This is a genomic window from Cellulomonas sp. P4_H12 (assembly GCF_056400905.1).
This window is the reverse complement of the sequence record NZ_JBFUKJ010000005.1, coordinates 57,180-113,749: the sequence shown is the minus strand read 5'-3', so window position 1 is coordinate 113,749 and position 56,570 is coordinate 57,180. Positions and strand designations below refer to the sequence as shown.

Genomic DNA, 56,570 nt, shown 5'->3' with positions numbered 1-56,570 from the left:
CACCGGCTCGATCGGCACCCAGGCCGTCGACGTCATCACCCGCAACCCCGACCGGTTCGCCGTCGTCGGCCTGTCGGCCGGGGGTGGCGACGTCGCCCTGCTCGCCCGGCAGGCACGGGAGCTGGGCGTGTCGGCCGTCGCCGTCGCGGACCCGCGCGCGGAGGCTCCGCTGCGCGAGGCGCTCGGCGACGGCGTCGAGGTGCTCGTCGGCCCCGACGCGTCCACCGAGCTGGCGGGTCGCGGCGCCGACGTGGTGCTCAACGGGGTCACCGGCTCGGTCGGGCTGGGGCCGACGCTCGCGGCCCTGCGCGCGGGCAGCACGCTCGCGCTGGCCAACAAGGAGTCGCTCGTCGTCGGCGGCCGGCTCGTGCACGCCGCGCGGCAGCGCCCGGACCAGATCGTCCCGGTCGACTCCGAGCACTCGGCCATCGCGCAGGCGCTGCGCGGCGGCACGCACCCCGAGGTGCGGCGGCTGATCCTCACGGCGTCCGGCGGACCGTTCCGCGGGTGGACGCACGACGACGTCAAGGCCGTGACCCCGCAGCAGGCGCTCGCGCACCCGACCTGGACGATGGGGCCGGTGGTGACGATCAACTCCTCGACCCTCATGAACAAGGGCCTCGAGCTCATCGAGGCGCACCTGCTGTTCGACGTGCCGGTCGAGGACATCACGGTCGTCGTGCACCCGCAGTCCGTCGTGCACTCGATGGTCGAGTTCGTCGACGGGTCCACGCTCGCGCAGGCGTCACCGCCCGACATGCGGCTGCCGATCGCGCTCGGGCTGTCCTGGCCGGACCGCGTCGCGGACGTCGCGCCGCCCTGCGACTGGACGCAGGCCACCGCGTGGACGTTCGAGCCGCTGGACGAGCAGGTCTTCGGCGCGGTCCGGCTGGCGCGCGAGGCCGTCGCCGCGTCGGCGACCCACCCCGCCGTCTACAACGCCGCCAACGAGGAGTGCGTCGAGGCGTTCCTCGCCGGGCGGATCGGCTTCCTGGACATCGTGAGCACGGTCGAGCGCGTCCTCGGCGAGCACGAGGGCACCGCCCCGGACGCGCTCAGCCTGGACGCGGTGCTCGCGGCCGAGACGTGGGCCCGCGCCCGCGCCCAGGAGATCCTCGCCCGCGTCTGAGCGCGGGAATCCGGGGATCCGCGCACGGACCGTCGGCACAGTCTCGGATTCTCGGGACGGGACGGGACGGGACGGGATGGGACGAGGCGGCTCTGAGCCGGACCGGCCAGCCCGCGGCGCCGCGGCACCGTCAGTGGCCGAKCACCTGGTTCAGCAGGCCGGTCACGCGGCTCGGGCGACCCGTGMGACTCTCGGTGCGGTCGGCCCAGGCCGTGGCCCGCCGGGCCGCGGTGATGCCCGCCCACCGGAGGGGCTCGGGCTCCCAGGCGGGAGAGCGGTGGTCGACCCACGGCAGCCGGACGATGGGGCTGTCCGCGCCCGTGATGAGGTCGGCGAGGGTCCGTCCGGCCAGGTTGGTCAGCGCGACGCCGTCGCCCACGTAGCCGCCCGCCCAGCCGATCCCGGTGTCGGGATCCAGCCCGACCGACGGGTGCCAGTCGCGGGGCACGCCCAGCGGGCCGCCCCAGTGGTGGGTGATCTCGGCGCGGTCGAGCACGGGGAACAGGTCGACCAGCTCGCGCTCGAGGTGCGCCGCGGTGGCTCCGGCACGGTCGTACGAGGCGAGGATCGAGGAGCCCAGGTGGTACGGCGCCCCGCGGCCCCCGAACGCGAGCCGGTCGTCGGTGGTCCGCTGGCCGTAGACGATGAGGTTGCGGGCGTCCGTGAACGTCTCCGCGCGGGCGAGCCCGACCTCGGCCCACACCTCGGGCGGCAGCGGCTCGGTGGCGATCATGTGCGAGTACACGGGGGCGACCTCGCGGCGCGACCCCGGCAGGTGCGCGCTCCACGCCTCGGTGGCGCGGACGACCCAGCGCGCGCGCACGGTGCCGTGGTCCGTCACCACGGCACGCGGCGAGAGCCGCAGCGCGCGCGTCCCCTCGACCACCCGGGCGCCGCGAGAGAGCACGACGTCCAACAGGCCGAGGACCAGCCGGGCGGGCTGGATCCGCGCGCAGTCGGGCGTGAACGAGCCGCCGAGGACGCCGGCGGCGCGCACGTGCTCCTCGACGCCGGCGGGGTCGAGGAGGTGCGACTCGTCGTCCCAGCGGGCGTCCGCGGCGACGTCGGCCGCGACCCGCTCGAGCTGCGGGCCGTTGCGGGCCAGCGTGACGGTGCCGCCGAACGCGAAGCCGCAGTCGATCTGCTCGGCCGCGGCCACGCCGCCCACCTCGACGACGGTGTCGCGCATGGCGGCGCGCATCGCCGCCGCTGCGTCGTGCCCGTGGCGTCGGGCCAGCTCGTCGCCCGACAGCGGCAGCAGCGCGGAGCACCAGCCGCCGTTGCGGCCGCTGGCCCCGAAGCCCGCGACCTGCGCCTCGACCACGAGCACGTCGAGCGAGGGATCGGCCTCGAGCAGGTAGTACGCGGTCCACAGGCCGGTCAGCCCGGCGCCCACGACCACGACGTCGGCCTGCGCGTCGCCGTCGAGCGGGTCGAGCGGGGACCGCTGCGGGACTTGGTCGAACCAGAGGGACACCGTCACAGGCGCGCCCAGGCCTCGGTGAGCACGCCCCGCAGGATGCCCGTGATCTCGTCGAACTCGGCCTGCCCGCACGTCAGCGGCGGCGCCAGCTGGATGACCGGGTCGCCGCGGTCGTCGGCCCGGCAGTACAGGCCCGCGTCGTACAGCGCACCGGAGAGGAACCCCCGCAGCAGGCGCTCGCTCTCGTCGTCGTCGAACGTCTCCCGCGTCGCCTTGTCCTTGACCAGCTCGATCCCGTAGAAGAAGCCCTCGCCGCGGACGTCGCCGACGATCGGCAGGTCCAGCAGTCCCTCGAGGGTGCGACGGAACGCCGGCGCGGACTCCTTGACGTGGGCGTTGAGGCCCTCGCGCTCGAACAGGTCGAGGTTGGCGTTGGCGACGGCGGCGGACACCGGGTGCCCCCCGAAGGTGTAGCCGTGCGCGAAGGACGCGTGGCCGCCTCGGAACGGCTCGTACAGCCGGTCGGAGGCGATGAGCGCGCCGATGGGGGAGTAGCCGGAGGTGAGCCCCTTGGCGCACGTGATCATGTCCGGCACGTAGCCGAAGTCGTCGCACGCGAACATCGAGCCGATGCGGCCGAACGCGCAGATGACCTCGTCGGACACCAGCAGGACGTCGTACTGGTCGCAGATCTCGCGCACGCGCTCGAAGTACCCCGGCGGCGGCGGGAAGCAGCCGCCCGCGTTCTGCACCGGCTCGAGGAACACGGCCGCGACCGAGTCCGGCCCCTCCATCTCGATGGCCTCGCCGATGCGGTCGGCGGCCCACCGGCCGAAGGCCTTGGGGTCGTCGCGCAGGTGCTCGGGCGCCCGGTACTCGTTGGTGTTGGGCACCTTGTGCGCCCCCGGCACCAGGGGCTCGAACGCCTCCTTGAGGGAGGGCAGCCCGGTGATCGACAGCGCCCCGTGCGGCGTGCCGTGGTACGCGATCGACCGCGAGATCACCTTGTACTTGTTCGGCTTGCCGGTGAGCTTGAAGTAGTTCTTCGCCAGCTTCCACGCGGTCTCGACGGCCTCGCCGCCGCCCGTGGTGAAGAAGACGTGGTTGAGGTCGCCCGGCGCGTAGGTCGCGAGCCGCTCGGCGAGGTCGATGGCCTGCGGGTGGGCGTAGGACCACAGCGGGAAGAAGGCCAGCTGCTCCGCCTGGACGCGCGCCGCCTCCGCCAGCTCGGCCCGGCCGTGCCCGGCCTGCACGACGAACAGGCCCGAGAGCCCGTCGATGTACTTGCGGCCCTGGTCGTCCCAGATGTGGTGGCCCTCGCCGCGCACGATCGTCGGGACGCCGTGGTCCCAGGCGCTCTGCCGCGTGAAGTGGCCCCAGAGGTGGGACCTGGCGGCCTCGGAGCGGTCGGTGCCTCGCGGTGTCGTGCTCATCGGGTCCCCCAGTTGTAGAGCTGCTTGCGCAGCTTCAGGTACACGAACGTCTCGGTGGTCCGGACGCCGGGGAGCGTGCGGATCTTCTGGTTGAGGACCTCGAGCAGGTGGTCGTCGTCCTCGCACACGATCTCGCAGAGCAGGTCGAAGCCGCCGGCGGTGATGACGACGTAGTCGACCTCGGGCAGCGCGGCCAGGGCGTCGGCGACCAGCGACAGGTCGCCCTCGCACTTCAGGCCGATCATGGCCTGGCGGGTGAACCCCACCTGCAGCGGGTCGGTGACCGCGACGATCTGCATCACGCCCGAGTCGGTCAGCCGCTGCACGCGCTGCCGCACGGCTGCCTCCGACAGGCCGATCGCCTTGCCGATGGCGGCATACGGGCGCCGCCCGTCCTCCTGGAGCTGCTCGACGATGGCCTTGGAGACGTCGTCGAGTGCCGGGTGCCCCGGTGCCGGTCTGCGTGTGCCCACCCGCCGATGGTGGTCGGCCCGGCGGCTCAATGCAAGGAATCCGTTGCGACAGGCCGTGTGAACTTCTGATTTCGGCGTCCGCGCCCCTCCAATTGGCCGAATGCCCCGTCCGGGGCTCCCGCGGGGACCCGTTGCGGCGTAGCGTGCGGGCCACCGACTGTGAGGAGACTCCCGTGAGCCAGGCCACCGACCAGACGCTCCTGCTGCACAACGTGATCGGGGGCGTGCAGCGCCCCGCCGCGGACGGCCGCACGACGTCCGTCGTCGACCCCTCGACCGGGCTGGAGTACGCCCGCGCGCCGCTGAGCGGTGCCGAGGACGTGGACGCCGCCTACGGCGCGGCCTCGGAGGCGTTCACGACGTGGGGTCGGACCACCCCGGCCGAGCGCCAGCTCGCGCTGCTGCGGCTGGCGGACGCCGTCGAGGCGCGGGCCGACGAGTTCGTCGCGGTCGAGTCGCGCAACACCGGCAAGCCGCTGCACCTGACCGCGACCGACGAGGTCCCGCCCTGCGTGGACCAGCTGCGGTTCTTCGCCGGGGCCGCGCGCGTGCTCGACGGGCTCAGCGCGGGGGAGTACATGGCGGGCCACACGTCGTGGGTCAGGCGGGAGCCGGTCGGCGTCGTCGGGCAGGTGACGCCGTGGAACTACCCGCTGATGATGGCGATCTGGAAGATCGCCCCCGCGCTCGCGGCCGGGAACACCATCGTGCTCAAGCCGTCCGACACCACGCCCGCCTCCACGCTGCTGCTCGGCCAGGTCGCCGCCGAGGTGCTGCCGCCGGGCGTGCTCAACGTGATCTGCGGGGACCGCGACACCGGTCGGGCGCTCGTGTCGCACCAGAGGCCCGACATGGTCGCCATCACCGGCTCGGTGCGCGCGGGGTCGCAGGTGGCCGAAGCCGCCGCCGCCAACGTGAAGCGCGTGCACCTCGAGCTCGGCGGCAAGGCGCCCGTGATCGTGTTCGCCGACGCGGACATCGCCGCGGCCGCGGAGGGCATCGCCGGGGCGGGGTACTACAACGCCGGCCAGGACTGCACGGCGGCCACCCGCGTGCTGGTGCACGCCTCGGTGCGCGCCGACTTCGTCGCCGCCCTCGCCGAGGCCGCCAAGGCGCAGCGCACGGGGAGGCCGGACGACCCCGACGTCGCGTTCGGCCCGGTGAACAACGCCGTGCAGCTGGAGCGCGTGACCGGCTTCCTCGACCGGCTGCCCGACCACGCGTCGATCGTCGCGGGCGGGCACCGCGTGGGCGACGTCGGCTACTTCGTCGAGGCCACCGTCGTCGACGGACTGCGCCAGGACGACGAGGCCGTGCAGGACGAGATCTTCGGCCCGGTCATCACGGTCCAGACGTTCACCGACGAGGACGAGGCGATCGCGCTGGCCAACGGCGTGCGCTACGGGCTCTCGAGCTCGGTGTGGACGCAGAACCACGGCCGGGCGCTGCGGATGTCCCGCGCGCTCGACTTCGGGGTGGTCTGGATCAACACCCACATCCCGTTCGTGGCCGAGATGCCGCACGGCGGCTTCAAGCACTCCGGGTACGGCAAGGACCTGTCGATGTACGGGTTCGAGGACTACACCCGCATCAAGCACGTCATGTCGGCATTTGACGCGTAAGTCGACGGATACAGGAGCCGTTTGTTCCGTCCGTGCAACATTTTCGTTGCGGACGGGTGCTTGCGCGACGGATTCCTTGCTGGACGGCTGTCTGTTTGCGAAGATCCTCGGACCCCGCCTCTCCGGCGGGACCCTGCGGCACCCTAGGAGCCTCATGCGCCCTCTCCGCCGACCTGCCCCCGCGGACCCCCGCGTGCGCGCACTCGCCGCCCAGGCGAACCGCGCACAGCTGTCGCGCCGCTCGTTCCTCGTCGGTGCGCTCGGCACGGCCGGTGCCGGTGCACTGCTGGCCGCCTGCGGCACGGGGTCGCCGAGCGCCACGGCGGAGACCGCCAAGGACGTCTCGGGCTCCGACAAGCTGGTGCGCTGGGCCAACTGGACGCAGTACCTCGACCAGGACGACGACGGGACGACGTACCCGTCGCTGGTCGAGTTCGAGAAGCAGAGCGGTCTCAAGGCCACCTACGCCGAGGACATCGACGACAACGACTCCTTCTACGGCAAGGTGTCCGGCCAGCTGAAGAACGGCCAGGACATCGGCTACGACATCATCACCCTCACCGACTGGATGGCCGCGCGGCTGATCCGCCTGGGCTACACCCAGGAGCTGGACAAGTCCCGGATCCCCAACGCCGCGAACATCCTGCCCAACCTGGCGAACGTCGACTTCGACCCGGGCCGCACGCACTCGCTGACCTGGCAGTCGGGCTTCGCGGGGTTCGCGTGGGACAAGGAGAAGGTGCCGGGCGGCGTGCACACGCTCGCGGACCTGTGGGCGCCCGAGCTGGCGGGCCGCGTCGAGGTCCTCTCGGAGATGCGCGACACGATGGGCCTCATCATGCTCGACCAGGGCGTCGACCCGTCGGGCGACTGGACCGACGACGACTTCTACGGCGCGCTCGACGTCCTCAAGCAGAAGATCGACTCGGGCCACATCCGCCAGGTCCGCGGCAACGCGTACACGCAGGACCTGGCGTCGGGCGACGCGATCGCCGTCATCGGCTGGTCGGGCGACATCACGTCGCTCAACTACGAGTCCGACGACAAGTTCGAGTTCGCCATCCCGGACTCCGGCGGCACGCTCTGGAGCGACAACCTGATGGTGCCGGTCGGCTCCCCGCACCTGGGCAACGCCGAGGACCTCATGAACTACTACTACGACCCGGCGGTGGCGGCTCAGGTCGCGGCGTGGGTCAACTACATCACCCCGGTCGAGGGCGCCCGCGAGGAGATGGAGAAGATCGACCCGGAGCTCGCCGAGAACCCGTACATCTTCCCGACCGACGACATCCTGTCGAAGGTCAGCGTCTTCCGGACGCTCACGCCCGACGAGGAGGAGCGCTACAACGGCGAGTTCCTCACCGTGATCGGCGCATGACCAGCACGACGACCGATGCCGTGGCCGATGCCGCGGCGGGTTCGGGCGGCGCGGCGCTCGAGATCGAGCGCGTGACCAAGGCGTTCGGCTCGTTCGTCGCGGTGGACGACCTCACGCTCACGGTCCCGTCCGGCTCGTTCTTCGCCCTGCTCGGCCCCTCCGGGTGCGGCAAGACGACCACGCTGCGGATGGTGGCCGGCCTCGAGCAGCCGACCACGGGCAGGCTGTCGATCGGTGGCCGGGACGTGACCGGCACGCGCGCGCACCAGCGGCCCGTGAACACGGTGTTCCAGAGCTACGCGCTGTTCCCGCACCTCACGGTGGGGCAGAACGTGGCGTTCGGGCTCAAGCGCTCGCGTGCCGACGACGTCGCCCGGCGGGTCGCCGACGGGCTCGACCTGGTCGAGCTGGGCCATCTCGCCGACCGCAAGCCCGCGCAGCTGTCCGGCGGCCAGCAGCAGCGGGTGGCCCTGGCCCGCGCGCTGGTGAACCGCCCGGCGCTGCTGCTCCTCGACGAACCGCTCGGGGCGCTCGACCTCAAGCTCCGGCGGCAGATGCAGCTGGAGCTCAAGCGCATCCAGACGGAGGTCGGCCTCACGTTCGTGCACGTCACGCACGACCAGGAGGAGGCCATGACCATGGCCGACACGGTCGCGGTGATGAACCACGGCCGGATCGAGCAGATGGGCTCGCCGGCGGAGCTGTACGAGCTGCCGCGCACGGCCTTCGTCGCCAACTTCCTCGGCCAGTCGAACCTCGCGGCCGGCACCGTCACCGAGCGGCTGTCGACGCGCGGCCTGCTGGGCGTCGACGTCGCCGGCACCCGGATCCTGGTGCCCGCCGCGCGCGCGGTGCAGACCGAGGGTGCCGTGCTCGTGGGAGCCCGGCCGGAGAAGATGCGGATCCTCGTGGGCGACCAGGCTCCGGGTCCGGACGAGAACGTGCTCGGCCCGGGAACCGTCACCGACGTCTCGTTCATGGGCGTCAGCACGCAGTACCAGGTGGAGGTMCCGGGGCACGGCACCTTCGGGGTCTTCGCGCAGAACCTGCTCGGCGGCGCGACGGTCGCGGTCGGCGCCTCCGTGCGGCTGGCGTGGGCCGTGGACTTCACGTTCGCGCTGGACGGTGCGCAGGCCGCCGACGAGGGCACCGTCGACCTCGACGACGAGGTGTGAGGACCAGGTGAGCATCGCAGCCGCCCTCGGGGACAGCGTCGCGAGCGGTCCGGACGGCCCGCCGCCTCGCCGCACCGCGCAGCGCGCCCACCTCGTGCTGCTCGGTCCCGGCCTGATCTACCTCATCCTCTTCTTCGTGGTGCCGGTCGGTGCGCTGCTGGCCACGTCGTTGTACGTGCCGGTCCCCGGCGGCGACGTCGGCCAGTACCAGCCGGCGTTGCACTGGCAGAACTACGTCGACGCCCTCGCCCAGTTCTGGCCGACCATCGTGCGGTCATTCTGGTTCGCGCTCCTGGCCACCGGTGCGGCGCTGGTCATCGGCTACCCGATGGCCTACGTCATCGCCATCCGGGCGCGGGGTCACAAGCTGCTCCAGGGCCTGCTCCTGGTGCTGGTCGTCGCGCCGTTCTTCACCAGCTTCATCCTGCGGACCATCGCGTGGAAGCAGATCCTGGCCGACGACGCGTTCGTCGTGACCGCCCTGCACTGGCTGCACCTGCTGCCGCCGGACGCGCGGCTGACCGCGACCCCGTTCGCCGTGGTCAGCGGTCTGACGTACAACTTCCTGCCGTTCATGGTGCTGCCGATCTTCGCGGCGCTCGAGCGGCTCGACGCCCGCCTGCTCGAGGCCGGCGCCGACCTGTACGCGTCGCCGACCACCACGTTCCGCACGGTCACCTGGCCGCTGTCGATGCCCGGGGTCGTGGCCGGCACGCTGCTCACGTTCATCCCCGCGGCGGGCGACTACGTCAACGCCTCGCTGCTGGGCAACAACACCAACACGACGATGGTCGGCCAGGTGATCGACGCGCGGTTCTTCAAGGTGCTCGACTACCCGACGGCGGCCTCGTTGTCCGTCATCCTCATGGTCGCGATCCTGCTGCTGGTCGGGGCCTACATCCGGCGCGCCGGCACGGAGGACCTGCTGTGACCGCCGTGCTCGAGCCGGTCACCACTGCGACGGCGCAGCGCCAGGCTGCGCCCGTGAAGCGGCGACGGCGGCTCGGCGACATGATCGTCCCGATCTTCGCCGCGCTCGCGTTCGTCTACCTGCTGGTCCCGGTCGCCTACACCGTGGCCTTCTCGTTCAACGACGCCGGCAAGACCAACCTCGTGTGGCGCGGCTTCACGCTGGACAACTGGAAGAACCCCTGCGGTGCACCCCAGGTCTGCGAAGCCTTCGCCAGCTCGCTGCAGGTCGGGGTCGTCGCGACGCTCGTCGCGACCGCCCTGGGCACGCTCATCGCGATCGCGCTGGTGCGGTTCCGGTTCCGGGGACGGGCGCTGACCAACCTCCTGATCTTCCTGCCGATGTCGACGCCCGAGGTCGTGCTCGGCGCCGCGCTGCTCGCGCAGTTCCTCTCCGTGCGCGTCCCGCTCGGCTTCGGTGCGGTCGTCGCGGCCCACGTGATGTTCTGCGTGAGCTTCGTGGTCGTCACGGTGAAGGCCCGCGTGTCGAGCCTCGACCCGGCGCTCGAGGAGGCCGCGGCGGACCTGTACGCCTCGCCGTGGCAGGCGTTCTGGCGGGTGACCTTCCCGCTGCTGCTGCCCGGGATCGCCGCCGCGGCGCTGCTCGCGTTCAGCCTGAGCTTCGACGACTTCATCGTCACCAACTTCACCTCCGGCTCGTACACGACCTTCCCGAAGTTCGTCTACGTGAGCGCGACCCGCGGCATCCCGCCGCAGGCCAACGTGATCAGCTCCTTCATGTTCGTCCTGGCCCTCGTGATCGTCGTGCTGGTCCAGGTGCTCGGCTACGCCCGGAGCAAGCGGCTCCGGGCTCGGTGAACGACACGGCGAACGACACAGAGAGGTCGGAGGCGACACTCGTGCGGATCCTGGTGGTCGGGAGCGGCGGTGTGGGCGACGCGGTCGCCCGCATCGCGGCGCGGCGGCGGTTCTTCGAGCGGCTCGTGGTGGCCGACGTGGACCTCGGGCGCGCGCAGCGCACGGTCGAGGCAGCGAGCGCGCACGACGTCGTGGGCGGCCGGTTCGCCTCTGCGGTCGTGGACGCGTCGAGCGCCGACGCGGTCGAGGCCCTGGTCCGGGAGCACGGGGCGACGCACGTGCTCAACGCGGTCGACCCGCGCTTCGTGCTGCCGATCTTCGAGGGGGTGCGAGCGGCCGGCGCGCACTACCTCGACATGGCCATGTCCCTGTCCCGCGCCCACCCCGAGCGCCCCTATGAGCTGCCGGGCGTGAAGCTGGGGGACGAGCAGTTCGCGCAGGCGGCGCGGTGGTCGGACGCCGGGCAGCTGGCGCTGGTCGGCATCGGTGTCGAGCCGGGGCTGTCGGACGTGTTCGCCCGGTACGCCGCCGACCACCTGTTCAGCGCGATCGACGAGCTGGGCGTGCGGGACGGGGCGAACCTCGAGGTCCGCGGCGACGACGGCGAGCCGATCTTCGCGCCGTCGTTCTCCATCTGGACCACGATCGAGGAGTGCCTCAACCCGCCGGTGATCTGGTCGGCGGACCGCGCCGAGGCCGGCGCGGGCCTGGAGGACGGCTGGTTCACGGTCGCCCCGTTCCACGAGCCCGAGGTCTTCCGGTTCCCCGACCCGATCGGGGACGTCGAGTGCGTGCACGTCGAGCACGAGGAGGTGCTCCTCATGCCGCGCTGGGTGGACGCCCGGAAGGTGACGTTCAAGTACGGGCTCGGCGAGGAGTTCATCGGCGTGCTGCAGACGCTGCACCGCCTGGGCCTCGACAGGACCGAGCCGGTGACGGTGCGCGGCGTCCCGGTGAGCCCCCGCGACGTGGTCGCCGCTGCGCTGCCCGACCCGGCGACCATCGGCCCCCGCATGACCGGATCGACGTGCGCCGGGCTCCTGGTCACCGGGACCGGCAAGGATGGCGCTGCGCGCGAGGTGTACCTGTACCACCTGGTCGACAACGCCTGGTCGATGGCCGAGTACGGCGCGCAATGCGTCGTGTGGCAGACCGCGGTGAACCCCGTGGTGGCCCTCGAGCTGCTGGCCGCCGGCACCTGGGCCGGCACGGGCGTGCTGGGGCCGGAGGCGTTCGACGCGGTCCCGTTCCTCGAGCTGCTGGCCGCCCCGACGCCCCACGGCTACGGCTCGCCGTGGGGCATGGAGGAGCGCGACCCCACGAACGGCGGGTGACCACGCGCAGGTGTCCCGACGGATCGCGCGTGGCAGTATGTCCGAACTGCAGACGACGCGACGGGACGGCACATGGCGGCGCGGATCCTCGGGGCGATGGCGCTCCTGCTCGGGCTGGGCGCCGTGCTGCTCGCGACGCCCGCGTCCGCGGACCCGCCGCTGACCTACCAGGCGATCCCGGCGGGCACGTACCCGATCGACGTCGCCCCGTCGCAGGACGGTGCCTGGCTCTTCGTGATCTCCCGCGGCGACGGCGGCGTCGCTGACCTCCGGGTCTACGACGCCGCGACGCTGGCCCAGGTCAATCTGGTGGTCTTCGGCCCGGGCGCCACCTTCAACCCGACGTCCGTCGAGCTCAGCACCGACGGCTCGCAGGTCTGGGTCTCCTTCTACAACCCCGGCGAGATCCGGATCTATCCCACGGCCGACCTGGTCGCCGGGGCGCCGGCGGTCCCGACGGTCCTCACCGGTGGTGGGGGCTTCGTCGACCTCGAGCCGGACCCGTCCTCCGACTACATGTACGCGGCGACGCTGTTCAACCCCCAGTACCAGTTCGACGCGACCGACCTGGCGGCCGTCCCCAGGACCGCTTCCCTGCCGAACGGATCGCGCGGCGTCGCCGTCCGGACGGACGGCACGCAGGTGTACTTCACCCAGCCGGTGGCCGCCCCGAACGGCGGCGTGGCCACCGTCGACGTCGCGGTCGACGGCACGCTGACCGCCGGCCCGGTCACGATCACCGGCGACGTGCCGTGGGGCGTCACGTACTCCGCGGCCGTGGACYGGGTCGTCAGCTCGAACTCCGGCACGCCGACGTCGATCTCGGGCTTCACGCCCGGGGCGGCCGACGTCAACACGGTGCCGATCTCCTGCGGCCCTCGCCTGCTCGACACGACCCCCGACGGCGAGCGCGTCTACGTCGCCTGCCTCACCGGCGGGATCCTCACCAACGACTACACCACCGGGGTCGCCGCGCAGATCCCCGTCGGCGCCAACGTGGAGGCCGTCGACGCGTTCGGTCCCGCGGGCGGCGACGCCGAGCGCGTCTACGCCACGAGCGGGGGGACCGACGAGGTGCTCGTGTTCACCAAGGCGACGGTCGACGCGATCGCCGACCAGTCGGTGGCGACCGGCGCGGAGGTCTCGTTCGCGACCGTGGTCAACGACTTCTGGCAGACGCTGCAGTGGCAGCGCAGCACCGACGGCGGCGTGACCTGGGTCGACGTCGCCGGCGCCACGACGGAGTCGATCGACGTCGGCGCAGTCACGGTGGCCGACTCCGGGTCGCAGTTCCGGCTGGTGGCACGCAGCGGGCTGTTCGACGACGTGATCTCCGCCCCGGCGACGCTCACCGTCGCCCCGCCACCTCCGACGCCGACGCCCACCGCATCACCGGCACCCACACCGGAACCGTCGGGTGTCCTGGCCGTGACCGGGTCCGCTCCGGGGCCGTCCGTCGCCGCAGCCGTCGGGCTGGTCGGTGCGGGGGCCGCCGCCGTGCTGCTCGCAGCCGGCCACCGTCGGCGCGCCGACCGCGAGCAGGGCTAGATCGCCCGGACGGCGTCCTCCAGCACGGTGAGCGCCTCGTCGAGCAGGTCGAGGCCGATCACCAGCGGCGGGAGCAGCCGCAGGACGTTGCCCCAGGTGCCGCAGGTCAGCACCAGCACGCCCCGCGCCGCGCACGCGGCGGCGACCCGCTGCGCCGCTGCCTTGTCGGGCTCCAGGCTGCCGGGCACGACGAGCTCGAGGGCGAGCATCGCGCCGCGCCCACGGACGTCTCCGACCGCCGGCACGTCACGCTGCAGGGCCCGGAGCCGGGGGAGGACCGCCGCCTCGATCGCCCGTGCGGCGCCGGCGAGGTCGTCGCGCTCGTAGATCTCCAGCGAGGCGAGGGCCGCGGCGCACGCGATCGGGTTGCCGCCGAACGTGCCGCCCAGCCCGCCCGCGTGCACGGCGTCGAGCAGCTCGGCGCGGCCCGTGACCGCCCCGAGCGGCAGCCCGCCGGCGATGCCCTTGGCCATCGCCACCAGGTCGGGCACCACACCCTCGTGCTCGCTGGCGAACATCGCCCCGGTGCGCGCGAACCCGGTCTGCACCTCGTCGGCGACCAGCACGATGCCCTGGTCGGCCGCCCACGCGGCGAGCGTCGGCAGGAACCCGGGCGCCGGGACGACGAAGCCGCCCTCCCCGAGGATCGGCTCGACCACGAGCGCGGCGACCTGGTCAGCGCCGACCTGTCGCTCGGCGACGTCGATGGCACGCCGCGCGGCCTGCTCGCCGGTCATGCCCTCGGGGTCGCGCAGCGGGTAGGAGGCCGGGACCCGGTAGACCTCGCCCGCGAACGGCCCGAACCCGGTCTTGTACGGCATGGCGCGCGCGGTCATCGCCATCGTGAGGTTGGTGCGGCCGTGGTACGCGTGATCCAGCACCAGCACCGCCTCGCGGCCGGTCGCGCGGCGGGCGATCTTCACGGCGTTCTCGACGGCCTCCGCGCCGGAGTTCACGAGCACGGACCGCTTCTCGTGGGTGCCCGGCGTGATCCTCGCCAGCGCCTCGCACACGGCGACGTACTCCTCGTACGGGCTGATCATGAAGCAGGTGTGCGTGAAGTCGGCGGCCTGCGCGGCCACCGCCGCCGCGACCTCGGGGGCGCTGGCGCCGACCGACGTCACCGCGATCCCGGAGCCGAGGTCGACCAGGACGTTGCCGTCCACGTCCTCGATCACGGCCCCCGCCGCCCGGGCCACGTACACGGGGAGCGTCGACGACACGCCCGCGGCGACGGCCGCGCGCCGCCTCTCGCCCAGGGCCAGCGAGCGCGGACCCGGGATCGCCGTGCGCAGGACGCGCCGCTGCTCGAGGGGGGTCGCGGGGGCGGAAACAGTGGTCATGGAGGGACGCTATTGCGGATCTCGTGCTTCGGGAAGGATCGACGCGACGGAATCCGACAGCGTCGGCCGGCCGTCTCCTCACGGCCGTTCGGGTGACCTGGGCATGCGTTCAGCCCGCTCCCAGGGACTCGGGTGACAATGTGCCGGCGGGCCGACCGTGGACCCGCGCTCGTGCGCGCCTCGGCGTGCACGGATCGCTGACGGAGGACTTGATGGCGTACCTGATCGGCGTGCTGATCGTGCTGGTGGTGCTGCTGCTCTCGATCGGGCTGCACGAGATCGGCCACATGGTGCCCGCCAAGCGGTTCGGCGTCCGCGTCAGCCACTACATGGTCGGCTTCGGCCCGACGCTGTGGTCGCGGACCAAGGGCGAGACCGAGTACGGCCTCAAGGCGATCCCGCTCGGCGGCTACGTCCGGCTGGTCGGCATGTACCCGCCCGACGCCGCGGTGGGCAACCCGCCGGCTCGGTCGTGGCCCGGCCGGCTCGCGCGCGACGCCCGCCAGGCCAGCGCCGAGGAGATCCGCCCCGGTGAGGACTCCCGGGCGTTCTACCACCTGTCGACGCCCAAGAAGCTGGTCGTCATGCTCGGCGGACCGGTGATGAACCTCCTCATCGCGTTCGTGCTCATGGCGATCGTGCTCGTCGGCTTCGGGCTCCCGGGCACCAGCACCACGCTCGAGTCCGTGTCGCAGTGCGTCATCCCCGCCACCGCCCCGCAGGACCGCGGGTGCACGTCCGCCGACGAGGCGGCCCCGGGCGCCGCGGCCGGCCTCGAGCCCGGCGACACGGTCGTGTCCTACGACGGCACCGCGATCGACTCCTGGGACCAGCTCGCGGCGCTCATCCGGTCCACCGGCGAGGAGTCGGTTCCCGTCGTCGTCGAGCGCGACGGCACGACCGTCGACCTCACCGTCACGCCCGTCGTCGCCGACCGTCCCGTGTACGACGACAACGGCGAGGTCGTCCTGGGTGCGGACGGACAGCCGGTGACCAAGCCCGTCGGGTTCCTGGGCGTCGCACCCGGCAACGAGCTCCAGCCGCAGTCGATCCTCAGCGTCCCGGGCGTCGTCGCGAGCACCACGTGGCAGACCATGACGGTCGTGGCCACGCTGCCCGCGCGGGTGGTCGACCTGGTGCAGGCCGAGGTCGACAACACGCCGCGCGACGCCAACAGCGTCGTCGGCGTGGTCGGCATCGGCCGGTTCGCCGGCGAGATCGCCGCGAGCGACGAGGTCGACTGGCAGATCAAGGCCGCGTCGCTGCTGCAGATGCTCGCCGCGCTGAACATCGCCCTGTTCGTCTTCAACCTGATCCCGCTCCCGCCGCTCGACGGCGGGCACGTCGCCGCCGCGCTCTGGGAGGGCGGGCGCCGGCAGGTGGCCCGACTGCGCGGCCTGCCGCGGCCGGGTCCGTTCGACTCGGCCAAGCTGGTGCCGCTCGCGTACTCCGTGTTCGTGGTCCTCGGGGCCGTCGGCCTGCTGCTCGTGTACGCCGACATCGTCAACCCGGTGCAGATCTGATCCGTGAGGGCTCCGGGGTGATCTCGTGCACCCCCCGGCCTCCCGGACCGGCGCGCCGGGCGCCGGGTGCGATGATGACGAGGTGAGCATCCCGATCAGCCTTGGCATGCCCGAGGCCCCGCCCCTCGTCCTGGCCCCGCGGCGCAAGACCCGCAAGATCAAGGTCGGCAAGGTCGAGGTCGGAGGCGACGCCCCGGTCAGCGTCCAGTCCATGTGCACGACGCAGACCACGGACATCAACTCCACCCTGCAGCAGATCGCGGAGCTGACGGCCGCGGGCTGCGACATCGTGCGCGTCGCGGTCCCCACGCAGGACGATGCCGACGCGCTGCCGGCGATCGCGCACAAGTCGCAGATCCCGGTGATCGCGGACATCCACTTCCAGCCGAAGTACGTGTTCGCCGCGATCGACGCGGGCTGCGCCGCGGTCCGTGTGAACCCGGGCAACATCCGCAAGTTCGACGACCAGGTCAAGGAGATCGCCAAGGCGGCCACCGACGCCGGCACGTCGATCCGGATCGGTGTCAACGCGGGCTCGCTCGACCCGCGCCTGCTGGCCAAGTACGGCAAGGCGACCCCCGAGGCGCTCGTCGAGTCCGCCGTGTGGGAGGCGTCGCTGTTCGAGGAGCACGGCTTCCGCGACTTCAAGATCTCGGTCAAGCACAACGATCCCGTCGTGATGGTCCGCGCCTACGAGCTCCTCTCCGAGCGCGGCGACTGGCCCCTGCACCTCGGGGTCACCGAGGCCGGCCCGGCGTTCCAGGGCACGATCAAGTCCGCGACCGCGTTCGGGGCCCTGCTGAGCAAGGGCATCGGCGACACCATCCGCGTGTCCCTGTCCGCGCCTCCCGTCGAGGAGGTCAAGGTCGGCATCCAGATCCTGCAGTCGCTCAACCTGCGGCCCCGCAAGCTGGAGATCGTGTCGTGCCCGTCCTGCGGTCGCGCCCAGGTCGACGTCTACACGCTCGCGGAGCGTGTGACCGCCGGGCTCGAGGGCATGGAGGTGCCGCTCCGCGTCGCCGTCATGGGCTGCGTCGTCAACGGACCGGGCGAGGCCCGCGAGGCCGACCTCGGCGTCGCGTCGGGCAACGGCAAGGGCCAGATCTTCGTCAAGGGCGAGGTCATCAAGACCGTCCCCGAGGCGCTCATCGTCGAGACCCTGATCGAGGAGGCCATGCGCCTCGCCGAGAGCATGGACCCCGTCGAGGCGGGCGACGGTTCCCCGGTGGTCACCGTCGGCTGACAGGTGCTGACGCCCAGACTCACTCGATCGACGTGTGAGACATCGGGTGCGCAGGACCCGCGTGGTGCAGGATCTACCCATGGTGCAAGACCGCGCTGCGCTGCTCGATGGTCGGGCCGGAGGTCGAGTCCTCGGTGATGTCGACGTCGCGAGCGCCCTCGCCGTGTGCGCCCGGGACGCCGTGGGGTCGGTCCTGGCGACGGCGCGGCTCGAGCAGGCGGTCGGCACGTCGCTCCGCGCGGCGGGCGGGTCCCTGTGGGGGTACGAGGAGGACGGCGAGCTCCTCGCGATCTGCTTCGCGGGGGCCAACATGGTCCCCGTCGTGCCGGTGGACGACGGTCGCACCGTGAGCCGCGCGCTCGATGCCTTCGCGGGGCTCGCCCGCGGCCAGGGCAGACGCTGCTCCTCGATCGTCGGGCCTGCCGACGCCGTGCTCGGCCTGTGGGGCCGGCTGCGCTACTTCTGGCCCGCGGCCCGCGAGGTCCGCGAGGACCAGCCGTCGATGCTCATCGAGAGCACCCCGCTCGTGCCGGCCGACCCGCGCGTGCGCCGGTCCCGGCCCGAGGAGTTCGACGTGGTGCTGCCGGCCTGCGTGAGCATGTTCACCGAGGAGGTCGGCTACTCGCCGGTCAGCGGACCCGGCGGGCCGTACGAGACGCGGGTCAACGGGCTGATCGCGCAGGGCCGGTCGTTCGTGCGGATCGAGCCGGTCGAGCAGGACCGCCGGCTGACGCGCCGGGCGAGCGGGAAGGTCGTGTTCAAGGCCGAGCTCGGGGCCGTCGCCGGGGGAGTGGCCCAGGTGCAGGGCGTCTGGGTGGCCCCCGACCGACGGGGCGAGCGGATCTCCGAGGCGGGCATGGCCGCGGTGGTGCAGATCGCGCGCAGCGAGGTCGCGCCGCAGGTGTCCCTGTACGTCAACAGCTACAACACCCGCGCGCTCGCGGCCTACCGCGCCGTGGGGTTCGGTCAGGTCGGCACGTACGCCACGGTCCTGTTCTGAGCGTCAGCGCAGCAGCCGGGACATCCGCCGGTCCGCCAGCGGCTTGCCGCCCGTCTGGCACGTCGGGCAGTACTGCAGCGACGAGTCCGCGAACGACACCTCGTGCACCGTGTCTCCGCACGGCACGTCGTTCCACCCCGGGCACGGCTGACCGGTCCGGCCGTGCACCTTCATGCCCCGCCGCTTGGCGTCCTTGAGCTCGGTGGCGGGCTTGCCCGAGGCGGACTCCACGGCCCCGGTGAGCACCTCGCGGATCGCCTCCCACAGGACACGGGTGCGGTCGGCGTCGAACGACTTCGTCATGGCGAACGGGCTCATCCGCGCGGCCAGCAGGATCTCGTCCGAGTAGGCGTTGCCGATGCCGGCGATGGTGCCCTGGTCGCGCAGCAGCCCCTTGACCTGCTGGTTGCGCGCGGCGAGCAGCTCGGCCAGCCGGTCCTCGGTGAACTCGTCGGACAGCGGCTCGACGCCCAGCGTCGCGATCTGCGGCACGTCGGACGGGTCCTCGACCACGTGCACGGCCAGCCGCTTGCGCGTCCCCGCCTCGGTGAGGTCGAAGCCCGACCCGTCGTCGAGCCGGACCCGCAGCGCGAGCGGCGACTTCCCGGGGCGCACGGGGTTGGTCGACAGCTGCTCCGACCAGCGCACCCAGCCCGCGCGGGAGAGGTGCCAGACCAGGTGCAGCGGCTCGCCCGTGGGGGTCGCGACCATGACGTCCAGCCACTTGCCGTGCCGTTGCGCGTCGACGACCGTCCCGCCGACCAGGGCGTCCGGCGGCGGGCGGAACGTCTTGAGCGCGCTGATCGCGCCGATCGACACCTCGGTCACGGTGTGGTCGGCCATCCGCCCGCGCAGGAACTGCGCGAGCGCCTCGACCTCGGGCAGCTCCGGCACGGGACCATCCAACCTCAGTAATCGCGTACGGAGGGGTCATCGGGGAGAACTACGCTTCCCCTCATGCTCATCCGCCTGTCCCAGCTCTTCTTCCGCACCCTGCGCGAGGACCCGGTCGACGCCGAGGTCGCGAGCCACCGGCTCCTGGTCCGTGCGGGCTACATCCGTCGCGCCGCGCCCGGCATCTACAGCTGGCTGCCGCTGGGGCTGCGGGTGCTGGCCAAGGTCGAGCAGGTCGTCCGCGAGGAGATGGCCGCCGCCGGCGCGCAGGAGGTGCACTTCCCGGCGCTGCTGCCGCGCGAGCCGTACGAGGCGACCGGTCGCTGGGCGGAGTACGGGCCGAACATCTTCCGCCTCAAGGACCGCAAGGGCGGCGACTACCTGCTGGCGCCGACGCACGAGGAGATGTTCACGCTCCTGGTCAAGGACCTGTACTCGTCGTACAAGGACCTGCCGCTGGCGCTTTACCAGATCCAGACCAAGTACCGCGACGAGGCCCGTCCGCGCGCGGGGCTCATCCGCGGCCGCGAGTTCATCATGAAGGACGCCTACTCCTTCGACATCGACGACGAGGGCCTCGAGGCCTCGTACCAGCGGCAGCGGGACGCCTACGAGCGCATCTTCGCCCGCCTCGGCCTCGAGTACGTGATCGTCGCGGCCACCTCCGGCGCCATGGGCGGCTCGCGCTCGGAGGAGTTCCTGACCCCGACGGCCATCGGCGAGGACACGTTCGTCCGCTCGCCGGGCGGGTACGCCGCGAACGTCGAGGCCGTCACCACCGTCGTGCCCGACGCGGTGCCGTACGGCGACGCCCCGGCCGCCCACGTCGAGGACACGCCGGACACGCCGACCATCGACACGCTCGTCGCCGTGGCGAACGAGCGGTTCGCGCGCCCGGACCGGGCGTGGACCGCGGCCGACACGCTGAAGAACGTCGTGCTGGCGCTCGTGCACCCGAGCGGCGAGCGCGAGCTGCTCGTCGTCGGCCTGCCGGGCGACCGGGACGTCGACCTCAAGCGGCTGGAGGCGTCCGTCGCGCCGGCCGAGGTCGAGGCCGCCGGTGACGCCGACTTCGCCGCCCACCCGGAGCTGGTCCGCGGGTACATCGGGCCCGGGTCCCTCGGGCCGAACGTGCCGGTCGCGGAGGGCGCCGAGCGCACGGCCGTGCGGTACCTGCTCGACCCGCGCGTCGTGCCGGGCACCCGCTGGATCACCGGCGCCGACCAGCCGGGCCGTCATGTGTTCGACCTCGTCGCCGGCCGGGACTTCACCGCGGACGGCACGGTCGAGGCCGCCGAGGTGCGCGCCGGTGACCTGGCCCCCGACGGCTCCGGCCCGCTGGAGCTGGCGCGCGGGATCGAGATCGGCCACATCTTCGCGCTGGGGCGCAAGTACGCGCAGGCGCTCGGCCTGACGGTGCTCGACCAGAACGGCAAGGCCCAGGTGGTCACCATGGGCTCGTACGGCATCGGCGTCACGCGCGTGCTCGCCGCCCTGGCCGAGGCGAACAACGACGAGCGCGGCCTCGCCTGGCCGGCGCACGTCGCCCCGGCGCACGTGCACGTCGTCGCCACCGGCAAGGATCCCGCGGTGTTCGAGGCCGCGGACGCCCTGGCCACCGAGCTGTCGGGACGCGGCATCGAGGTGCTCTACGACGACCGTCCGGGCAAGGTGTCGCCCGGCGTGAAGTTCGCCGACGCGGAGCTCCTGGGCGTCCCGCTCGTGGTCGTCGTCGGCCGCGGGCTGGCCGAGGGGCTGGTCGAGGTGCGTCCGCGGGTCGGCGGCACCACCGAGCAGGTCCCGGTCGCCGAGGCGGCGGACCGGGTCGCGGCGCTGGTCGCGGACCTGCTCACCGCCTGATCCGCCCAGGCCGCTCGCAACGTCCGAGCATCCGGTCGCCCTGGCAGCCGGATGCTCGGACGTCGTCGGCGTCAGCCTGCGGGCTGCTGGGCGCGCTCGGGGAGGCCCGGGAACGGGACCGGGGTCGCGCCCCACGTGGCGGCGTCGTCCGTCGCGACGCGCAACCCGTCGACGAGCGCGGCCCGGCTGCCCGGGGCGGCCTGCGCGACCGCGTTGGCGTACGCGTCGGCCACCGAGGTCTCGAGCGTCCGGGCCAGGGTCGTGGCCACCGCCGGGTCGTCGAGCCCGGCCGGGAGCGTGTAGGACGCCCGGCGCGGGTCCTGGGCGCCTCCGTCGATGCCGGCGGCGCTCGCCCACTCCTCGCTGCGCGCGCGGTGCGCCTCGGCGGCGGCGGAGGCCGCGGCGCGCTGGTCGCCGGAGAGCTTGGCCGCGACCACCTCGAACCCGTAGCCGGCCTGGTCGTGCACGAGCGCGAGCGTCGCCATGTCGTCCGTGCCGAGACCATCCGCGGTGGCGGACGGGCTGGGCGTCGGCTCGGCCGGCGCGGCGGCGTCCGGGACCAGCGACGGGACCTCGGCGCCGCTGGCGTGCGCCAGGCGAGTGGCCAGCTCCCCCCGCGACGTGGCGACCGACGCGACGAGCCGCGCGAGCGGTCCGTCGGCGACGGCGTCCGCGTCGGCGAGGGCGGTGCGGGTCGCGGTCCCGAGCTCGGCGAGGACGTCGGCCACCGTGGCGGTCGACGCCGTGGGCGTGGCGGCGGGGGAGCCGGACGGCGCAGGGAGGCCGGAGACGTACACCCCGCCGAGCTGGTCGGCGTGCTGGCCGGAGAACGCGGACACGTCGGCGAGCACCGGCGCGACCGGCCCGACGGCACCGTCGGGCAGCAGAGCCGCAGCCGCGGCCGCGTCGGCGAGCGCGAGCGAGTCGGCCACCGTGCGGGCCCGGACCTGCTCGACGGCGTCGGGGCTGGGCTCCACGGGAGGYGGCGTCTCGGCGCGCAGCCCGCAGGCCGCGAGCGTGAGAACCATCACGGCCGCGGCGAGAGCGCGGGCCAGCGGGCGTGCGAGATCTCGCGGGCTGACAGGGTCGGGTCGCGCGCTCATCGCCGGTGATCCTGCCACGCCACAGGCGGGCGGCCGTCGGGCACGCGCGGACTCGTTACGCTGGACCCACAACATCACAGGGTCGCACCGTCGCTCGCCGACGACCCGCTGGACCGACAGGAGGCTGACATGGTCGCGCCAGCACACGCAGAGCGGGTCCGCCACGTCGTGGAGCCCGCCGTCGTGGCCGGGGGTCTCGTGCTCGAGGACGTCACCGTGCGCAAGTCCGGGACGCGTTCCGTCGTCGAGGTGGTCGTCGACGTGACCGAGGACGACGAGGGCGACCTCGACCTCGACCGGGTGGCAGAGGCGACCCGTGCGGTCTCCGACGCGCTCGACGCGGCCGACGTCATCGTCGGCGAGTACACGCTCGACGTCATGAGCCCGGGCGTCTACCGCCCGCTGACCGAGCGCCGCCACTTCACGCGCGCGGTCAGCCGCATGGTCACGGTGACGCTGACGGACGGGTCCAAGCTGGCGGGTCGGTTGACCGAGGTCGACCGGACGAGCGCCGAGGGCGACGCGATCGTCGTCGTGCCCGTGACGCCGGGCCGCAAGGGACGCAGGCCGGTCGTGAGCGACCCGGTCCGCGTGCTCCTGACGGACGTGCGCGAGGCGCACGTCGAGGTGGACCTGTCGGGCATCGGCCCTGTGGACGACGACGAGGCCGGCCGCGACGCCGCTGCCGGACAGGAGAGCTGAGATGGACATCGACATGAGCACGCTGCGGCTGCTCGAGCGGGAGCGGGAGATCAGCCTCGACGTGCTGGTCTCCGCGATCGAGCAGGCGCTGCTGTCCGCCTACCACCGCACGCCCGGCGCCCAGGCCCGCGCTCGCGTGGAGGTCGACCGCAAGACCGGGCACGTCACGGTGTGGGCCCGCGAGGCCGCGCCGCTCGGTGAGCCCGACGACGAGGGCATCATGCCGCCGCCGGGTCCGGACGGGCCCGAGTACGACGACACCCCCGACGGGTTCGGCCGCATCGCGACGGCCACCGCCCGCCAGGTCATCGTCCAGCGCCTCCGGGACGCCGAGGACGACCAGGTGCTCGGCGCGTTCCGCGGCAAGGAGGGCGAGGTCCTCGGCGGGGTCATCCAGCAGGGCCGCGACCCGCGGACGGTGCTCATCGACGTCGGCGGGACCGAGGCCGTCCTGCCCGCCCACGAGCAGGTGCCGGGCGAGGAGTACGTGCACGGCGACCGCATCCGCGGCTACGTCCTGGAGGTCGCCCGGGGCCAGCGCGGCCCGCAGGTCACCCTCTCGCGCACCCACCCGAACCTGGTGCGCAAGCTGTTCGCGCTCGAGGTCCCGGAGGTCGCCGACGGCACGGTGGAGATCACCGCCATGGCGCGCGAGGCGGGGCACCGCACCAAGATGGCCGTCCGCGCGACGGTCCCGGGCGTGAACGCCAAGGGGGCCTGCATCGGCCCCATGGGCGGCCGGGTGCGCGCCGTGATGGCGGAGCTGCACGGCGAGAAGATCGACATCGTCGACCACGCGGACGACCCGGCGGAGATGATCGCGCACGCGCTGTCGCCCGCCCGCGTCCTGTCGGTCACGGTGGTGGACCCCGAGGCCCGCGCGGCCCGCGTGGTCGTCCCGGACTACCAGCTGTCGCTCGCCATCGGCAAGGAGGGCCAGAACGCCCGCCTCGCCGCGAAGCTGACCGGGTGGCGCATCGACATCCGGTCTGACGCCGAAGTTCCCGAGACCGCCTCCCAGGGCGCACGCGACGGTGCGGACGGTAGTGAGTGACCTCACGAGTGACGCCGTCCGTGCCCCGGCGCGGTAGACTTGCTGCGGCTGGGCCGGATGTCCGGCTCCTCCCGTCGAGCCGGCGGACCCCTCAGACTCTCCACGATGTCTCAGGCATGGGTCCGGTGCGCACGTGCGTGGGGTGCCGAGCCACCGGCCCGAGGTCAGCCCTGCTGAGGGTGATCGCAGCTCACGACGACACGCTCGTCGTGGACGTGGGTCGCCGGATGCCGGGCAGGGGGGCATGGCTGCACCCCGATCCTGACTGTCTCGAGAAGGCCGAACGCCGACGTGCGTTCGGGCGTGCCCTGCGTGTTGCGGGGCAGCCCGACACGAGCGCGGTGCACCGCCACCTCGAGCAGCAGGAGCAGGACGTCGTCGGGTAGTTCCCGGCGGCGAGGCCGATCGTCGATACGGAAAGCGGGTTGGAAGCCGATGGCTGCCCGATGAGCACGCACCGATGAGTACCCAGCGATGAGTACCCAGCACTAACGACGGTCCGACCCTGTCCGGGCGGACCGAGACAGGAGAGATGTGGCCAAGGTCCGCGTCTACGAGCTCGCCAAAGAGCTCGGGGTCGACAGCAAGACCATCATGACCAAGCTGAACGAGTTCGGTGAGTTCGTTCGCTCGGCATCCTCGACCATCGAACCGCCGGTCGTCCGCAAGCTGCGGGACACCTACCCGGTCGGTGGCGGAGGTTCCGCCCCCGCTGCAGCGCCCGCCCCGAAGGCACCGGCACGCCCGGCGCCCGCCCCGGCCGCCGCAGCCCCGACAGCACCCGCACCCGCTGCGCCGGTCGAGGCTCCTCGCCCCGCAGCCGCGGCCCCCGCCGCCCCTGCTCCCGCTCCGGCGGCAGCTCCGGCGACCCCCGCCCCGGCCCGTCCGGCTCCCGCGCGTCCGGCCCCGGCCGCCGTGCAGGCTCCCGCCGCCGCAGCCGCTCCGGCGGTCCGTCCCGGCCCGCGTCAGGCCGCGCCTGCCGCCCGCCCGGGCAACAACCCCTTCGCGCCGTCCCAGGGCATGCCCCGTCAGGGCGAGCGCACCGGCGGCCCGCGTCCGCCGCGTCCGGGCAACAACCCGTTCGCGCCGTCGCAGGGCATGCCGCGTCCGGGTGACCGTGACCGGCGTCCCGCTGCGGCCGAGGGCGCTCCGGCTGCCTCGGCGGGCGAGCGTCCGGGCGGTCCCCGTCCCGGTGGTCCCCGTCCCGGCGGTCCCCGTCCCAACCCGGGCATGATGCCGGGCCGCACGTCGAGCGGCGTGGGTCGTCCCGGCGAGCGTCCGGCCGGCCCCGGTGGCCGTGGTGGCCCCGGCGGCGCCGGTGGCGCGCGCGGCGGCTACGCCGGTCGTCCCGGCGGCGGCGGTGCGCCCGGTGGCGCTCCCGGTGCCGGCGGCGGTTTCGCCGGTCGTCCCGGTGGCGGCGGCGGTCGTCCCGGTGGTGCCGGTCGCGGCAGCACGCAGGGCGCCTTCGGTCGCGCGGGCGGTCGTCCCGTCCGTGGCCGCAAGTCGAAGCGTGCGAAGCGTCAAGAGTTCGAGCAGATGCAGGCCCCCTCGCTGGGTGGCGTGCAGGTTCCTCGCGGCAACGGCAAGACCGTCGTCCGCCTGCGCCACGGCTCGTCGCTCAACGACTTCGCCGACAAGATCGACGCCAACCCGGCCTCGCTGGTCACCGTGCTCTTCCACCTCGGTGAGATGGCCACGGCGACCCAGTCGCTCGATGAGGACACCTTCGGGACCCTCGCGGTCGAGCTCGGCTACGTCATCGAGATGGTGTCGGCCGAGGAGGAGGACCGCGAGCTGCTCGGGGCCTTCGACATCGACCTGGACGCCGAGCTCGAGGCCGAGGGCGACGAGGACCTGACGGCGCGGCCCCCCGTGGTCACCGTCATGGGTCACGTCGACCACGGAAAGACCAAGCTCCTCGACGCCATCCGCCAGACGGACGTCGTCGCGGGCGAGGCCGGCGGGATCACGCAGCACATCGGTGCCTACCAGGTGCACACCGTGCACGAGGGCATCGACCGTGCCGTCACGTTCATCGACACCCCGGGCCACGAGGCGTTCACCGCCATGCGTGCCCGTGGTGCGCAGGTGACCGACATCGCGATCCTCGTGGTCGCGGCCGACGACGGCGTGATGCCCCAGACCATCGAGGCGCTCAACCACGCCCAGGCGGCCGGCGTGCCGATCGTGGTCGCGGTCAACAAGGTGGACAAGGAGGGGGCCAACCCCGCCAAGATCCGCCAGCAGCTCACCGAGTACAACCTGGTGGCCGAGGAGTACGGCGGCGACACGATGTTCGTCGACGTCTCCGCGAAGCAGAACCAGGGCATCGACCAGCTGCTCGAGGCGGTCCTCCTCACGGCGGACGCGGCGCTCGACCTGCGGGCCAACGCCGACAAGGCAGCTCGTGGTGTCGCCATCGAGGCGAACCTCGACAAGGGCCGCGGTGCCGTCGCGACGGTGCTGGTCCAGTCGGGCACGCTCGAGGTCGGTGACGCCGTCGTGGCGGGCACGGCCTACGGCCGCGTCCGTGCGATGTTCGACGAGCACGGCGAGCCGGTCACGGTGGCGGGGCCGTCGCGTCCCGTCCAGGTGCTCGGCCTGACCTCGGTGCCCCGCGCCGGCGACACGTTCATCGTGGCTCCGGACGACCGCACCGCGCGTCAGATCGGCGAGAAGCGCGAGGCGGCCGAGCGTGCCGCACTCCTGGCCAAGCGTCGCAAGCGCATCAGCCTCGAGGACTTCACGCAGGCGCTCCAGCAGGGCAAGGTCGAGACCCTCAACCTGGTCCTCAAGGGCGACGTGTCGGGTGCCGTCGAGGCGCTCGAGGACGCGCTGCTCAAGATCGACGTGGGCGAGGAGGTCGAGCTGCGGGTCATCCACCGTGGGGTGGGTGCCATCACGCAGAACGACGTCAACCTGGCGACCGTCGACTCGGCGATCATCATCGGCTTCAACGTCAAGTACGCGGAGCGCGTCGAGGAGCTGGCGGACCGCGAGGGCGTCGACGTGCGCTTCTACTCGGTCATCTACCAGGCGATCGACGACGTCGAGGCTGCTCTCAAGGGCATGCTCAAGCCGGAGTACGAGGAGGTGCAGCTCGGTTCCGCCGAGGTGCGCGAGGTCTTCCGGTCGTCGAAGTTCGGCAACATCGCCGGGTCGATCGTCCGGTCGGGCCTCATCCGACGGAACACGAAGGCGCGCGTCTCGCGTGGCGGCAAGATCATCGGCGACAACCTGACGATCGAGTCGCTCAAGCGGTTCAAGGACGACGCCACGGAGGTCCGCGAGGGCTTCGAGTGCGGTATCGGCCTGGGCTCGTTCAACGACGTCGAGATCGGCGACACCATCGAGACCTGGGAGATGCGCGAGAAGCCTCGCGCCTGACCCCGGTGATCAACGCCCGCAGGGCGGGCGAGGAATCCTCCTCGCCCGCCCTGCGGTCTCTCAGGAGGAAAGGAACGTTCCGATGGCGGACACCGCCCGCGCCCGCAAGCTCAGCGAGCGCATCCAGCAGGTCGTCGCGCAGATGCTCGACACCCGGATCAAGGACCCGCGCCTGGGGTTCGTCACGGTCACCGACGTGCGCGTCACGGGTGACCTCCAGCACGCCGACGTCTTCTACACGGTGCTGGGCGACGACGCCGCGCGCACCGACACGGCCGCCGCGCTCGAGAGCGCGAAGGGCATCATCCGCTCGGAGGTGGGCAAGCAGACGGGGATCCGCCTGACGCCCTCGCTCGACTTCCACCTCGACGCGCTGCCCGACACCTCGGCCCAGCTCGACGCGGCGCTGCTCGAGGCCGCTCGCCGGGACCGCGAGGTCGCCGCGCTGGCGGCGCAGGCGAGCTTCGCCGGGGACTCCGACCCCTACAAGAAGCCCGACGAGGACGTCGAGGACTGAGCCGCACGCACGACGGCGCCCCCGAGGACCGGGGGCGCCGTCGTGCGTTCAGGCCCGGACGACGCGTCCGGTGTCGCGCGGCATCCAGACCAGCACCACGAGGGCGCCGAGGGCCACGACGAGTGCCGCGACCAGTGCCGCGGGCTGCAGGCCGGCGACGTAGCCGCCCGGCGTCAGGGTGCCGTCCGAGGCGGTGAACACCGCCACCAGCGCCGCGACCCCGAGGGCCCCGCCGATCTCCCGGATCGTCGCGTTGACCGAGCTCGCGGTGCCGTGGTCGTCGGGGGCCATGTCGAACAGCACCGCGGTGGCGCTCGGCGCGAACGTCAGGCCCATGCCGATGCCCGCCAGTGCCAGCCCGGGCACCAGGTCGGCGTAGACGAGCCCGTCGGTGCTGACGATGAGCCCCTGCCACGCCAGCCCGGCGGCCTGGAGGGCCAGCCCGGCCGTCAGCAGCGGACGGACGCCGATGCGGGGTGCGAGCATGCCGGCGATCGGGGCGAAGATCATCGGCGCCGCGGTCCACGGCAGCGTGCGGATGCCGGCCTGCAGCGGCGTGTAGCCCATGCCGATCTGCAGGTACTGGGCCAGCAGGAACACGAGCCCGAACACCCCGAACGAGAACGCCAGCGCGCTCGCGTTGGCCACGGAGAACGACCGCACGCGGAACAGCCGGAGCGGCACCAGGGGGTGGTCGGTCCGCGACTCGCGGTACAGGAACGCCGCGAGCAGCAGGACGCCGACGACGAGCCCGCCCACCACGGTCGTCGAGCCCCAGCCGTCGTCGTTCCCGCGGATGATCGCCCAGACGAGCGACAGGATGCCGGTCCCGGCGAGCGCGAGGCCCGCGACGTCGAGCGGCTGGCGACGACCGTGGGACTCGGGCAGCGCCCAGAGCACGAGCGGGATCGCGACCAGCGCGACCGGCACGTTGATCCAGAAGATGGCCTCCCACGAGATGCCGTCGACGACCGCGCCGCCGATGACCGGCCCGAGGGCGACCCCGAGGCCCGACACCCCGCCCCAGATGCCGATGGCCATCGCGCGGCGGGCGGCGGGCACGGCTCCGGCGAGGAGCGTGAGCGACAGCGGCATGATCGCGGCGGCTCCGGCGCCCTGCAGCGCGCGGGCGGCGATGAGCATCTCGGCGCTGGTGGACAGAGCGGAGGCGATCGAGGCGAGCGCGAAGAGCGTGATGCCGGCGACGAACACCCGGCGTCGGCCCCAGCGGTCACCCAGCGTCGCCGCGGCGATCATCAGCGTGGCGAAGCTGAGCGTGTAGGCGTTCACCATCCACTGCAGCTGCTCGAGCGACGCGGAGAGCTCGGTGCGCAGGACGGGCAGGGCGGTCGTCATGACGAGGTTGTCGAGCGTGGCCATGAACATCGGCAGCGACGCCGCGATCAGGGCGATCGCGGTGCCGCGGCGCCGCGCGGTGCCGGGCTCTCGCAGGACGCGCCCGGGTTCCTGAGGTGGTGCCGGCATCGTGACGGTCACGGGAGGCTCCTTGTTGGCATTGACTGATTACTAACAAGATTGACCGTAGGCATCGACTGATAACATGTCAACCATGTCTCTCGACCAGACCACGGACTGGACGGCGAAGAAGCCGGCCCAGCGCATGACCGGTGCCCAGCGCCGCGAGGAGATCCTCGTCGCGGCCCGCACGGTGTTCGCGGAGCGCGGCTACGCGGCCAGCACCGACGAGGTCGCGCGCGCCGCCGGCGTCTCGCAGCCCTACGTCGTGCGGTTGTTCGGCTCCAAGCGCGAGCTCTTCCTCGAGGCGTACAAGATGGCGAGCGCGGAGATCATCGCCGCGCTGTCGAGCGTTCCCCCAGGTCCCGATGCCATGATGCGCATGGGTGACGCGTACGTCGGCCTGCTCGCCGACCGCGACCTGCTGCGGCTGTCGATGTACGGCTTCATCGCGGGGGCCGACGACGAGGTCGGGCGGGTGGCCCGGCACACGCTGGGCGAGGCGTTCCGGCTGTTCCAGGAGCGGTCCGGCGCCGACGAGGACGCCGCCCGCGCGTTCGTCGCGCAGGGGATGCTCATCAACGTGCTGCTCGCGGTCGACGCGCCCGCGCACCGCGGCGAGGACGCCGGTCTGGACGCCCTCGTGCAGTGCGTGCAGGACGGCATCGCCGAGCGGCGCACCGCGTGAACCGTCCGCCGTCGTCGGGGGAGCGCAGGCCCACGGCCGCCGACGGTGTGGTGGTCGTCGACAAGCCCGCCGACTGGACCAGCCACGACGTCGTCGCCCGCATGCGCCGGCTGGCGAGCACCCGCAAGGTCGGCCACGCCGGGACGCTGGACCCCATGGCGACCGGCGTGCTGGTGATCGGCATCGGCCGCGCGACGCGGCTGCTCACGTACATCGTCGGGGCGGACAAGGAGTACACCGCGACGATCCGGCTGGGGGTCTCGACCACTACCGACGACGCCGAGGGTGAGCCGCTCGCGGTGGTCGACGCCGGCCGGGTGGCCGAGTCCGACGTCATCGCGGGCGTCGCCCGGCTGACCGGGGCGATCCAGCAGGTGCCCAGCGCGGTCTCGGCGATCAAGGTCGACGGCCAGCGCGCCTACGCCCGCGTCCGGGCGGGCCAGGACGTCGAGCTGGCGGCGCGGCCGGTCACGGTGAGTCGCTTCGACGTGCACGCGGTGCGCCCCGCGCGGACCGACGAGGGGACCGCCGTCCTCGACGTCGACGTCACCGTCGTGGTCTCGTCCGGCACGTACGTCCGGGCGCTGGCCCGCGACCTCGGTGCCGGGCTGGGCGTCGGCGGCCACCTCACGGCGCTGCGCCGCACCCGGGTGGGCGGCTACGGGCTGGACGTCGCCCGTTCTCTCGATGACCTCGCCGCGCTGCCGACGGACCGGCCGATCGACGTCGTGCCGCTCGCGGACGCGGCACGCGCGACCTTCCCGGTGCGCGAGCTCAGCGACGACGAGGCGCGCGCCCTGTCGTACGGGCAGGCCATCGCGGTCGTCGAGGGCTCGGCCCACGCGACCGTCGCCGGCATCCGGGCCGACGGCGAGCTGGTCGCGCTGCTCGAGGAGCGGGGCGGCAAGGTCCGCCCGGCGCTGGTGTTCGCCCCGGCCTGAGCCGCCCGTCGGCGTCGTCGTGGCGGTGACCGCGCGTCCGGGGTGGCAGGCTTGTCCGTCGGGCCCGGATCTCGACCCTGGGCACGAGCGACGAGGAGCAGGTGTGCAGGTCTGGAGGGAGCTGTCCGACGTGCCCGCGGACTTCGGTCCGTCGGTGGTGACGATCGGCAACTTCGACGGGGTCCACCGCGGCCACGTCGGTGTGCTGCAGCGCATGTGCGCCGACGCGCGCACGGCGGGCGCGCAGGCGGTGGCGGTGACGTTCAGCCCGCACCCGCAGCAGGTGCACCGGCCCGACACCGCACCGCCGCTGCTCACGGGCGACGCCGACCGCCTCGAGCTGCTCGAGCAGACCGGTCTGGACGCCGTGCTGCTGCTGGAGTACACCCTCGAGTTCGCCCGCCAGACGCCCGCCGAGTTCGTGCAGCGCTACCTCGTGGACGTGCTGCACGCCCGGACCGTCGTCGTCGGCCGCGACGTGCGCTTCGGCGTGGGCAACTCCGGCGACCTCTCGACGATGGTCGACCTCGGCCGCGAGCACGGCTTCGACGTCGAGGTGATCGAGGACGTCACTCCTGCGGCCGCCGCGGACCCGGGCAGCGCCGAGGACCGCGCGGCCGACCCGCTGCGCCGCCGGTGGTCGTCGACGTGGGTGCGCGAGCTGCTCGAGGTGGGCGACGTCGTGCAGGCCGCGCGTGTGCTCGGCCGACCGCACCGCGTCCGGGGCGTCGTGGTGCACGGGGACGCGCGCGGCCGCGACCTCGGCTTCCCGACCGCGAACCTGAGCCCGGACGCGGACGGCATGGTGCCCGCCGACGGCGTCTACGCGGGCTGGCTGCGCCGCGTGCGCGACGCGGACGGCACCCCGGTCGAGGCCTCCGATCCCGACCGGGTCCTGCCGGCGGCCGTCTCGATCGGCACCAACCCGACGTTCGACGGCGTCCAACGCCGCGTCGAGGCCTATGTGCTCGACCGCACGGACCTGGACCTCTACGACCAGGAGGTCGTGCTCGAGCTGGTCGAGCGCCTGCGTCCGACGCTGCGGTTCGACTCGGTCGACGAGCTGCTGGTCCAGATGCACGAGGACGTCGGCCGGGTGCGGGAGATCCTGGACGGGGCCGCCGTCGCCGGTGGCGATGCGGGGAGCGAGCCCGCAGCCTGATAGTCTGTGTGCGCCGTCAGAACGGCCGCGGAACGAGAGAGCCCGGGTGGACAAGCCCCGGAGCACCGCGCAACGAGACAACCTGGAGAACCGTGCCGCTCGAAAGTGCCGTCAAGCAGTCCATCATGACCGAGTACGCCACCCACGAGGGTGACACCGGTTCCCCCGAGGTCCAGATCGCGATGCTCACGCAGCGCATCAAGGACCTCACGGAGCACCTCAAGACCCACAAGCACGACCACCACAGCCGCCGCGGCCTGCTGCTGCTCGTCGGTCAGCGTCGTCGCCTTCTCGGCTACCTGCAGAAGGTCGACATCAACCGCTACCGCAGCATCATCGAGCGGCTCGGCCTGCGCCGATAACACCTCGCACCAGCCCGGACCCGCTCAGGGTCCGGGCTGGTGTGGCGTAACGGCACGTCGTTCCACCACGCATCACCAGCACCACCACACCGCGTCGGTCCGCTCGGTCCGGTCCTCGGTAGTGGCTTCCGGAAGCTCCCTGAGGAGGGTCCGGTGGCCTCGATCGAAGATCGCTCGCGGACGGCCGGCGCCTTCACCAAAGAGGAGGGCACCCGTGGAGGGTCCCGAGATCCAGTTCGCTGAGGCACTGATCGACAACGGTCGCTTCGGCACCCGCACCGTCCGCTTCGAGACCGGCCGCATCGCCAAGCAGGCCGCCGGTGCCGCCGTCGCCTACCTGGACGGCGAGACGACGCTGCTCGCCGCCACCACGGCCGGCAAGCACCCGAAGGAGCAGTTCGACTTCTTCCCGCTGACGATCGACGTCGAGGAGCGGTCCTACGCGGCCGGCAAGATCCCCGGCTCGTTCTTCCGCCGCGAGGGTCGTCCGTCCACCGAGGCCATCCTCGCGTGCCGCCTGATCGACCGCCCGCTGCGCCCCCTGTTCGTCAAGGGCCTGCGCAACGAGGTCCAGGTCGTCATCACCGTGCTGTCGATCCACCCGGACGACTCCTACGACACGCTGGCCATCAACGCGGCGTCCATCTCGACGCAGCTCTCGGGCCTGCCGTTCTCCGGCCCCGTCGCCGGTGTGCGCATCGCGCTCATCGACAACCAGTGGGTCGCGTTCCCGCGGTACTCCGAGCGCGAGCGCGCCACGTTCGACATGGTCGTCGCCGGCCGCGTCGTGGGTGATGACGTCGCGATCGCCATGATCGAGGCCGAGGCGCCCGAGAAGTCCTGGAACCTCATCAAGTTCGAGGGTGGCACCGCCCCCACGGAGGAGATCGTGTCCCAGGGCATCGAGGCGGCCAAGCCCTTCATCAAGGTGCTCGTCCAGGCCCAGCAGGAGCTGGCGTCGAAGGCCGCCAAGGAGACCCAGGACTTCCCGACGTTCCCCGACTACCAGGACGACGCCTACGCCGCCGTCGAGGCCGCCTCGACGCAGTCGCTCAGCGACGCGCTGAGCATCGCGGACAAGCAGACCCGCGAGAACCGCCTCGACGAGATCAAGGCCGAGGTCGTCGCGCAGCTCTCCGCGCAGTTCGAGGGTCGCGAGAAGGAGCTCTCCGCCGCGTACCGCTCGGTGCAGAAGAAGCTCATCCGCCAGCGCATCCTCACGGACGGCTTCCGCATCGACGGCCGCGGCCTGCGGGACATCCGCACGCTCTCGGCCGAGGTCGAGGTCCTGCCCCGCGTGCACGGCTCGGCCATCTTCGAGCGCGGCGAGACCCAGATCCTGGGCGTCACCACGCTGAACATGCTCCGCATGGAGCAGCAGCTCGACACGCTCTCCCCGGAGACGCGCAAGCGCTACATGCACAACTACAACTTCCCGCCGTACTCGACGGGCGAGACGGGTCGCGTCGGTTCGCCGAAGCGTCGCGAGATCGGCCACGGGGCGCTCGCCGAGCGCGCGCTCATGCCGGTGCTCCCGAGCCGCGAGGAGTTCCCGTACGCCATCCGCCAGGTCTCCGAGGCGCTGAGCTCCAACGGCTCGACGTCCATGGGCTCGGTCTGCGCGTCCACCCTGTCGCTGCTCAACGCCGGTGTGCCGCTGCGCGCGCCGGTCGCCGGCATCGCGATGGGCCTCGTCTCCGACACGGTGAACGGTGAGACCCGCTACGCGGCGCTCACCGACATCCTCGGCGCCGAGGACGCGTTCGGCGACATGGACTTCAAGGTCGCCGGTACCCGCGAGTTCGTCACGGCCATCCAGCTCGACACCAAGCTCGAGGGCATCCCCGCCTCGGTGCTGGCCGGCGCGCTGACGCAGGCGAAGGAGGCTCGCCTGGCGATCCTCGACGTCATCGCCGAGGCGATCGACGTGCCCGACGAGATGAGCCCGTTCGCCCCGCGCGTCATCACGGTGAAGGTGCCGGTCGACAAGATCGGCGAGGTCATCGGGCCGAAGGGCAAGATGATCAACCAGATCCAGGAGGAGACCGGCGCCGACATCTCGATCGAGGACGACGGCACGGTCTACATCGGCGCCACCGACGGTCCGTCGGCGGAGGCCGCGCGTGCGGCGATCAACGCGATCGCCAACCCGCACATGCCCGAGATCGGGGAGCGCTTCGTCGGCACGGTCGTCAAGACCACGACGTTCGGCGCGTTCATCTCCCTCTCGCCGGGCAAGGACGGTCTGCTGCACATCTCGCAGATCCGCAAGCTCGTCGGTGGTCGTCGCGTCGAGAACGTCGAGGACGTCCTGGCCGTGGGCCAGAAGGTCCAGGTCGAGATCGGCGAGATCGACCCGCGCGGCAAGCTGTCGCTGCACGCGGTGATCGACGAGGGCACCGAGGGCGCCGAGGCCGACACCGCCGACGCGATCGCGACCGAGCCGGCTGACGCCTGACGATGCCGCTGGACCTCCCGCTCGTCCGCCCGGGTCAGCCCGGGGCCGAGCAGTCCGTCGGGCAGGACGGGGACGCCATCGTGCGTCGTTCCGTCCTGCCCGGCGGGGTCCGCGTGCTCACGGAGCACATGCCGGGCCTGCGCTCGGCGACCGTGGGCGCGTGGGTGGGCGTCGGCTCGCGCGACGAGTCCGACGGCCACCACGGCTCGACGCACTTCCTCGAGCACCTGCTGTTCAAGGGCACCGCGCGCCGCACCGCGATGGACATCGCGGAGGCGTTCGACGCCGTCGGTGGCGAGGCCAACGCCGCCACCGGCAAGGAACACACGTGCTACTACGCACGGGTGCTCGACACCGACCTCCCGATGGCGGTCGACGTCATCGCGGACATGGTCACCTCCGCGCGCCTGGACACCGACGAGCTCGAGACCGAGCGCGGCGTGATCCTCGAAGAGCTCGCGATGAACGACGACGACCCCAGCGACGTAGTCCACGAGCAGTTCGCCGCCGCCGTCCTGGGCGCCCACGCGCTGGGCCGACCCATCGGCGGCACCCCCGACACCATCCGCGCGGTGCCGCGCGACGCGGTGTGGGAGCACTACCGCGAGCACTACCGGCCGTCGACCCTGGTGGTCACGGCCGCGGGCGGTGTCGACCACGACGTGCTCTGCGCGCAGGTCAGCGAGGCGCTGCTCACCGGCGGCTGGCCGCTCGACGCCGGTGCGGAGCCCCGCAGCCGCCGGGTGCCGACGGACGTCGCCGTGCAGGCCGGGCAGGGCGGCATCCCGGCGCAGGGCGTCGAGCGGACCATCCGCCGGCACACCGAGCAGGCGAACGTCATCATCGGCGGCACGTCACTGACGGCCACGGACCCGAAGCGGTTCACGCTGTCGGTGCTCAACGCGGTGCTCGGCGGGGGCATGTCGTCGCGCCTGTTCCAGGAGATCCGCGAGCGCCGCGGCCTCGCCTACTCCACCTACTCGTTCGCGTCCGGCCACGCCGACACCGGCGTCTTCGGGCTGTACGCCGGCTGCACGCCCGGCAAGGTCGACGAGGTCGTCGCGCTCATGGTCGCCGAGTGGGAGCGCATGGCTGACGCGCCCATCACGCAGGCCGAGCTCGAGCGGTCGATGGGTCAGCTGGCCGGCGGCCTGGTGCTCGGCATGGAGGACTCCGGGTCGCGCATGAGCCGGCTCGGCAAGTCCGAGCTCGTGCACGGCTCGCTGCTCAGCATCGACGAGTCGCTCGACCTGATCCGCGCGGTCACCGTGCAGGACGTGCAGGACCTGGCCGCCGAGCTGGCGTCACGCCCGCGCTCGGTCGTGCGCGTCGGACCCTTCGGGGACTGACGCCGGCGCAGGCGTCGGTCCGCCTCGCGACTCGGTGAGCCAGTCGATGCCGCGCGCCGTCGGGACGAGCGTGAGCGCGCAGCCGGCGGCGAGCACCGTGAGGAGCTCGTCGAGCGTCCAAAAGCCGTCGGCCGCGGACCTGAGCACCAGCCCCAGCGCGACTGCCGCGAGTGCCGACCGGCCGCCACCGGAGGCCGCCAGTCCAGCACCGACGACCAGCAGGAAGCCGAGCGCCGGGCTGACCAGCCACCAACCCGCTCCATCGGCCGCGGCGCGCGCGAGGACCACGATCCCGAGCGTGAGCACCGGGACGGCGACGAGCGCGCAGGACTCGGCCAGGGCCGTCGCGCTGGGCCGGTGACCGGGGGAGGGGACGCGCCCGAGCCACCATGTGGCGACCACGGAGGCGCCGACGACCAGCACCCCGGCGGCGGCCAGCCAGAAGGATCTCGACCCGACACCCAGCGGGGCGTCGGCCACCGTGTACGGGCCGGCCCAGCCTGGGGCGACGAGGTACACCCAGCCGGAGGCCCCGGCGGCGACGAGCGCGAGGCCGAGGATCATCGGGGCACGCGCGAGCGACGAGCCGCGCCGGGAGAGACCACGCGTCGCCGCCCACACCAGCAGGAGGCCGCCACAAATCTGGCGCGGCCACTCCATCGTGTAGGCCCGCAGCTCGTCGGGCGTCCAGCCGGGCTCACCGAACCGGGCCTGGAAGTCGACCGCCCGGACCCGCACGGCGAGGACGCCATAGCCGACGAGCAGCAGCACCACGACGACGGCCAGCCCCAGCAGAGCGAGAGTGTGGCGCCGTCGTCGGTTCACGGGTCTCCTTCGTCACGGGCCGGCCGCTGCCCCTCGTGTCGCATCGGCGTGTCGGCGTCCGAAGGTGAGTAGTCGGCACACATCGGGCTCGACAGCGCGATGATGGGGCATGGCCCTCGACCAGGTCGTCTATCGGCGCTACGCGCCCCCGCCCAGCGCGCTCGGCATCGTCGAGCACCTGTGGGTGGTGCACGTGCCTGACGGCGTCGTGGAGCGCGAGGTGCTGCTGCCGGACGGGCACGGGCTCGTGACGGTCGCGCGAGGCAACCCGGGGGAGCACATCGACCCGATGAGCCTGCTGCGCACGCCCGACGGCAGCGGCGTGCGGGGGCTCGCGGAGCGCGCGTTCGTCCGTGAGCAGCGCGGGCCGGCGGTCAGGCTCGGCGCGCAGCTCGACCCCGTGGCGCTCGCGCGGATGGGCGTGCGCAAGCCGTCCTACGACGTCATCGCGCTCGACTCCCTGCTGGGCGCGGGCGTCGAGCAGGAGTGCGTCGCGGCGCTCGAGCAGGGCAGGGACGCCGACGCGGCCGCCACGCTGGGGTCCGCGCTGGCCGTGCACACGGCACCCGTGATCACCGGTTCGCCGCTCGACGCGATCGCGCCCGTCCTGCGCTCCGTGATCGAGCAGCGCGGGCTGGTGCGCGCCTCTGACCTGGCACGGGAGGCCGACCTGGCGATCGGCGCGCTGTACCGGGAGGTCGTGCAGACCATCGGCATCACACCCGAGGCGTTCCTCGCCGCCGTGCGATTCTCGGCGTTCGTGCGCGACGCGGTCGGGCCGGGACCGGTGCGTCCCGGGGACGCCCTCGCGGTCCTGCAGTGGTACCTGCGGGCCGGGTACCCGCCGCGCGAGGTCGAGCGCTTCACGGGGCTGAGCCACGTGGAGCTGCGCCGGCTGGAGGCGGGGATCGCGGCGGCGCTCGGGGTCGCGGCCTGACGTTAGGGTTGCTGGTCGTGAGCGAGCGCATCAGGGTGGCCGTGCTGGGTGCGGCGGGCCGCATGGGATCGACCGTCGTGGCCGCCGTCGAGGCAGCCCCCGACCTGGAGCTGGTCGCCGCGCTCGACGCCGGCGCCGACCTGCAGCTGGTCGCCGACGCCGGGGCTCAGGTCGCCGTCGACTTCACCGTCCCGTCCGCCAGCGAGGGCAACGTGCACGCGCTGGTCGACGCGGGCATCCACCTCGTCGTGGGCACCACCGGCTGGACCGACGAGTCGCTGGCGCGCGTGCGGGACCACGTGGCCGACCGGCCGGGCGTCGGCGTGGTCGTGGCCCCCAACTTCGCGCTCGGCGCCGTGCTCGCCATGGCGTTCGCCGCGCGAGCGGCCCGCTGGTTCGAGTCCGCCGAGGTGATCGAGCTGCACCACCCGGACAAGATCGACGCCCCGTCCGGCACCGCTCGGCACACGGCGTCGGCCATCGCGGCCGCGCGCGCCGCCGCCTCGCTGGGTCCGCTGCCCGATGCGACGACGCAGGCGCTCGACGGGGCGCGCGGCGCGGATGTCGACGGCGTCCGCGTGCACTCCGTGCGGCTGCGCGGGCTGGTGGCGCACGAGGAGATCCTGCTGGGCAACGCGGGCGAGCAGCTGACCATCCGGCACGACTCGTTCGACCGCGTGAGCTTCATGCCCGGCGTGCTGCTGGCCGTGCGTCAGGTGGGTGCGCGTCCCGGCCTGACCGTCGGTCTCGAGCACCTGCTCGACCTGGCGTGAGCGTGGCGTCCTCGTCGAGCCGCGTCCGCTGGACCTCGATCGCGGGCGCCGTCGCGCTCACCGGTCTGCTGGCCCTCTACGTGTGGGTGGTCGCCACCCGCGCGACGGCGCTGATCCGCACCGGCGAGCCCGTCGGGATCGGCCTCGGCATCGCCTTCTGGATCCTGCCACCGCTGGTGATCTGGCTGGTCGCGCGCGAGTGGCGCCTCGCGGTGGACGTGCAGCGGATGGCCGACGAGCTCGCCGCGGCGGACGAGCTGCCCGTCGACGACCTGCCGCGCTCGCCGGGCGGCCGGATCGACCGCGCCGCGGCCCGCGCCGCGTTCGAGCCGGCGCGCGAGCTGGCCGAGGCGGAGCCGGACGACTGGCGGTCCTGGTACCACCTGGCGTTCGCCTACGACGCGGCGGGGGACCGGCGGCGCGCCCGGGAGTCCCTGCGCAAGGCGAGCAGGCTGCACCGGTCGTAGGCGTCAGATCGAGGCCGACCAGCGGTGCTCGGTGACGGTGCGGGTCGACCCGTCGGGCATCAGCCCCGAGATGAGCTCGCGGGCGACGTCGTCGGGACCCAGGCCGGCGGACGCCAGGAACCGCGCGCGCGCCTCGTCGCCGTCGAGCACCCAGGTGTGCAMCTGGTCGGCGCCGTCSTCGCGGAGCGTGTCGACGGCGGCCGCGAGCAGCCGCGACCCGTGACCGACGCGCTGGCGCGCCGGCTCGACCTCGAGCGCGAGGATCGCCCCGCCGGGCGCGTCGAAGGGCCGACCCTCGGGCGCGGGGACCGGCGCGACGGAGACCACGCCGACCACCGTCGGGCCGTCGCACGCCACGAGCACCCGGTAGCCGGACGGCGGCGCGACGACGGCCGCGGCCCACTGGTCCTCGATCGCCCGCTCGTCGAGCAGGTCCAGGGCGCCCTGGCCAAGGACCTCGGCGTGCGAGACGCGCCAGGCCTCGACCTGGACACGGGCGATCGCGTGCTCGTCGCCGCGGACCGCGGGGCGGACCGAGACGTCGGCGTTGTCGGTGAACAGCGGCATCAGACCTCGACGGGTTCGGGGGTGGTCTCGTGCACCACGGCCTTGGGCGGGTGCTTGACCGACATCTTGTCGATCCACGCTAGCGCGACCGCGGAGACGATGAAGGCGAGGTGGATCACGGTCTGCCAGAGCAGCACGTCGGTGCCGCTGGAGTCGATGATCGTGCGGGCCTCGATGAAGCTGCGCAGCAGGTGGATCGACGAGATCCCGATGATCGACATGGCCAGCTTGGTCTTGAGCACGTTCGCGTTCACGTGCGAGAGCCACTCGGGCTGGTCGGGGTGGCCGTCGAGCTTGATGCGGGACACGAACGTCTCGTAGCCGCCGACGATCACCATGATGAGCAGGTTCGCGATCATCACGACGTCCACCAGGCCGAGGACGCCGAGCATGATCGCCTCCTCGGACAGCCCCCCGTGCAGGAAGACCTCCTCGGCGATGTGCCAGAGCTCGAGCATGAACTGCCAGACGTAGATCGCCTGCGCGACGATCAGGCCCAGGTACAGGGGCACCTGGAGCCAGCGGGAGAAGAAGATCAGCGAGCCGAGACGGTTGCTGCGGACGGGAGCGGCCATGGGGTCCTCCGGGTGGTGACGGGTGCCGGGCGCGAGTGCGCGCCACGCGGCAGGGCGTTCGGACGCCCAACGGTCGAGGGCGGCGAATGGTGCCCGCTACGGCATGCCGAGCGCGCGCAGCACGGCCGCGGTGACCGCGGCGAGGAGCACGACCACGACGAACGGTGCCCGCAGGACCAGGGCGACGGCGGCCACGACCAGCGCGGGGATGCGGGCGTCGAGCACGATCTCGTTCCCGCGGGTGGCGGCCTGCACCGCCACCAGCGCCGACAGCAGCGCGACCGTGACCAGCGCGGCGGTGCGGGCCACCCGCGGCTCGGCGAGCCAGTGCTTGGGCACCAGGTGCCCGGCCAGCTTGATCCCGAAGCACACGGCGCTCGCGACGAGCAGCGCGACCCAGGTGACGGCGTTGCTCATACGGCCGGCTCCGGTGCCTTCACGACGAACCCCGCCACGATGGCCACGCCGGCCGCGAGCAGCACCGGGATCCCGGCGGGGGTCACCGGCGTGAGCGCCAGGGCGACCACGACCGCGCCGCCCGCGACGAGGCGCGCCAGACCGGTGCCGGGTCCGGTGATCCGCGGCCAGACCAGGGCGAGGAACGCAGCCGCGGCGGCGGCGTCGAGCCCGTACCGGCGGGGATCGCCCAGCCGGTCGCCGACGAGCGCCCCGGCGAGCGTGAAGAGGTTCCACAGCACGAAGACGCCCACGCCCGTCCACCAGAACCCGAGCCTGGCGGCGTGCGGAGCCTTGTGCACCGTGGCCACGGCGGTGGACTCGTCGATCGTCAGGTGGGCGGCGACCGGCCGGCGCCAGCCGTGGGCGTCGATGAGCGGCGCGACCTGCGGGCCGTACAGACCGTTGCGCACGCCGAGCAGCCCCGCGGTCGCGATGGCGGCGCCGGCGAGCCCGCCCGCGCCGACCACGCCGATGAACGCGAACTGCGAGCCGCCCGAGAACATCAGCAGGCTCAGCGCCATCGCCTGCGGCACGGACAGCCCCGCGGCCACGGCGAGCGCACCGAACGAGATCCCGTACAGGCCGGTGGCCAGCGCGACCGAGACGGCCTGCCGGATGGCGGCCCGTCCCTCGGCGTCCTGCGTCACGCGGGCAACTGTGGCACAGCGGGCAGCGGTCAGATCGCCACGTACACGCTGTCGAGATACTCCTCGATGCCGGCCTCGCCGCCCTCGCGACCGAGGCCGGACGACTTCACGCCGCCGAAGGGCGCGCTGGCGTCCGAGACCAGGCCGCGGTTGATCCCGAGCATGCCCGTCTCGACGGACTCCGCCAGGCGCATCGCCCGCGCGATGTCGCGGGTGTACGCGTAGGCGACCAGCCCGAACGGCGTGGAGTTGGCCAGGGCGACGCCCTCGTCCTCGGACCCGAAGGTCACCACGGGGGCCACCGGGCCGAACGTCTCCTCCGTGATGACGCGCAGGTCCGCGGAGACGCGGTCGAGCACGGTGGGCGCGTAGAAGTAGCCGGGCCGGTCGGGCCGGTCGCCGCCGATCCGCACCCGGGCGCCGGCGTCCACGGCCTCCGCGACGACCTCCTCGACGCGGTCCACGGCCGACTTCTCGATGAGCGGCCCGACCGTCGTGCCCTCGTCGGCACCGTGCCCGACGACGAGCTCGTCGAACGCCGCGGTCAGGCCGGCGGTGAACTCCTCGGCCACGGACGCGTGCACGAGGAAGCGGTTGGCGGCGACACAGGTCTGGCCGGCGTTGCGCATCTTGGCCTGGACCGCGCCCTGCACGGCCGCGGGGATGTCGGCGTCCTCGAAGACGAGGAACGGAGCGTTGCCGCCCAGCTCCATCGAGGTGCGCAGGATGTTGTCGGCCGACGCCTTGAGCAGCGCCGCCCCGACCTCGGTCGAGCCGGTGAACGAGAGCTTGCGCAGCCGCGGGTCGGCCAGCAGGGGCCCGGAGATGCTGCGGGCGGAGGCGGACGGCACGACGTTGATCACGCCCGTGGGCAGCCCGCGACCCTCGAGCTCCTCACGGATGATCTCCGCCACGTACGCGGTGGTCAGCGGCGTCAGCTGGGCCGGCTTGATGACGACCGTGCAGCCGGCCGCCAGCGCGGGCGCCACCTTGCGGGCGATCATCGCGATGGGGAAGTTCCACGGCGTGATCAGCAGGGCGGGGCCCACGGGGCGTCGCAGCACCAGCTGGTGGTTGGTGCCCGAGGGCGCCCGGCGGGCGAGGCCCTCGAAGCGGACGGCCTGCTCGGAGTACCAGCGGACGTAGTCGGCGCCGTAGGCAACCTCGGCGCGCGACTCGGCCAGCGGCTTGCCCCCCTCGGCCGTGACCAGCGCGGCGATGTCCTCGGTGCGCGCGGTCAGCGTCTCGTAGACCGCCCGCAGCAGCTCGGCACGCACCCGGGGGGCGGTCGCGCGCCACTCGGGGAAGGAGGCGTGCGCGGCCGAGAGGGCGTCGAGGGCGTCCTGCTCCCCGCCGTCCGCGACGTCGAACAGGGTCTCGGTGGTCGCGGGGTCGGCGACCTCGAACGTGCGGCCGGTGCTCGCGGGGCGCCACGCCCCGTCGATGAGCACCCCGGTGGGCACGTGGGCGGCGACGGTGGGGGGCAGGGACGACGGCGTCATACCGGTGAGTATCACTCGCCGCGCCCGCCGACGCACCGTCGTGCGCGCGTCCGGACGCAGCCGGCGCACCTACGATGACGCACATGACGGACGCGCCTGTGCCCTCCCCGTACGAGGACCTCCTCCGGCTGGTCCTGGAGACCGGCACCCCGAAGTCCGACCGGACGGGGACGGGAACCCGGAGCGTGTTCGGCCACCAGATGCGCTTCGACCTGTCGGCGGGCTTCCCGCTGGTCACGACGAAGCGGGTGCACCTGCGCTCGATCGTCCACGAGCTGCTGTGGTTCCTGCGCGGCGAGTCCAACGTGGCCTACCTGCACGAGAACAACGTGACCATCTGGGACGAGTGGGCCGGACCCGACGGCGAGCTGGGCCCGGTCTACGGGGTGCAGTGGCGCAGCTGGCCGACGCCCGACGGCGGCCACATCGACCAGATCACCGAGCTGCTCGCCAACCTGCGTCGCGACCCCGACTCCCGTCGGCACATCGTCTCGGCCTGGAACGTGGCGGACATCCCGTCGATGGCGCTCGCCCCGTGCCACGCGTTCTTCCAGTTCTACGTGGCCGACGGACGGCTGAGCTGCCAGCTCTACCAGCGGTCGGCGGACCTCTTCCTCGGGGTGCCGTTCAACATCGCGTCCTACGCGCTGCTGACGCACATGGTCGCCCAGCAGGTCGGCCTCGAGGTGGGCGACTTCGTGTGGACCGGCGGCGACTGCCACATCTACGACAACCACGTCGACCAGGTGCGCGAGCAGCTCACCCGGACGCCGTACCCCGCGCCGACGCTCCGGCTCCGCAAGGCGGACTCGCTCTTCGACTACACGTTCGACGACGTCGAGGTCCTCGACTACCAGTACCACCCCGCCATCAAGGCCCCGGTGGCCGTGTGAGCCTCGCGCTCGTCTGGGCCCAGACGCCCACGGGCGTCATCGGGCGCGACGGCACGCTGCCGTGGCACGTCCCCGAGGACATGGCGCACTTCCGCGAGCTCACCCGCGGGCACCCCGTGATCATGGGTCGGGCGACCTGGGAGTCCCTCCCGCCGCGGTTCCGCCCGCTGCCGGACCGGGACAACATCGTGCTCACGCGCACGCCGGGGTTCGAGGCGGCCGGCGCGCTGGTCGCGCACGGCATCGACGAGGCGCTGCGGCTCGTCGGCGACCGCGACGCGTGGGTCATCGGCGGCGGGCAGGTCTACGAGGCCTTCCTGCCCCGCGCCGACCGGGTCGAGATCACCGTGGTGTCGCTCGACGTCGGCGGCGACACGCGAGCACCGGCGCTCGACGCGAGGGAGTGGCGGCGCGGCGGACCGGACCGCGACCGGGGCTGGCAGGTCTCCAGCGCCGGCGGCACCCGGTACCGGTTCGAGACCTACGTGCGCGCCTGAGCTCGTTCGGTCGTGGGACCCTCCGGACGGCGACCACCCTCGGGGCGGTACCGTGGCCCCATGCCGCGCACCTCCACGTCCGCCCGACCGTTCGGGACCGTGCTCACCGCGATGGTCACGCCCCTGACGGCAGACGGTGCGGTCGACCTCGGCGCCGCCGTGCAGCTCGCCCGGCACCTGGTCGACCACGGCAACGACGGACTGGTCCTCAACGGCACGACGGGCGAGGCGTCCACCACGCACGCCCCCGAGAAGGCCGAGCTCGTGCAGGCGGTCGTCGAGGCCGTGGGCGACCGCGCGTGGGTCATCGCGGGCGCCGGGTCGAACGACACCGCGCACGCGGTGCGCATGGCGGAGCAGGCGGCCGAGGCCGGTGCGCACGGCCTGCTCGTCGTCAGCCCGTACTACTCGCGGCCCTCGCAGGAGGGCGTCCGCCGGCACGTCGAGGCGGTGGCCGACGCCACCGCCCTGCCGGTCATGCTGTACGACGTCCCGGGCCGCACGGGCGTCCGGTTCGCGCCCGAGACCATCGACGCGCTCGCGGGCCACGACCGTGTCGTCGCCATGAAGGACGCCAGCGGCGACCTCTACGGCGCCGCCAAGGCCATCGCCCGCACGGGTCTGGCCTGGTACTCCGGCGACGACAGCGCGTTCCTCGCGCTCCTCGCGCACGGCGCCGTCGGGATCGTCAGCGTGTCCGGCCACGTCGCGGGCGACCAGCTGGCGCAGATCGGCCGCGCGTTCGACGCCGGTGACCACGGCACCGCGCTCACCCTCTTCCGATCGATCATCCCCGCGATCGACGCACTCAACGGCGCCGGCTTCCAGGCCGTCGCCGCGAAGGCCGCGCTCCAGGTGCTGGGCGTGCTGCCCGAGCGCTCGGTGCGCCTCCCGCTCGTCCCCGCGTCCGACGACGAGCTCGCGCTGATCCGCGACGGCCTGCGGGCCGCCGGGCTGCTCGATCTCGTCGGCTGACCGCATCTGATCCCACCAGGAGCCCCATGAGTCACCCGCACCCCGAGCTCACCCTGCCGCCGGCCCTGGCCGACGGCGCCCTGCGAGTCGTCGCACTGGGTGGTCTCGGAGAGGTCGGCCGCAACATGGCCGTCCTCGAGTACGCCGGCCGCCTGCTCGTCATCGACTGCGGCGTCCTGTTCCCCGAGGACCACCAGCCCGGCGTCGACCTGATCCTGCCCGACTTCGAGTACATCAAGGACCGCCTCGACGACATCGAGGCGATCGTCCTGACGCACGGCCACGAGGACCACATCGGCGCCGTGCCGTACCTGCTGCGGCTGCGCAAGAACATCCCGCTGGTCGGCTCCAAGCTCACGCTCGCCTTCATCGAGGCCAAGCTGAAGGAGCACCGGATCCAGCCGACCACCCGGGAGGTCCGCGAGGGCCAGCGCGTGTCGTTCGGCGCGTTCGACTGCGAGTTCGTCGCGGTGAACCACTCGATCCCGGACGCCCTCGCCGTCGCCGTCCGGACGCCCGCGGGCACCGTCCTGCACACCGGCGACTTCAAGATGGACCAGCTCCCGCTCGACGGCCGCATCACCGACCTGCGGGCGTTCGCGCGGCTCGGCGAGGAGGGCGTCGACCTGTTCATGGTCGACTCCACCAACGCCGAGGTGCCCGGGTTCGTGGCGCAGGAGCGCGGCATCGGCCCGGTCCTCGACCAGGTCTTCGCCGACTCGACCAAGCGCATCATCGTGGCGTCGTTCGCGTCCCACGTGCACCGCGTGCAGCAGGTGCTCGACGCCGCCTACGCGCACGACCGCAAGGTCGCGCTCGTCGGTCGCTCCATGGTCCGCAACATGGGCATCGCCTCCGAGCTCGGCTACCTCAAGGTGCCCGAGGGCGTGCTCGTCGACCTCAAGCAGGTCGACTCGCTGCGCGACGACGAGATCGTGCTCATGTGCACCGGCTCGCAGGGCGAGCCCATGGCCGCGCTGTCCCGGATCGCCAACAACGACCACAAGGTCTCCGTCGGCCCCGGCGACACGGTCATCATGGCCTCGTCGCTCATCCCCGGGAACGAGAACGCCGTCTTCCGCGTGATCAACGGCCTGACCCGGCTCGGGGCCCGCGTCGTGCACTCGGGCAACGCCAAGGTGCACGTCTCCGGCCACGCCAGCGCCGGCGAGCTCCTGTACTGCTACAACATCCTCAAGCCGCGCAACGTCATGCCGGTGCACGGCGAGATCCGGCACCTGGTGGCCAACGCGGCGCTGGCCGTGCAGACCGGCGTGCCGGCCGACCGGGTGGTGCTGGCCGAGGACGGCGTGGTCGTCGACCTGGTCAACGGCCGGGCGCGCATCGTCGGGGCGGTGCCGTGCGGCTACGTCTACGTCGACGGTTCGAGCGTCGGCGAGATCACCGAGGTGGAGCTCAAGGACCGTCGGATCCTGGGCGACGAGGGCTTCATCTCGATCTTCGCCGTGGTCAGCTCCGCCGACGGCAAGGTGCTCGCCGGTCCGCAGATCCACGCCCGCGGGTTCGCGGAGCAGGACGCCGTGTTCGACGACATCCTCCCCGAGCTCACGGCGGCGCTCGAGGAGTCGGCGCGCAACGGAAACTCCGACGCGCACGTGCTGCAGCAGGTGATGCGCCGGGTGGTCGGCCGCTGGGTGTCCAACCGCCTGCGCCGCCGGCCGATGATCATCCCGGTGGTCGTCGAGGCCTGACCGAACGATCCGCACGGCCCCGTCCCGCTCTGCCGGACGGGGCCGTTGCCGTGTCAGGTGGGAGTGACCCGCCCGTCGCCGCCCGTGGCGAGCGCCTCGTCGGCGGTCACCTGGTCGACGGGCGAGGCGTCGTCGGTCGACCGCGGCCGCCGGGAGGCGGCCGCCGACCCCAGCAGGATCAGGGCCGTCGCGGCGAGGACCGTGATCGTGATCGTCTCGTCGAGCACCAGGGCGCCGAGCGCGACGGCCACGACCGGGTTGAGGTAGGCCACGAGCGTCGATCGCGCGGCCCCGACCTCGACGATCAGGCGGAAGAACAGGACGAAGGCGAGCGCGGTGCACAGGGCGCCGAGCCCGACGAGCGCGAGGACGGCGTCCAGGTCGGGCCAGGGCTGTGGGCCCGTGGCCAGCACGAACGGGGCGTACACCAGCGCCGTGACCGCGAGACAGGTGGCCGTCAGGGGGATGGCCGGGACCTCCCGCAACCAACGGTCCGCGATGATCGGCGCGGTCGCGTAGCCGAGCGCGGCGAGCAGCACCTGCGCCACGGCCCAGGGGTCGCCCCCGGCCGCGCCCGGTCCGAGCAGCAGCGCGACGCCGCCGAGACCGACGAGCAGGCCGGCCCAGCGCACGCCGGCGACGGGCCGGCGGTCGACGAACCGACCGATGACGACGGCGGCGATGGGCACCGTCGCGACGAGCAGCCCGGTGGTCGAGCTGGAGAGCGTCCGCTCGGCGTTGGACAGCAGGATCCACGGCAGGACGATCTCGAGGGTCGCGAACCCGAGCACGGCCGGCCAGTGCCCGCGCAGCGCGCGCAGCCCACCGCCCCGGACGGCGAACGGCAGCAGGAGCAGGGCGCCGAGCGCGGTGCGGACGAAGACGACGGTCGCCGGTGTCACCTCTCCGACCGCGACCTTGATCAGCAGGTAGGGGATGCCCCAGATCACGCCGACCGCGACCAGGAGGAACCAGCCGCGGCGGCTCATGCGACGTCCGGGCGGGGGAGCGACGTCGTCGCCACGAGAACCATGGACCCACCGTAGGACGCCCCACCGACACTCACGGCGACGTGCGGAACGTCGCCCGGTGCTGGCGCGGGCTGGTGCGGAACTCGCGCGCGAAGTGCTGCCGCAGCGCCGCCGACGACCCGAAGCCGGCCTCCGTCGCGACCTGCTCGACGGGCCGGTCGGTGGACTCGAGGAGCACCCGCGCCCGCACCAGGCGCTGCCGGAGCAGCCACCGGGCGGGACTGACGCCCGTCCGGGCGCGGAAGTGGCGGGTGAACGTGCGGCGGGACTGGTGCACGCTGGCCGCCCACGTGTCGAGGTCGAGCGGTTCCCCCAGCCGGGCCGCGGCCCAGCCCATCGCGACCTCCACCGGGTCGGCGGACGGCCCGGCGGCCACCGGCGCCGGGATGTACTGCGCCTGGCTGCCGTCGCGGTGGGGGGCCAGCACCAGCGCGCGGGCGACGTTGGCGGCGAACGCGGCGCCGTGGTCGCTGCGCACCACGTGGAGGCAGCAGTCGAGGGCCGCGGCGACCCCGGCCGAGGTCACCACGTCGCCCAGGTCGCACCACAGCACGTCCGACCGCACGGTCGCCGACGGGTACCGCCGGGCGAGCTCGGGCGCGGCCGACCAGTGGGTCGCCACCTCCCGGCCGTCGACCAGCCCCGCCGCCGCGACGACGAACGACCCCAGGCAGAGCCCGACGACGCGCGCGCCGCGCGCGTGGGCGTCCCGGAGCGCCGCGAGCAGGGTGGCCGACGGCTCACGGTCGGTGTGCCAGCTCGGGATCACCACCGTGTGCGCGCCGGCCAGAGCGTCGAGCCCCCGCGGTACGAGGAGGTCGTAGCCCGCGTCCGTGCGCATCGGTCCCGGTTCCTCCGCGCAGACCGTGACGGCGTAGCGCGGCGTGGGCGCGCTGCGCGACCGGGCGGCGAACACGGTGGACGGCACGGAGAGGTGGAACGGGCTGATCCCCGAGAAGGCGACGACCGCGACCTGGTGCATGGCCCGATCCTAGCGAACGGTGTCCGCCGGGCCACTGGCCCGCTGTCGCCGACCGGACGACGCTGGAGGCATGACGTCGACCCTCACCGCCACCCTCGTCGGAGGACCCACGCTCCGGCTCGCGTACGCCGGGCAGATCTTCCTCACCGACCCGACGTTCGACCCGCCGGGGGACTACCCGGGCACGGGCGCCACGCTGCACAAGCTGGTCGGACCGGCCGTGCCGCTCGAGGCGGTCGGTCCGGTCGACGTCGTGCTGCTGTCGCACGACCAGCACGCCGACAACCTCGACCACGCCGGACGGGACCTGCTGGCCTCGGTGGCCACCGTGCTCTCCACCCCGGACGCCGCGGCCCGCATCGAGGGTGTGCGCGGCCTCGACCCGTGGGAGCGGGTGACGGTCGGGGCGGTCACCGTCACGGCCGTCCCGGCGCGCCACGGGCCCGAGGGGGCCGAGCCGCTCAGCGGTGTGGTCACGGGGTTCGTCCTCGCGGCGGACGGCTGGCCGACCGTGTACGTGTCAGGGGACAACGCCTCGCTCGACGTGGTCGACGCGATCGGACGACGCGTGCCGGGCATCGCGGTCGCCGTGCTGTTCGTCGGCGGCGCGAACGTCGGCCGGTTCGGCGACGAGCCGCTCACCCTCGACGCAGCCCGGGCGAGCGCGGCGGCCGACCTGCTGCCCGGCGCGCGCATCGTGCCGGTGCACCACAGCGACTGGGCGCACTTCGTCGAGCCGCTCGCCGCGGTGGAGGCGCGCTTCGAGTCCGGCGGGCGTCGGGACCGCCTGGTCGTGCTCGAGCGAGGACTCCCGACGGTCCTGTGAGCGCGGCCCGTCAGCCCGGGGTCGCGCCGCGGAACTCGGCCAGGCGCTCGTGCTCGACGCCGACGGCCGCCCTCGTCCGCCGCGACCACGGCACCCACTCGTCGAGCTCGAGGGCGAGCGACCGGCCCTTTGCGCGCGGCCGCCAGGTGCCCACGATCTCGCCGTCGGCGAGCACGGCGCCCGGTCGGCCGATGGTCTGCCAGAGCGCCTTGTGGTGGGCCTTGTCCGGCACCAGCAGCTCGCGCTCGCGTCCCTGGAGGTACAGGTCGTACGGTCCGAGCAGGCGCACGAGCGGCTCGGCGGGCGGGTCCTCGAGGGCGGCGAGGTCACCGTCGAGCACGCCGGCCGCGTGCCCGTCGACGTCCACCTCGACCGCGTCCTCGGGCCAGTGCTCCTTGACGTCCCGCAGGGGTGCGTCGAGGTAGGCCGCCGCCTGCTTGGGCGTCACCGGGCCGAGCAGGCGCAGCAGGGCGCGCAGCACGTCCACCGGCCCGTCGTCGCGGGCCCGCGGGCGGTCCACGACGCCGACCTGTGCGGCGGGCCAGCGGGGTATGCGTCGGAGCACCGGGGGAGACGTGCCGGGCTCGAGCTCGAGGCCGGCGTGCAGGGCGGCCAGGCGGAACGGCATCTCGTACATGTGAGTGGCGCCGCAGGCAGCGCACCAGCGCAGGTAGGGGTCCGGCATCTCCGCGGTCATCCGGGTCGAGACCGCGCCCTTGTCCATCGGGCGGTCGACGACCCTCCGCATGGCGCGCGCGGTCGCCGCGAGCGCGTCGACCACCGGGATGTCGGCCGCGCGCAGCGAGCCGGATGCGTTGAGCACCCGCGACGCGGCATCGGCCTCGGAGTAGGGGCGCAGCGCCTTCTCGACGGCCGGGAGGTCCGCGCGCCGGTACGCGTGCGGCGCGGCGCGGACGGTCCACGCGAGGCCGAGCTCGCGGGGCCACTCGTGCGCGCGGACGGGGACGCCGCGGAGCGCGAGCGCCCACAGCGCGCCGTCGGGCCCGGTGTCCTGCACCCCGAGGTCCAGGATCGCGGCGTCGTCCGGGGAGCGACCCGCCGCGACGGGCCGGTCCAGCTGCTGGGCGTGCAGGCGATACCGGAGCACCTGAGGACGGGTCACCGTGGTCGCACGAGCCATGCCACCACCGTGGCACGGGCCACCCACAGCCGCGGCTCAGGCGCCGAGGATCGCGGGCCCGGCGGCGCGCAGCACCCGCGCGAACCGGTCGTCGGGCCGGCCGGGCAGCAGGCCGTCGAGCTCGAGCTCGACCAGGCCGTGGACCAGCGCCCAGAGGCCGAGCGCCGGCTCCTGCGCCGCGTCGTCGTCGACCCCGAGCACGCGGCCTACCGCGTCGCGCAGCACGCCGAACGTCGCGCTGCCCGTGGCCGCGCCTCGCGTGCCGTCCTGCAGGCCGGCGCCGCGCGTCCCGAACATCACGCGGTAGAAGTGCGGGTCGTCGAGCGCGTGCTGCCGGTACGCCAGGCCCAGTCCGAGCAGGTCGGCCGCGGGGTCGGCGGTCGTCGGGACAGCGGCGAGGCGCTCGGCGAACCGCGCGAAGGCCTCGTCGCCGACGACGCGCACGAGGTCGTCCCGGCTGCCGAACAGTGAGTAGACCGCGGAGGCCGACGTGCCCGCGCGGGCGGCCAGGTCCCGGACGGTCAGCCCGGCCGCGCCGCGCGTGGCGACGAGGCTCGACGCCTCCTCGAGCAGGCGCGTGCGCAGGGCGTCGTCGTGCACGCGGGGACGGGCCATCCGGCGAGTCTAGGGGTTGACGCGGGGTTTGCGAACAGAGTTCTATAACAACGTTCGTAAACGAGGAGGAGCCATGATCGAGCTGTCCGAGGCCGCCCGGGTCACCGCCGGCATCGTCGCGCTGACGGTGGTCGCCATCGAGTCCGGCGGCGCGTTCCTGCTGCGCGTCGCCACCGGCAAGGAGCAGGCGACCGACTTCCAGAAGAGCTTCTACCGCGCGGGGCACGCGCACGCCGGCGTGCTGGTGACCCTCGGGCTCGTCTGCCTGCTGCTGGGGGAGGCCACCACGCTGACCGGGTTCTGGCGCTGGCTGGCGCAGACGGGCGTGCTGCTCGCGGCGATCGCCATGTCGGCGGGCTTCTTCCTGTCCGCCCTGGGACGCGGGCGCGAGCGCCCGAACCGGGCCGTCGCCCTGCTCGGGGTGGGGGCCGTGCTGCTCGCCGCGGGGGTCGTCACCCTGGGCGTGGGCCTGCTGCGGGGGTGAACGCACCGCCGACACGCACCCGGGCACGCCCGACTCCGGGCGGCCCCCGGCTACCTTGAGGACCATGGCGACTCGTACGTCCACCCCTCGCGCCCGCTCCGGTGCGCCGGCGACGTCGCGCGCCTCCGGCAAGGCCCCCGGATCCTCGCGTCCGCAGGGACGCCGACCGGCTCCGCCGCCCCCGCGCCCGGCGCTCCCCGTGCGCATCGTCAAGGGTGTCTTCATGGGCACCGCGCACCTCGTCGGGGGCACCGCGCGGCGCGTGGGTCGCGGCGCGCGGGACCTGGACCCGTCGCACCGCCGGGACGGCCTCGCGTTCACGCTGCTCGGGCTGGCGATCGTCATCGCCGCCCGCGAGTGGTGGGACCTGTCGGGCACCGCGGGCACGGTCGTGCACAACGTCGTCGCGGGCACGTTCGGCAAGGTCGGCGTCGTCGTGCCGCTCGTGCTCCTCGGGCTCGCCGTCCGGCTCATGCGCCACCCGGAACGCGTCGAGGCGAACGGGCGCATCGTCATCGGCCTCGGCGCGATCACGCTGGCCGTGTGCGGGCTCGTCCAGATCGGCGCCGGGCTGCCCGGCACCGACGACTTCGCTGCCCTGCGCGCCGCGGGCGGGATCGTCGGGTTCCTCGTCGGGACGCCGCTCGCCAGCCTGCTCACGGCCGGGGTGGCCGTCGCGCTGCTCATCCTGCTGGCGTTCTTCGGGGTGCTCGTGGTGACCGCGACCCCGGTGCACCAGGTGATCCCGCGGCTGCGCGGCGTCTACGACAAGCTCACCGGCAACCACCGCGAGCCGGCCGAGGCGACCGACGCCGACGACGACGCGCCGCTGGTGATCAACGCGCTGCACACCGCGCTGCCCGAGATCGAGGCGCCGCCGGCCAAGCGCGGGCTCCTCGGGCGTCGGCGCAAGCGTGCCGACGAGGTCGACGAGCCGGAGGACACCCGGCTCGACGGGTACGACGGGGACGAGGCGTTCGCGCGCGCGGCGATCGTCGCGGCGGCCGAGGCCGAGGCGGAGGCCCAGCTGGCGCGCGACGCCGCCCCGGACACGGTCCCGACGACGGTCGTGGCCAAGACGCCGCTGGTCGCGCCAGAGACGACCCCGGTCCCGCGCGGCGAGCAGCCGATGCTCGGCGGCGACGTCCTGTACACGCTCCCCGCCGAGGACGCCCTCGCCAAGGGCGCACCGCACAAGGTGCGCTCGGCCGCCAACGACCGCGTGGTCGAGTCCCTCACCTCCGTGCTCGAGGCGTTCGAGATCGACGCCCAGGTCACGGGCTTCACGCGCGGCCCCACCGTCACGCGGTACGAGGTCGAGCTCGGCCGCTCGGTCAAGGTCGAGCGCGTCACCGCGCTCAGCAAGAACATCGCCTACGCGGTGGCCAGCGCCGACGTCCGGATCCTCTCGCCGATCCCCGGCAAGTCCGCCATCGGCATCGAGATCCCCAACACCGACCGCGAGACCGTGTCGCTGGGCGACGTGCTGCGCTCGAGCGCCGCCAAGCGCACCGAGCACCCGATGGTGATCGGCGTCGGCAAGGACGTCGAGGGCGGCTACGTCACGGCCAACCTCGCCAAGATGCCCCACCTGCTCGTGGCCGGCGCCACCGGCGCGGGCAAGTCGAGCTTCGTCAACTCGATGATCGTCTCGATCCTCATGCGCGCGACGCCCGACGAGGTCCGCATGGTGCTGGTCGACCCCAAGCGCGTCGAGCTGACCATCTACGAGGGCATCCCGCACCTCATCACGCCGATCATCACGAACCCGAAGAAGGCCGCCGAGGCGCTCGAGTGGGTGGTGCGCGAGATGGAGGCGCGCTACGACGACCTGGCGAACTTCGGGTTCAAGCACATCGACGACTTCAACGCCGCGGTCCGCGCGGGCAAGGTCAAGCCGCTGCCGGGCTCCGAGCGCAAGATCGCGACGTACCCGTACCTGCTCGTGATCATCGACGAGCTGGCCGACCTCATGATGGTCGCCCCGCGCGACGTCGAGGCGTCGATCCAGCGCATCACGCAGCTGGCCCGCGCGGCCGGCATCCACCTCGTGCTGGCCACGCAGCGCCCCAGCGTCGACGTCGTCACCGGCCTGATCAAGGCCAACGTGCCGTCCCGCCTCGCGTTCGCGACGAGCAGCCTCACCGACTCCCGCGTCGTGCTCGACCAGCCGGGCGCCGAGAAGCTCATCGGCCAGGGTGACGCGCTGTTCCTGCCGATGGGCGCCGCGAAGCCCATGCGCACGCAGGGCGCGTGGGTGTCCGAGTCGGAGATCCACGCCGTCGTCGAGCACGTGAAGAAGCAGCTCAAGCCCGTCTACCGGCAGGACGTCACCGTCGCCGCGGTGAAGAAGCAGGTGGACGAGGACATCGGCGACGACCTCGACCTGCTCCTGCAGGCCGCGGAGCTCGTGGTGACCACGCAGTTCGGCTCGACGTCGATGCTGCAGCGCAAGCTGCGCGTCGGGTTCGCCAAGGCCGGCCGGCTCATGGACCTGCTGGAGTCCCGCGAGATCGTCGGCCCGTCCGAGGGCTCCAAGGCGCGCGAGGTGCTGGTGCAGCCGGACGACCTGCCCGGCACGCTGGCGATGCTGCGCGGGGCACCGGGCGAGGAGGAGGACCGGTACGCGACGGTGGACGGAGCGCTGCCCGGCGAGCCGCCGGTGGCCACCGACTACTTCGACGGCGCGGAGGAGGACGACGCCGGACGCTGGTCCGGCGGGGGTCGGTGAGCACCGTGACCTCCGGCCCCCTCGGGGTCGTCAGCACGGTGATCGCCGTCGTCGCGGTCGTGGCCCTGGTCGCCGTCCTCATCCTGCTGGCCAAGCAGCGCGCCCAGGTCCGGCGTGCCAACGAGCTGCTCGAGCTCTCGCGCGAGCTGCGACACCGGTACGACGCCCTCCAGGCCGTGACCAAGGAGGGCGTGCTCGTCCAGTCGCTGTCCGGCAAGGTGCTCGACATCTCCGAGCGGGCGGCGGCGATCCTGGGCGTCGACGCGGCGTCGTCGGTCGGCCGCTCCGTAGGCGACCTGCCCGTGGTGCTCGTCAACGAGATGGGCCTGGCCATGAACCCCGCCGCGGTCCTGGGCCACCGCTCCGGCGTGGCGCGTGCGGGGTTCACGGTCGACTCCGAGCTGGTCGGCGTCGCGCTGCCGGGCACCGACACCACCCAGGCGCGCATGGTGCAGGTGGCCAGCCAGCTGGTCCCGGCCGGCGACGGCGACGCGGCCGCGGTGCTCACCACCCTGGTCGACGTCACCGGGCGTCGGGAGGTCGAGGCCGCGCTGACGCGCAGCGAGATGCAGTTCCGGGTCGCGATGGAGAACGCGCCGATCGGCATGGCGCTCGTGGACCTCGAGTGGCGGATCGTCGAGGCCAACGCCGCGTTCGCCGAGCTGCTGGGCACGAGCGTCGGGGCCCTGCGCGGCTACCGCATGGAGGACCTGAGCACGCCCGAGGGCCGGCCCGCGGAGCGGCTCGAGGTCGACCGCCTGCTGGGCGGGGGACAGCACCGGTTCTCCCTCGAGAAGCGCTACCAGCGGGCCGACGGGCACCAGGTCTGGGTCGCGTTGGACGCCGCGCTGGTGCGCACGCCGAGCGGCGCGCCCGACCACTTCGTCGTCCAGGTACGGGACTCCACGGAGTCGCGGCTGCAGGCCGAGATGCTCACGCACCGCGCGATGCACGACCCGCTGACCGGCCTGGCCAACCGCACGCTGCTGCAGGAGGTCCTGCAGTCGGTGCTCGAGCAGCCCGGGGTGGTCGACCGCGTGGCCGTGCTGGCCTGCGACCTCGACGGGTTCAAGGAGATCAACGACCGGTACGGGCACGCCGCGGGCGACGAGGTGCTCGTGCACGTCGCCGGCGTCCTTCGGGCCGCGACCGCCCGCCGAGGGACCGTGGCGCGCCTCGGGGGCGACGAGTTCGTGGTGGTCGTGCAGGACCTCGACGGTCCGCGTGCCGTGTTCGAGGTCGCGGCGGCGATCCACACGGGCCTCCAGGAGCAGGTCCGGGTCGGGCGGCGGCGGCTCACCGTGGCCGCGAGCATCGGGATCGCGCTCGCGGACCCGGACACGATCGAGGGCGGGGCCCCCGGCCTGCTCGCCGCGGCGGACGCGGCGCTGTACCGGGCCAAGGGGTCGGGCCGCAGCCGCACCGAGGTCTACGAGCCGTCGATGACCATGGGTTCGGCCTCCGACCTGCACCGCGAGCTCACCGCGGCGATCGCGCAGGACCAGCTGGTGGTGCACTACCAGCCCATCGTCGACCTCTCGGACTCCCGGGTGGTCGGGTACGAGG

51 protein-coding genes (2 of these 51 cut by a window edge) are annotated in these 56,570 nt (G+C 73.2%); 34 read left to right on the top strand and 17 right to left on the bottom strand.

From position 1 onward, the window contains the following. On the top strand, positions 1–1,129 hold the 3' portion of the coding sequence (gene dxr / locus AC1DQC_RS04635; RefSeq protein ID WP_477050042.1) for a 1-deoxy-D-xylulose-5-phosphate reductoisomerase. Its footprint begins 41 nt before the window's first position; 1,129 of the gene's 1,170 nt are visible here — the last part of the coding sequence; its start codon lies beyond the left edge, outside the window; it ends in the stop codon at positions 1,127–1,129. A gap of 130 nt (positions 1,130–1,259) precedes the next feature. On the opposite strand, the gene AC1DQC_RS04630 is transcribed toward dxr, so the two are convergent. The 3 genes from AC1DQC_RS04630 to AC1DQC_RS04620 are packed head-to-tail and all read right to left on the bottom strand — an operon-like array spanning position 1,260 to position 4,458. Next, complete coding sequence (locus AC1DQC_RS04630; RefSeq protein ID WP_477050041.1) at positions 1,260–2,606, bottom strand: NAD(P)/FAD-dependent oxidoreductase; 1,347 nt, start codon at positions 2,604–2,606, stop codon at positions 1,260–1,262. Between the two features lie 2 nt (positions 2,607–2,608). Beyond that, positions 2,609–3,985 carry an aspartate aminotransferase family protein gene (locus tag AC1DQC_RS04625; protein ID WP_477050040.1) on the bottom strand — a complete coding sequence of 459 codons (1,377 nt, stop codon included), beginning with the start codon at positions 3,983–3,985 and terminating at the stop codon, positions 2,609–2,611. Continuing rightward, on the bottom strand, positions 3,982–4,458 hold the full coding sequence (locus AC1DQC_RS04620) for an Lrp/AsnC family transcriptional regulator (protein WP_477050039.1): 477 nt from the start codon (positions 4,456–4,458) through the stop codon (positions 3,982–3,984). Before AC1DQC_RS04620 ends, AC1DQC_RS04625 begins: the two co-directional genes overlap by 4 nt. Before the next feature lie 173 nt (positions 4,459–4,631). Between AC1DQC_RS04620 and AC1DQC_RS04615 the strand changes: the two genes are divergently transcribed. The 7 genes from AC1DQC_RS04615 to AC1DQC_RS04585 all read left to right on the top strand — a co-directional run bounded on the left by AC1DQC_RS04615 (position 4,632) and on the right by AC1DQC_RS04585 (position 13,303). After that, positions 4,632–6,080, top strand: coding sequence for a gamma-aminobutyraldehyde dehydrogenase (locus tag AC1DQC_RS04615; protein ID WP_477050038.1), 1,449 nt, complete (start codon positions 4,632–4,634; stop codon positions 6,078–6,080). A 193-nt stretch (positions 6,081–6,273) separates the two neighbouring features. After that, positions 6,274–7,458 carry an ABC transporter substrate-binding protein gene (locus AC1DQC_RS04610; protein ID WP_477050037.1) on the top strand — a complete coding sequence of 395 codons (1,185 nt, stop codon included), beginning with the start codon at positions 6,274–6,276 and terminating at the stop codon, positions 7,456–7,458. Then, the gene (locus AC1DQC_RS04605; RefSeq protein WP_477050036.1) at positions 7,455–8,633 is read left to right on the top strand and encodes an ABC transporter ATP-binding protein; all 1,179 of its coding nucleotides are present in this window, start codon (positions 7,455–7,457) and stop codon (positions 8,631–8,633) included. The genes AC1DQC_RS04610 and AC1DQC_RS04605 overlap by 4 nt, the downstream gene beginning before the upstream one ends. A gap of 13 nt (positions 8,634–8,646) precedes the next feature. After that, complete coding sequence (locus AC1DQC_RS04600) at positions 8,647–9,564, top strand: ABC transporter permease (protein WP_477050077.1); 918 nt, start codon at positions 8,647–8,649, stop codon at positions 9,562–9,564. Positions 9,565–9,644: 80 nt separating this feature from the next. Then, positions 9,645–10,421 carry an ABC transporter permease gene (locus AC1DQC_RS04595; protein WP_477050076.1) on the top strand — a complete coding sequence of 259 codons (777 nt, stop codon included), beginning with the start codon at positions 9,645–9,647 and terminating at the stop codon, positions 10,419–10,421. A 41-nt stretch (positions 10,422–10,462) separates the two neighbouring features. Continuing rightward, complete coding sequence (locus tag AC1DQC_RS04590) at positions 10,463–11,755, top strand: saccharopine dehydrogenase family protein (RefSeq protein ID WP_477050035.1); 1,293 nt, start codon at positions 10,463–10,465, stop codon at positions 11,753–11,755. 72 nt (positions 11,756–11,827) lie between these two features. Next, positions 11,828–13,303, top strand: coding sequence for a lactonase family protein (locus AC1DQC_RS04585; protein ID WP_477050034.1), 1,476 nt, complete (start codon positions 11,828–11,830; stop codon positions 13,301–13,303). Here the strand turns inward: AC1DQC_RS04585 and gabT are convergent. Next, a complete protein-coding gene (gene gabT / locus AC1DQC_RS04580; RefSeq protein ID WP_477050033.1) occupies positions 13,300–14,646 on the bottom strand; it encodes a 4-aminobutyrate--2-oxoglutarate transaminase in 1,347 nt (448 codons plus the stop codon). The two genes, AC1DQC_RS04585 and gabT, sit on opposite strands and share 4 nt — an antisense overlap. A gap of 212 nt (positions 14,647–14,858) precedes the next feature. Here gabT and AC1DQC_RS04575 point away from each other — a divergent pair, with 212 nt between their 5' ends. The 3 genes from AC1DQC_RS04575 to AC1DQC_RS04565 all read left to right on the top strand — a co-directional run bounded on the left by AC1DQC_RS04575 (position 14,859) and on the right by AC1DQC_RS04565 (position 18,412). After that, entirely contained in the window at positions 14,859–16,169 is a 1,311-nt protein-coding gene (locus AC1DQC_RS04575; protein WP_477050032.1) for a M50 family metallopeptidase, read from the top strand. 106 nt (positions 16,170–16,275) lie between these two features. Beyond that, entirely contained in the window at positions 16,276–17,412 is a 1,137-nt protein-coding gene (gene ispG / locus AC1DQC_RS04570; protein WP_477050075.1) for a flavodoxin-dependent (E)-4-hydroxy-3-methylbut-2-enyl-diphosphate synthase, read from the top strand. A gap of 79 nt (positions 17,413–17,491) precedes the next feature. Continuing rightward, positions 17,492–18,412 carry a GNAT family N-acetyltransferase gene (locus AC1DQC_RS04565; RefSeq protein ID WP_477050031.1) on the top strand — a complete coding sequence of 307 codons (921 nt, stop codon included), beginning with the start codon at positions 17,492–17,494 and terminating at the stop codon, positions 18,410–18,412. A 3-nt stretch (positions 18,413–18,415) separates the two neighbouring features. On the opposite strand, the gene AC1DQC_RS04560 is transcribed toward AC1DQC_RS04565, so the two are convergent. Further along, positions 18,416–19,306: an Fpg/Nei family DNA glycosylase gene (locus AC1DQC_RS04560; protein WP_477050030.1), complete on the bottom strand. Its 891-nt coding sequence runs from the start codon at positions 19,304–19,306 to the stop codon at positions 18,416–18,418. Between the two features lie 63 nt (positions 19,307–19,369). Here AC1DQC_RS04560 and AC1DQC_RS04555 point away from each other — a divergent pair, with 63 nt between their 5' ends. Further along, positions 19,370–21,166 (top strand): proline--tRNA ligase, encoded by a 1,797-nt coding sequence (locus AC1DQC_RS04555; protein WP_477050029.1) that lies wholly within the window; start codon positions 19,370–19,372, stop codon positions 21,164–21,166. Positions 21,167–21,237: 71 nt separating this feature from the next. Here the strand turns inward: AC1DQC_RS04555 and AC1DQC_RS04550 are convergent, their stop codons facing one another. Continuing rightward, positions 21,238–22,269, bottom strand: a complete 1,032-nt coding sequence (locus AC1DQC_RS04550) for a DUF4439 domain-containing protein (protein WP_477050028.1) — start codon at positions 22,267–22,269, stop codon at positions 21,238–21,240. A gap of 129 nt (positions 22,270–22,398) precedes the next feature. On the opposite strand from AC1DQC_RS04550, the gene AC1DQC_RS04545 reads away from it, so the two are divergent. From AC1DQC_RS04545 to rbfA, 5 genes are all read left to right on the top strand, one after another. Next, on the top strand, positions 22,399–22,971 hold the full coding sequence (locus AC1DQC_RS04545; protein ID WP_477050027.1) for a ribosome maturation factor RimP: 573 nt from the start codon (positions 22,399–22,401) through the stop codon (positions 22,969–22,971). Between the two features lies 1 nt (position 22,972). Next, the gene (nusA, locus tag AC1DQC_RS04540) at positions 22,973–24,025 is read left to right on the top strand and encodes a transcription termination factor NusA (protein WP_477050026.1); all 1,053 of its coding nucleotides are present in this window, start codon (positions 22,973–22,975) and stop codon (positions 24,023–24,025) included. A gap of 116 nt (positions 24,026–24,141) precedes the next feature. Next, the gene (locus tag AC1DQC_RS04535) at positions 24,142–24,411 is read left to right on the top strand and encodes a YlxR family protein (RefSeq protein WP_477050025.1); all 270 of its coding nucleotides are present in this window, start codon (positions 24,142–24,144) and stop codon (positions 24,409–24,411) included. 148 nt (positions 24,412–24,559) lie between these two features. Next, entirely contained in the window at positions 24,560–27,412 is a 2,853-nt protein-coding gene (infB, locus tag AC1DQC_RS04530) for a translation initiation factor IF-2 (RefSeq protein ID WP_477050024.1), read from the top strand. 82 nt (positions 27,413–27,494) lie between these two features. After that, positions 27,495–27,929 (top strand): 30S ribosome-binding factor RbfA, encoded by a 435-nt coding sequence (gene rbfA, locus AC1DQC_RS04525; RefSeq protein ID WP_477050023.1) that lies wholly within the window; start codon positions 27,495–27,497, stop codon positions 27,927–27,929. Positions 27,930–27,977: 48 nt separating this feature from the next. On the opposite strand, the gene AC1DQC_RS04520 is transcribed toward rbfA, so the two are convergent. Then, positions 27,978–29,414, bottom strand: coding sequence for an MFS transporter (locus AC1DQC_RS04520; protein WP_477050074.1), 1,437 nt, complete (start codon positions 29,412–29,414; stop codon positions 27,978–27,980). 85 nt (positions 29,415–29,499) lie between these two features. Between AC1DQC_RS04520 and AC1DQC_RS04515 the strand changes: the two genes are divergently transcribed. From AC1DQC_RS04515 to AC1DQC_RS04490, 6 genes are all read left to right on the top strand, one after another. Further along, a complete protein-coding gene (locus tag AC1DQC_RS04515) occupies positions 29,500–30,093 on the top strand; it encodes a TetR/AcrR family transcriptional regulator (protein ID WP_477050022.1) in 594 nt (197 codons plus the stop codon). After that, the gene (gene truB, locus AC1DQC_RS04510; protein ID WP_477050021.1) at positions 30,090–31,034 is read left to right on the top strand and encodes a tRNA pseudouridine(55) synthase TruB; all 945 of its coding nucleotides are present in this window, start codon (positions 30,090–30,092) and stop codon (positions 31,032–31,034) included. The genes AC1DQC_RS04515 and truB overlap by 4 nt, the downstream gene beginning before the upstream one ends. A 103-nt stretch (positions 31,035–31,137) precedes the next feature. Beyond that, on the top strand, positions 31,138–32,196 hold the full coding sequence (locus AC1DQC_RS04505) for a bifunctional riboflavin kinase/FAD synthetase (RefSeq protein WP_477050020.1): 1,059 nt from the start codon (positions 31,138–31,140) through the stop codon (positions 32,194–32,196). 92 nt (positions 32,197–32,288) lie between these two features. Next, complete coding sequence (rpsO, locus tag AC1DQC_RS04500) at positions 32,289–32,558, top strand: 30S ribosomal protein S15 (RefSeq protein WP_028049909.1); 270 nt, start codon at positions 32,289–32,291, stop codon at positions 32,556–32,558. Between the two features lie 214 nt (positions 32,559–32,772). Continuing rightward, the gene (locus tag AC1DQC_RS04495) at positions 32,773–35,016 is read left to right on the top strand and encodes a polyribonucleotide nucleotidyltransferase (RefSeq protein WP_477050019.1); all 2,244 of its coding nucleotides are present in this window, start codon (positions 32,773–32,775) and stop codon (positions 35,014–35,016) included. 2 nt (positions 35,017–35,018) lie between these two features. Next, entirely contained in the window at positions 35,019–36,365 is a 1,347-nt protein-coding gene (locus tag AC1DQC_RS04490; RefSeq protein ID WP_477050018.1) for a M16 family metallopeptidase, read from the top strand. Here AC1DQC_RS04490 and AC1DQC_RS04485 read toward each other — a convergent pair. After that, positions 36,321–37,190 carry a hypothetical protein gene (locus AC1DQC_RS04485; protein WP_477050017.1) on the bottom strand — a complete coding sequence of 290 codons (870 nt, stop codon included), beginning with the start codon at positions 37,188–37,190 and terminating at the stop codon, positions 36,321–36,323. The genes AC1DQC_RS04490 and AC1DQC_RS04485 overlap by 45 nt on opposite strands. Before the next feature lie 109 nt (positions 37,191–37,299). On the opposite strand from AC1DQC_RS04485, the gene AC1DQC_RS04480 reads away from it, so the two are divergent. From AC1DQC_RS04480 to AC1DQC_RS04470, 3 genes are read left to right on the top strand one after another with little or no spacing between them, the layout of a single operon-like run. Next, positions 37,300–38,127, top strand: a complete 828-nt coding sequence (locus AC1DQC_RS04480; RefSeq protein WP_477050016.1) for a hypothetical protein — start codon at positions 37,300–37,302, stop codon at positions 38,125–38,127. Positions 38,128–38,144: 17 nt separating this feature from the next. After that, positions 38,145–38,900 carry a 4-hydroxy-tetrahydrodipicolinate reductase gene (gene dapB, locus AC1DQC_RS04475; RefSeq protein WP_477050015.1) on the top strand — a complete coding sequence of 252 codons (756 nt, stop codon included), beginning with the start codon at positions 38,145–38,147 and terminating at the stop codon, positions 38,898–38,900. Positions 38,901–38,902: 2 nt separating this feature from the next. Next, a complete protein-coding gene (locus tag AC1DQC_RS04470; RefSeq protein WP_477050073.1) occupies positions 38,903–39,367 on the top strand; it encodes a tetratricopeptide repeat protein in 465 nt (154 codons plus the stop codon). Positions 39,368–39,370: 3 nt separating this feature from the next. On the opposite strand, the gene AC1DQC_RS04465 is transcribed toward AC1DQC_RS04470, so the two are convergent. The 5 genes from AC1DQC_RS04465 to AC1DQC_RS04445 all read right to left on the bottom strand — a co-directional run bounded on the left by AC1DQC_RS04465 (position 39,371) and on the right by AC1DQC_RS04445 (position 43,117). Then, positions 39,371–39,934 (bottom strand): N-acetyltransferase family protein, encoded by a 564-nt coding sequence (locus tag AC1DQC_RS04465; RefSeq protein ID WP_477050014.1) that lies wholly within the window; start codon positions 39,932–39,934, stop codon positions 39,371–39,373. Then, positions 39,934–40,509, bottom strand: a complete 576-nt coding sequence (locus AC1DQC_RS04460; protein WP_477050013.1) for a TIGR00645 family protein — start codon at positions 40,507–40,509, stop codon at positions 39,934–39,936. Before AC1DQC_RS04460 ends, AC1DQC_RS04465 begins: the two co-directional genes overlap by 1 nt. A gap of 96 nt (positions 40,510–40,605) precedes the next feature. Beyond that, complete coding sequence (locus tag AC1DQC_RS04455; RefSeq protein WP_477050012.1) at positions 40,606–40,926, bottom strand: AzlD domain-containing protein; 321 nt, start codon at positions 40,924–40,926, stop codon at positions 40,606–40,608. After that, on the bottom strand, positions 40,923–41,615 hold the full coding sequence (locus tag AC1DQC_RS04450) for an AzlC family ABC transporter permease (RefSeq protein WP_477050011.1): 693 nt from the start codon (positions 41,613–41,615) through the stop codon (positions 40,923–40,925). The genes AC1DQC_RS04455 and AC1DQC_RS04450 overlap by 4 nt, the downstream gene beginning before the upstream one ends. 29 nt (positions 41,616–41,644) lie before the next feature. Continuing rightward, a complete protein-coding gene (locus tag AC1DQC_RS04445; RefSeq protein ID WP_477050010.1) occupies positions 41,645–43,117 on the bottom strand; it encodes an NAD-dependent succinate-semialdehyde dehydrogenase in 1,473 nt (490 codons plus the stop codon). An 83-nt stretch (positions 43,118–43,200) separates the two neighbouring features. On the opposite strand from AC1DQC_RS04445, the gene AC1DQC_RS04440 reads away from it, so the two are divergent. From AC1DQC_RS04440 to AC1DQC_RS04425, 4 genes are read left to right on the top strand one after another with little or no spacing between them, the layout of a single operon-like run. After that, positions 43,201–44,010: a thymidylate synthase gene (locus AC1DQC_RS04440; protein ID WP_477050009.1), complete on the top strand. Its 810-nt coding sequence runs from the start codon at positions 43,201–43,203 to the stop codon at positions 44,008–44,010. After that, positions 44,007–44,507 (top strand): dihydrofolate reductase, encoded by a 501-nt coding sequence (locus tag AC1DQC_RS04435; protein WP_477050008.1) that lies wholly within the window; start codon positions 44,007–44,009, stop codon positions 44,505–44,507. Before AC1DQC_RS04440 ends, AC1DQC_RS04435 begins: the two co-directional genes overlap by 4 nt. A gap of 60 nt (positions 44,508–44,567) precedes the next feature. Then, positions 44,568–45,482, top strand: coding sequence for a 4-hydroxy-tetrahydrodipicolinate synthase (dapA, locus tag AC1DQC_RS04430; RefSeq protein WP_477050007.1), 915 nt, complete (start codon positions 44,568–44,570; stop codon positions 45,480–45,482). Between the two features lie 26 nt (positions 45,483–45,508). Beyond that, positions 45,509–47,194: a ribonuclease J gene (locus tag AC1DQC_RS04425; protein ID WP_477050006.1), complete on the top strand. Its 1,686-nt coding sequence runs from the start codon at positions 45,509–45,511 to the stop codon at positions 47,192–47,194. A 53-nt stretch (positions 47,195–47,247) separates the two neighbouring features. Here the strand turns inward: AC1DQC_RS04425 and AC1DQC_RS04420 are convergent, their stop codons facing one another. Together AC1DQC_RS04420 and AC1DQC_RS04415 are read right to left on the bottom strand one after the other, a co-directional pair. Next, positions 47,248–48,183: a DMT family transporter gene (locus tag AC1DQC_RS04420; protein ID WP_477050005.1), complete on the bottom strand. Its 936-nt coding sequence runs from the start codon at positions 48,181–48,183 to the stop codon at positions 47,248–47,250. Between the two features lie 73 nt (positions 48,184–48,256). Next, positions 48,257–49,207 carry a GlxA family transcriptional regulator gene (locus AC1DQC_RS04415; protein WP_477050004.1) on the bottom strand — a complete coding sequence of 317 codons (951 nt, stop codon included), beginning with the start codon at positions 49,205–49,207 and terminating at the stop codon, positions 48,257–48,259. A 70-nt stretch (positions 49,208–49,277) separates the two neighbouring features. On the opposite strand from AC1DQC_RS04415, the gene AC1DQC_RS04410 reads away from it, so the two are divergent. Then, on the top strand, positions 49,278–50,033 hold the full coding sequence (locus AC1DQC_RS04410; protein ID WP_477050003.1) for an MBL fold metallo-hydrolase: 756 nt from the start codon (positions 49,278–49,280) through the stop codon (positions 50,031–50,033). Positions 50,034–50,043: 10 nt separating this feature from the next. Here the strand turns inward: AC1DQC_RS04410 and AC1DQC_RS04405 are convergent, their stop codons facing one another. Together AC1DQC_RS04405 and AC1DQC_RS04400 are read right to left on the bottom strand one after the other, a co-directional pair. Then, entirely contained in the window at positions 50,044–51,174 is a 1,131-nt protein-coding gene (locus tag AC1DQC_RS04405; protein ID WP_477050002.1) for a winged helix DNA-binding domain-containing protein, read from the bottom strand. 36 nt (positions 51,175–51,210) lie between these two features. After that, positions 51,211–51,789 (bottom strand): TetR/AcrR family transcriptional regulator, encoded by a 579-nt coding sequence (locus tag AC1DQC_RS04400; protein WP_477050001.1) that lies wholly within the window; start codon positions 51,787–51,789, stop codon positions 51,211–51,213. 73 nt (positions 51,790–51,862) lie between these two features. Between AC1DQC_RS04400 and AC1DQC_RS04395 the strand changes: the two genes are divergently transcribed. The 3 genes from AC1DQC_RS04395 to AC1DQC_RS04385 form a co-directional block, all read left to right on the top strand. Then, positions 51,863–52,273, top strand: a complete 411-nt coding sequence (locus AC1DQC_RS04395) for a hypothetical protein (RefSeq protein WP_477050000.1) — start codon at positions 51,863–51,865, stop codon at positions 52,271–52,273. 223 nt (positions 52,274–52,496) lie between these two features. After that, positions 52,497–55,004: an FtsK/SpoIIIE family DNA translocase gene (locus tag AC1DQC_RS04390; RefSeq protein WP_477049999.1), complete on the top strand. Its 2,508-nt coding sequence runs from the start codon at positions 52,497–52,499 to the stop codon at positions 55,002–55,004. A 5-nt stretch (positions 55,005–55,009) separates the two neighbouring features. After that, positions 55,010–56,570 carry the 5' portion of a putative bifunctional diguanylate cyclase/phosphodiesterase gene (locus tag AC1DQC_RS04385; protein ID WP_477049998.1) on the top strand. It continues 629 nt past the right edge of the window, so the window shows 1,561 of its 2,190 coding nt (coding positions 1–1,561); it begins with the start codon at positions 55,010–55,012; its stop codon lies beyond the right edge, outside the window.

Excerpts from the sequence above, each read along its gene's own strand:
- gabT (WP_477050033.1), bottom strand. The coding sequence starts at position 14,646 with ATGACCACTGTTTCCGCCCCCGCGACCCCCCTCGAGCAGCGGCGCGTC.
- AC1DQC_RS04490 (WP_477050018.1), top strand. The coding sequence starts at position 35,019 with ATGCCGCTGGACCTCCCGCTCGTCCGCCCGGGTCAGCCCGGGGCCGAG.
- AC1DQC_RS04515 (WP_477050022.1), top strand. The coding sequence starts at position 29,500 with ATGTCTCTCGACCAGACCACGGACTGGACGGCGAAGAAGCCGGCCCAG.
- AC1DQC_RS04555 (WP_477050029.1), top strand. The coding sequence starts at position 19,370 with ATGCTCATCCGCCTGTCCCAGCTCTTCTTCCGCACCCTGCGCGAGGAC.
- nusA (WP_477050026.1), top strand. The coding sequence starts at position 22,973 with ATGGACATCGACATGAGCACGCTGCGGCTGCTCGAGCGGGAGCGGGAG.
- AC1DQC_RS04460 (WP_477050013.1), bottom strand. The coding sequence starts at position 40,509 with ATGGCCGCTCCCGTCCGCAGCAACCGTCTCGGCTCGCTGATCTTCTTC.
- AC1DQC_RS04400 (WP_477050001.1), bottom strand. The coding sequence starts at position 51,789 with ATGGCCCGTCCCCGCGTGCACGACGACGCCCTGCGCACGCGCCTGCTC.
- AC1DQC_RS04575 (WP_477050032.1), top strand. The coding sequence starts at position 14,859 with ATGGCGTACCTGATCGGCGTGCTGATCGTGCTGGTGGTGCTGCTGCTC.
- AC1DQC_RS04440 (WP_477050009.1), top strand. The coding sequence starts at position 43,201 with ATGACGGACGCGCCTGTGCCCTCCCCGTACGAGGACCTCCTCCGGCTG.
- AC1DQC_RS04415 (WP_477050004.1), bottom strand. The coding sequence starts at position 49,207 with ATGCACCAGGTCGCGGTCGTCGCCTTCTCGGGGATCAGCCCGTTCCAC.
- AC1DQC_RS04390 (WP_477049999.1), top strand. The coding sequence starts at position 52,497 with ATGGGCACCGCGCACCTCGTCGGGGGCACCGCGCGGCGCGTGGGTCGC.
- ispG (WP_477050075.1), top strand. The coding sequence starts at position 16,276 with ATGCCCGAGGCCCCGCCCCTCGTCCTGGCCCCGCGGCGCAAGACCCGC.
- AC1DQC_RS04480 (WP_477050016.1), top strand. The coding sequence starts at position 37,300 with ATGGCCCTCGACCAGGTCGTCTATCGGCGCTACGCGCCCCCGCCCAGC.
- AC1DQC_RS04420 (WP_477050005.1), bottom strand. The coding sequence starts at position 48,183 with ATGAGCCGCCGCGGCTGGTTCCTCCTGGTCGCGGTCGGCGTGATCTGG.
- rbfA (WP_477050023.1), top strand. The coding sequence starts at position 27,495 with ATGGCGGACACCGCCCGCGCCCGCAAGCTCAGCGAGCGCATCCAGCAG.
- AC1DQC_RS04455 (WP_477050012.1), bottom strand. The coding sequence starts at position 40,926 with ATGAGCAACGCCGTCACCTGGGTCGCGCTGCTCGTCGCGAGCGCCGTG.
- AC1DQC_RS04410 (WP_477050003.1), top strand. The coding sequence starts at position 49,278 with ATGACGTCGACCCTCACCGCCACCCTCGTCGGAGGACCCACGCTCCGG.
- AC1DQC_RS04405 (WP_477050002.1), bottom strand. The coding sequence starts at position 51,174 with ATGGCTCGTGCGACCACGGTGACCCGTCCTCAGGTGCTCCGGTATCGC.
- AC1DQC_RS04535 (WP_477050025.1), top strand. The coding sequence starts at position 24,142 with ATGGGTCCGGTGCGCACGTGCGTGGGGTGCCGAGCCACCGGCCCGAGG.
- AC1DQC_RS04395 (WP_477050000.1), top strand. The coding sequence starts at position 51,863 with ATGATCGAGCTGTCCGAGGCCGCCCGGGTCACCGCCGGCATCGTCGCG.
- AC1DQC_RS04565 (WP_477050031.1), top strand. The coding sequence starts at position 17,492 with ATGGTGCAAGACCGCGCTGCGCTGCTCGATGGTCGGGCCGGAGGTCGA.
- AC1DQC_RS04425 (WP_477050006.1), top strand. The coding sequence starts at position 45,509 with ATGAGTCACCCGCACCCCGAGCTCACCCTGCCGCCGGCCCTGGCCGAC.
- AC1DQC_RS04545 (WP_477050027.1), top strand. The coding sequence starts at position 22,399 with ATGGTCGCGCCAGCACACGCAGAGCGGGTCCGCCACGTCGTGGAGCCC.
- dapA (WP_477050007.1), top strand. The coding sequence starts at position 44,568 with ATGCCGCGCACCTCCACGTCCGCCCGACCGTTCGGGACCGTGCTCACC.
- AC1DQC_RS04625 (WP_477050040.1), bottom strand. The coding sequence starts at position 3,985 with ATGAGCACGACACCGCGAGGCACCGACCGCTCCGAGGCCGCCAGGTCC.
- AC1DQC_RS04445 (WP_477050010.1), bottom strand. The coding sequence starts at position 43,117 with ATGACGCCGTCGTCCCTGCCCCCCACCGTCGCCGCCCACGTGCCCACC.
- AC1DQC_RS04595 (WP_477050076.1), top strand. The coding sequence starts at position 9,645 with ATGATCGTCCCGATCTTCGCCGCGCTCGCGTTCGTCTACCTGCTGGTC.
- AC1DQC_RS04520 (WP_477050074.1), bottom strand. The coding sequence starts at position 29,414 with ATGCCGGCACCACCTCAGGAACCCGGGCGCGTCCTGCGAGAGCCCGGC.